Genomic DNA, 57,671 nt, shown 5'->3' with positions numbered 1-57,671 from the left:
GCAAAAAATAAACGAACCTGCCCGTACAGCATCACCAGCAAAACGGTTGTCATACCGGTAATTGCACCCAGAGAGATCAACCCGGCAAACCAATCCTGACCAATGGTACTCATGGCAAAAGCCACCGGAGCTGCTACGTTTAACCGGTGGTAGGGAACCATGCCGGTTAAAACGGCAGATACCACAATGTATAAGAGAGTGCAAACCGCCAGGGAACTGATAATACCGATGGGTAAATCACGTTTAGGATTTTTAACTTCTTCAGCCGCCGTCGAAACAGCGTCAAACCCCAGATAAGCAAAGAAAATGGTGGCCGCTCCGGTCATCACGCCGCCAAAACCGAAAGGCATAAAGGGTGTCCAGTTGGCCGGTTTAACATACCACACGCCTACGGCAATAAATACTAAAATAACAGATATTTTTATAAAAACCATAATGTTATTTACCCGGGCGCTTTCCCGAATCCCTTGGGACAGCAGCCAGGTGATTAATAAAATGATTACAAAGGCCGGCAAGTTGAATACGGCACCCGGCGCACTGCCGGGAGACCCGCTTAAAGCCACCGGCAGTTTAAACCCAAAGCCGGCCATCAGGTTCTGGAAGTACCCGGACCAACCAACACCAACTGCCGAAACCGCCAAACCGTATTCTAAAATTAAATCCCAACCGATCAGCCAGGCAACCCCTTCACCCAGGGTAAAATAGCTGTAGGAGTATACACTGCCCGCAATGGGCACGGTGGAAGCAAACTCGGCATAGCACAATGCCGCAAAAACACAGGCCAAACCGGCCACAATAAAGGATAACACCAGCGCCGGCCCTGCGTGTTCCGCCGCCGCGACACCGGTCAGCACAAAAATGCCTGTCCCGATAATAGCTCCAATACCCAACAGGGTTAAATCCAAGGGACCCAGGACCTTTTTCAGTTGTTGTTTTTGGGACGTTAACAGCAGCTCCTCTAATGATTTTTTGCGAAAAATATCCATATTTTCCTCCTACACCGTCAAATATATCGACTTAATTTTATATTTTTCGCCATAGCATGTCAAAATAATTATTAATAAATTGCACAGTATAGGCGGCAAATATTAGACAATCGGCGGTGACCCTCCGCAGGCAGCCGGGTTAAAAAATTTAAGCCCGGGTCCTGCTGTTGCAAGACCCCGGGCTTTAAAAATTGTCGGCCCATTTCACCAGCGGTAATTCAAAGGGATGGGCAAAACAGTCGTCCTTCGGTCTAATACGCAAGGTATACCCGGAAGTGCCACGAATAAGCACAATATTGGTTTCGTATTCATAAACGCTTTCAGCCACTTGACGCTTGAATATTAAAGGCATCAAGGTTACTTGAGCCAGCCCGTGGTCACTGACTTTTCCATAAACTACTTCCACCACGATGTCTCCCGGTCGTATCGGACCCAAGAAAACTTCCGCCAGTATCAATATTTCAGCGTTTTCTTTTAAAAGCGGCGGCTGCTCAACACGGACAGCACGGAATGATATTTGGTGCCAGTTTTCTGTTAAAAACTTTTTCATCTCCTGCACCCGCACCGCTAACCGGTAGCTGTCTGCACTGAAGGCTTCCCCCCGGCCGGCTGCCGGCAGGTAAAAGCGCTGGGTATACTCCTTAACCATGCGCTCGGTGCTAAATTGCCAGGGTATAGTGGCTAAACAATCCTTCATGCGCCGCACCCATTCCCTGGGAACTCCCTCCACCCGCCTGTAATAATAAGGAACAATAACCTGCTCCAACAGGTCAAACAGCGATCTGGCATCTTCCCTGTCCTGCACTTCTTCATTTTCATAGTCCCTAGCCGTACCGACGGCAAAACCGTTCTCCCCGTTGTATGCTTCCGGCCACCAGCCATCCAGTATGCTGCAATTAATAACACCGTTTACCGCTGCTTTCATGCCGCTGGTACCGCTGGCTTCCAGCGGGCGGCGGGGTGTATTTAACCATACATCCACCCCCTGCAGCAAATGGCGGGAAACATTGATATCATAGTCCTCTACAAAAACAATTTTGCCTTTAAAGGGTTCCTCGGCAGAAACCTCATTGATCATTTTAATAAGCTCCTGCCCGGGCTGGTCAGCCGGGTGAGCCTTACCGGCAAAAATGATCTGCACCGGCCGCTCCGGGTTATTTACTAACCGGGCCAGCCGTTCTTTGTCGGTAAATAACAAGTAAGCACGTTTATATGTGGCAAAACGCCTGGCAAAACCGATGGTTAAAACATCTTTGCTCAAATAACCGGCGCACTCACGAATAAGTTCCAAGGGTTGGAAATTCCTGTCCATGCGACGGTAAATATTATTTTGCACAAATTTAATCATGCGGCCTTTTAAAACCTGGTGGGTTTCCCACAACTCTTGATCAGGTATACTGTACACATTTTGCCACCGGTGCGGGTCGGATATATTGCCGGCCCACTCCGGCCCTATATATTTTTCAAATAATTTCCTTATTTCCGGTGCTACCCAGGTTTCTGTGTGAACCCCGTTGGTAATTGCATGAATAGGCATTTCTTCCAATGGAATGCCGGGATATAAATGCGAAAACATTTTTTTCGTGACAACTCCGTGCAATTTGCTGACCCCGTTGGTATATGCCGCATGGTTAAGGGCCAATTTGGTCATGTTAAACCCCTGGCGTCCTTCATCCCATCCCAGAGCCAGCAAGCCGTCCCGATCGGTTTTTAAATCACCGTAAAATTCGCCCAGATAGCGTTCCACCATATCTGCACTGAAAACATCATGGCCCGCCGGTACCGGAGTATGCGTGGTAAATACGGTATTGGAGCGGACTACCTCCCGGGCAGCGGCCAGGGACAACCCGCGCTGGACATATTCCCGCAAACGTTCCAGCACGGTTAAGGCAGCATGCCCTTCATTCATGTGCCAGGCCGTCGGGTAAATACCCAACCGGCGGAGCGCCTTTACCCCACCGATGCCTAGTATAATTTCCTGGCAGATGCGGGTATCCTGGTTACCGCCGTAAAGTTTAGCTGTCAACAACCGGTCTTCCCGGCTGTTTTGGGCTAAATCTGAATCCAGAAAATAAATAACAGTCCTGCCTACCTGCAGCTGCCATACTTTAATATAGACATCCCGCCCGGGCAAACGCACTGAAATGATAACCTCACCGCCCTCAGGAAGAGCAGCGGGGGTAACCGTCATCTCATTAAAATCCATAAAGCAATAATGGGCTTCCTGCCTTCCTTCCCGGTTAATGCGCTGACAAAAATAACCTTGTTTATAAAGTATACCTACCCCTACAAAGGGTAACCCCAAGTCGCTGGCCGATTTGCAGTGATCTCCTGCCAGCAGTCCCAGGCCGCCGCTGTATACCGGGTTGGACTCGTGGACACCAAACTCAGCTGAAAAATAAGCAACCAGTTGACTGGTTTGTTCCGGGTAGGTTTTTTGGTACCAGGTTTCACCCTGCATATACTTATCAAAATCGGCCAAAACACTGCTGTAAATTGCCAAATAGGCCGGATTGGCAGCAGCTTTTTGTAATTTTTCCGTATCTGCATAAAGTAAAAATTTAACAGGGTTATGATTGACTTCCTCCCACAAACGGGCATCCAGCGAGCTGAACAACAGCTCGGCCTGCGGGTGCCAGCTAAACCAGAGATTGCGGGCCAGTTCCTTTAACCTGCAAATTTGCTCCGGCAAATCCGGAATCACCGATACAGTGCGAAAGGAATACATATTCCTCCTCCTTTACCCGCATGATTAAAACATGCTTTATAACTATGAATTTGCCAGGCATTTTAACACAAATAAATAATTATTAATATAATTTATTCGTTAATTTTTCGTGCCGGTAAATGTAATGATAATCTCCACTATTTCTGATCGGGTCCCCAAGCGCACCGGCGGGCCCCATGTACCGTAGCCCGAGGAAACAATAACCTGCAGGTTTTCCTTGGCCAGGTAACCGTAATCCACCTCATAGATCCGCCTGGTAATAAGCTGATTGGGAAAAAATTGTCCCCGATGGGTATGACCCGATAACTGCAGGTCAACCCCGGCCAGCCTTGCTTCCTCCAGATTAACAGGTTGGTGGTCCAATAAAATTATCGGTTTATCTTTAGCTGCGCCAGCCAGCAAACTTGCCAAGGGCTTGCGTTTTTGCGACACATCATCTCTGCCCACCAGACAAACACCGGCAATTTCTACCGCTTCGTCTCTTAAAATAACAATATTGGCTTCTTTAAGGGTTTTGATGATTTCACTTAAGTTGCCGGTATAATATTCGTGGTTGCCCAGTACGCCGAACACACCATATTTAGCTTTAATATGCCGCAGAATTTCTTTTTCTTTTGTCAGCACGCTAATGTCTTTATCATCAAAAATATCTCCGGTCAGCACCACCAGATCTGGGTTTAAGAGGTTAATGCGGCGCACCATTGTTTCTACATAATCCCGAGGTTTAGCACTGTCGATATGAATATCCGACAGCATGACTATGCGCAGCTGACCGGCCGCTTTAGGTATGTTAATATCATACCGCTGCAAGTTAATCTTTTGGGCGCCGGCGGAACCATATAAAATTGCTGTCAAAATAAGCAGGTAACAAGCAGTTATCAAGGGTTTGCTTTTAATCAGCAACCCCAGTACAGCAACCAAGGTGGCATAATAAAAAAACACCAGCCAGTAATTGCCTATTTGTTCCCAGCCTTTGTACAGCCATCTGCTCAGCAGCGGTGAACAGGCTAAAAAAAGAAACACTGCCCAATATGAGGCTTTAAGCCACCCGGCTGTTTTGTCAACTTTTAAAAGATGATATAACTGTTGGCCGATCAGCCAGTTGAAAAAAGTGTAAAGGGTAAGTATTAAGTAAAACCACCAGCGCATAGCATGCCCCTTTTCTGATGCAGAAATATTGTCCTCTGATTGCTTGAATACTTTCGTGCCGGGTACCAAAAAAGGGCGAACTCTCGCTCTTTTGGCTAACCCTCGATATCTTCCGGAAACAGCTTGTCTGTTACACCGCCGGTCATAATACGGGAAGCTGCCCGGCGGTACGCTTTATCAATAATATCTTTGGCATACCGGGTATTACCCAGTTGGGCCAGCTCAGGCTGCCGGGAAATAAAAATGTTGTATAGCTTGGTTGCCGCCTCCGGCGTTAAGGTAAGTTGGTAATCCTCAGCGAATCGCAGCGCCACATCCAGCAATTCTTCCGGCGTATAATCAGGAAACTCCAGCCGGTAACTGATTTTAGCGGATATATCAGCATCACCTAACAGGGCCGACAACTCCTCTTGCGTGCCGGACAGGACAATCATGGTTTCACGGGCGTCTAACATTACTTGTAAAACTTCCTTCCCCAGGTTAGCTATTTCGGTCACCTGGTCAACATAAATAATACCACCCTGAGCTTTTTCTACCAAACCTTTCACCCTTTGCAAGACTTCCTGCCAGGACCGGCCTCGCAAGTCAGATTTGTGCACCCCAAAAAGCTGGTCTTTGCGCAGTATTTGCAGCCGGTATAACATTTCCCCCAGCAAACGTGCCAGCGCAACCTTACCGGTACCGGGGCTGCCAATAAATACAAAATTGACCGGTTGTCCGGCAAGTTCTCCTGCCAAGGCCATGCTGCCTATTTCCTCAACAGCATGCTTAAATTTTACGAGACCCGGCAATTCCTCCAAATCCCTCAGGGTTGCTTCAATAATCGGGTTTACCATGACTTCCTCCTTTCTGTACAGGCCATTGGCATGAAATTTTACAATGTTTTTTCTTTAACTGATATTGTATCCTTTAATTAGACAATACAAAAGCATATTAACATTAAAATTGGAAAAGATTTGTGTGGGTAAAGATTAGTTGCTATCCGAGGTGTTGTTTGTTGAAAAGCCGGTCGTACCGTGCAAGGATATGGGAATTGGATATGCTAAGAGGCATAGCTGTTATGCTAATGGTTTTTTTTCATATTATATATGACTTGCATGAATTTTTTCAGTTCCCTGTTTCTTATGCAGCAGGACCTGTCTACTACATTGGTAAAGCTGCCGCAGTATTATTTATTGGCGTGGCAGGGATCAGTTGTACCCTGAGCCAAAACAACACCAAGCGCGGGCTTAAACTGCTGGGTGGGGGCTTAGGCATTACTTTGGTAACCTCCCTGATCATACCTGGCGCTTATATTGTTTATGGTATTCTTCACTTTTTGGGCAGTGCCGTGCTGCTTTATAATATTATACAGAAAGCGCACCCCGGCCTGTTGTCGGTCTTGGGTACGGCCACCATTGGCACAGGCTTTTACTTACAGCATACCGGCATAACCGGCAATAAATTTTTAATTCCCCTGGGTTTACCGGGGCCGGACTTTACTTCGGTTGATTACTACCCGCTCATACCATGGTTGGGCGTGTTTCTATACGGGATGGCAGCAGGAAAAACCTTATATAAAAAAAAAGCAAGCCTTTTTCCCGCTGCTCCACTACAGCATAACATAATAAATACCTGGGGACGCCATTCCCTGTTCATCTATCTTGTTCACCAGCCTGTTATTTTAACTCTGTTATTGCTCCTTTTTCCCAACCATAATGTTTTTTTCCACAAATAACGCCTAGTTGAAAAAAGCGGTTGTAAACTTCTTGTTCACGGCTTTGTCAGCCTAACAGCCCGCCGGTTGTTAACCCAGTTGGTTAACTGCCTGGATTATGCCCGAAATGCTGGAACTGGACAATATTTTATAAGGCTTGCCTTCCTTTTTGCAGAGTTTTTTGACACTAAGGCAAGCATTATGGCTATTGCAGTCAATGGGACAAAACACTACATCGCATCGTTTAATTTTGTTAATTAAAGCCCTTTCCCCGCCTTTCATGTAGCCGTCCAGATATTCAAACCGACAGCCATGCTGTTCTACAATCTGTTTATAGTGGGCTTTAAATTTGGTTATGCCGCCCACCATTAATATGCGTTTAAAACAACAACATTCGCTGCAGTGACGGGAGCAAGGCGTTGGCCCCATTAACCCTGCATTTTGATTACCCTTTTTTTCTATTGAAGACATGGCCGCTCCTCCTTATTGATAATGATAATCTTTATCATTTATTGGTTATTATACAAGCCGGCCGCATTATCTGTCAACCGGCAGAAGTTTTGGAAGTATCCAGGTTAATAATATTCTCGTTGCCACCGTAGGCTTGAACCCGGTTTCTGCCCCGGGCTTTGGCCCGGTAAAGTGCCAGGTCGGCTTTTTTAAGCAACTCTGGCAGGTCCCGCCCGTCCTCCGGGTAAGCGGCTACCCCGGCACTAACGGTCACTTGCCAGCCGTCCTGCCAATTCAGGTTTGCTACCGCTGCCCTTATTCGTTCCGCCACTTCAAGGGCTACTTGACGGCTTGCCCCCGGTAAAACAAGCACAAATTCTTCCCCGCCGTACCTGGCAACACTGTCACCTTGGCGCAAATGCGCTTTCATGACACTGGCCACCCGAACCAGTACTTGATCGCCGGCCGGGTGCCCAAACTCATCATTAATTTTTTTAAAATGATCAAGGTCGAGCATAACCAGCGCCAGCCGGCTGTTTTTATAATGGGCCAGGATAAATTCTTGACTCGCCACATCGTACAAGGCACGCCGGTTATAAACCTTTGTTAATTCATCCAGCCGGGCCAAATTTTCCATTCGTTCGTATAACCCGGCATTCTTTAAACTGATACCGATTTGCGTAGCTGCCAGCATGATAATTGCCATTTCATCATGGTTAAAATCCTGCAAAGCGGGCGCTTCCAGAATAACCAGACCGGTCGTTTCCCCCTGGACAACCACCGGCACCAGCAGGACAGAGCGCAGATAAAATTTTTTCAAAAAATCATTGGCTAAACGTTTGTCCAGCAGAGTATTTTTAATTACTGCCATTTCCTGCTGCTGTACTAATTGAGTTGTGACAGCCGTTCCTAATTCCAGTTTCCCCGGCAATTCATTCCTGGTTGAGCCCAAAATGATAAAATCTCCCTGACAATTTAACTCTGCAATACTGATATGGTTGTTGGGCCAAATGGATTTTAGCTCTTGCAAAGCCTTTTGTATCACTTCACTTACCCGCAGGGCAGCATTAAAGTGGTGGCTCAAACGGTGGAGAGCCAGCAGGCGCCTGTCCATCTGCCGGTGCTGCTGGGCAAGCCGGGTGCTTAGCACAGATACCAGCAGCAGCCAGATGATCTGCCAACTGTAACTGTCCCAATGACCGCCAAAATACACGGCACCACTGAATAATAGCCCGTTAGCAACCAGCCAGGGCCAGCCTGCTAAGCCAAACCGCATAGCCAGTAAGACAGCATTAACCAAAAACAATCCCAGAAAATGAGGTTGGAAATTCACCATTAAAGAAAGTATGCCCCAGATTAAAACAAAATCCAGGCTGCTGGACAAATATTGCCATCCTTTTACCCCATAGTTGCGGTAATATTTTTCTATCCAGAAACAATATATGACCGCCAGTGCAACCGCTGTTCCCTGTCCAGGGCTGATTGCATTAAATTGCACCAGCAACGTCCATATCAACAGGCCGCTGCCCACCAACACCTTGCGCAGCCTGCCGATAAAAAGCTCCACTTCCAGTTGATTAATGTCCTGCAGGTTAAAATTATGACGGGATAACATAGCAAACTCCTTTTAGGTTGCAAGTGTTTGAACCGTCTACCCAGGGTTGACGTCCCCGGCACACATCATGGCCGGATTATGTTTGACCAGATCGGTAAAAACTTTTACCATTACAGGATCAAATTGGGTGCCCGCTGCCTGCTGCAGTTCCCGGACGGCGGCCGCCACAGGCAAGGCGGCCCGGTAAGACCGCTGCGAGGTCATAGCATCCCAAGCGTCTGCAATACTGACCAAGCGTGCCGTATAGGGTATGGACTCTCCCTTTAGTCCTTCGGGATACCCGCTGCCGTCATAACGTTCGTGATGGTAAAGCACCACATTCAGGGACTCTTTGAGAAAATCTATGGGGGCCAGGATGCGGGCACCGGTGGCAGGGTGTTCCTTAATGGCTTGAAATTCCTCCTGCGACAGACGTCCCGGCTTGTTCAGAATGTATTCGGGTACGCCGATCTTACCAATATCATGCAAAATAGCACCAAAGTGAATATGGGTTAATTCCTCACCGGACAGCCCCAGCCCCTCACCCAGCGCCACTGCATACCTGGCCACATTTCGAGAATGGTTGCGTGTATAGGCATCCTTGGCATCTATGGCCGAGCTTAAGGCAGAAATGCTCTTTAAATAAACGTCTTGCCTGCCATACTCAATTTTCATCCGGGTATTGTCTAAAATAAATGCTGCCTGGCCGGCAAAAGCCAACACCGTTTTACGGTCATGGTCTGTATATTCTATGCAATGATCGTCTTGTCCCTGGTGCCGGTGCATTAAAATAAGCACACCGATTACCGCTTGGTCTACTTGCAGCGGCACTGCCATTAAGGAACGTAAGGCAACATCCCTTTGCTGCAAGGGGCTGAAAGCTGGATGCCGACAGTTTAGCTTCACCACCTGTGAAACAAAACAGGGCTGTACCAGATGAGCATGTCTTTGTAAATAAGCTGTCACCGCATCCGCAAACTCTCCTCTGGCAGCAATCACCTGTAAACGGTCAGAAGTGCGGTGCGCCTGCAAGATTAAGCCTGCTTCGCTACCGGTTATTTTCATGGCCATATCCAGAATAGCTTCTACCGTACCTTCAAAATCACAGGTCTTAATTAAATCCGTCAAAATGCCGTGCAGAAAACTGATTTCCCTAACTTTGCTGCGCAGCAGCTGATTTGTCTGAAGCAGCTCTTGATTTTGCCGTTCCAACTGCTGCATGCGCCAGAGAAGTTCCGAGCGCTTTGGCTGCCGTTTTTTTTTCAGCTTTAACATTGAAATAACGCTCACCTCATGTCATTATGATAATGATTATCATTATCATAAACAAGGTTTGCCTTTTTGTCAACCCCTGGTTATACACCCGTAATTTACCTGGCGCCACTCCGGCATATTCCGGCAGTCAACGCAAATAATAACAGTATGATTATGAAGCGATTTCTTATTTACGGCATGCTGGGATGGTCTATGGAGGTATTATGGACAGGCTTTTTGTCTGCACTGGCCGGGGATTGGCGTTTGACATCCACTACTTATCTCTGGATGTTCCCTATTTACGGCCTGGCGGTACTTCTTGAACCGTTGCATCACAATATCCGTTCGCTTCCCTGGTGGCTGCGGGGTTGTATCTGGGTTGCTGCCATTTGGTTAATTGAGGCTGGCAGCGGGTTTGTCATCAAAACCATTACCGGTAAAATTCCCTGGGACTATACCGGGCAGTCCCCCTGGCAAATAGCGGGGCTGATCCGGCTGGACATGGCGCCGCTGTGGTTTATAGTGGGCTTTTTATTTGAACGGCTGCATGATTTTCTGGTGCATAAGGTTGCGTTACAGTAAAATGCCGTTGCTAAAAGTAACGGCCAGGGTGTTGACAAACATTATCGGTGGTTTATGATCCCCTTTGGCTCCGGTCTACGCACCGACAGCACTATGATTCGCTACAGTCGCCCTTGGGGTCGCCTCAAACGGGCCATCCTGGCCCGGTTCGGCTGGCGCCCACATCCTGTGGGCGCCCCCCCAATGGCTCCTTTCGCTCATCAAGTGCTGTGACCGGTGCTTCGACAAGTCGCCGACAGGGGATCATAAAACCACCTTGACATTGTTTTGCAGACTTTGTCTACAGTCTGGCCGTTGCTAAAAACAACGGCTATTTTATTGCTTGCTCTGAGATTTAAGGTGGATTTATAATTAAAAGCATCAACGTATTGGCTGATGTCGAAGGTTGTGAGGAAGATACATGTTGTTTAACTTTCAAAACATCAACTATACCCTTGGCGGCAACCCGGCCCGCCAAATTAACCTTACCGGTTCATTAGCCGCCGGCAATGTTCTGGTGGTGCGGGGAGCTTCCGGTGCCGGCAAATCAACTTTGCTGAGGGCCTTGGCAAAACTGCAGCCCTGCCACGGTGAGGCATTTTTACTCGGACAGAGTTGGCACCACATACCGCCCCCCGTCTGGCGGATCAAGGTCCACTACCTGGCCCAACAGCCGGCCCTGTTTGACGGCAGCGTGGCCGATAACCTGGCAAAGCCCTTTACCACAAACCTGGGCAGCAAGCATAAATTTGACCCCGACCGGGCAAAAGCTCTGATGCAGGAACTGTTGCTGGATGAAAAGCTATGGCTGCAGGATGCCCAAACACTTTCCGGCGGCGAAGCTGCCCGGGTAGCTTTTATCCGGTCCCTTCTGATCGAGCCCCGGGTTTTATTATTGGATGAACCAACGGCCGCTCTGGACGAAGCGGCCAGAAGTGCTTTTTACAAACTCTTGTCCCGCTGGCTCAGAGAACCAAACCGGGCCGTCCTGCTGGTATCGCACATTAATGATTATCATATTTTGCCAAATGTATCCTTTATCGATATTTCGCCCGCCTAAGGAGATGTCTAAGTTGGAAAGCACCGCCATACCCATTTCCAACCTGCAGCTGGCCTTTTCAGTGCTGCTGGTGCTGATTACCGGGTTAATTTCCGCTCTTTTAAAGCTGGGGCTGCTTAAATCTTTGCTTTGGGGAACCGTTCGTACCTTTGTGCAGCTTACCCTGGTGGGCTATGCCCTGACGTATATTTTTAAAGTCAATAATTTAGGGCTTATTATTGTTATTATCACCCTGATGTGTTATGTTGCTTCCAGAACAGCAGTTAAAAGAACCCCCAACGTGCCCCATTATCCCTCACTGCTGGCTTTTATATCTCTTTTAGCCAGCACTTACCTGGTTGGCACCCTGGTTACAGTTTTGATTATTGCCCCGGACCCCTGGTACTCAGCCAAAATTGTTATTCCCATTTTCGGTATGATTCTTGGCAATTCTATGAACGGCATTGCTCTCTCCCTGGATCGTCTATACGCCGAAGCCAGATCCCGCTCAGCTGAAATTGAAGCTATGTTAACCTTTGGGGCTACCCCCTGGGAGGCTGCGCGCAGCAGCGTGCGGGAGGCACTGCGGGCAGGTATGACACCTACCATTAATTCTTTAATGGTGGTGGGCCTGGTAAGTTTGCCCGGCATGATGACCGGACAGATTCTGGGCGGCGCTGACCCTAATGAGGCTGTGCGTTACCAAATAGTTGTTATGTTGATGATTACCGCCGCTGTCGCTATCGGTTGTTTAATTCTGGTGGGGCTTTCCTATAAAAAATTGTTTAATGAGGACGGGGCTTTGCAACCCTTTCTTCGTCAGAGCAAAAAATAGCACCATTAAACTTGCCAGGGATAAAAATGTACAAGTAAACATTGACAGGAAGCATATACAAGATTATTATTAAGGTAACAATATTTTCTTTTTAAAGGGGAGTAGCTTTTACAACAAAGTCGTCATGACGGGCTCCGGCTCCGGCTTTGTTGGCAACGCTTAAGTTGTTAGCAAGACCTTTACCCTGCTGGTAAAGGTCTTTTTTATTGCACAAGCAACCTTTACCAGCAAATGGTACAGGTTGCTGCTCTTTTTTTAGGAAACAATAGTTTTATACAAGAAGGAGGAATACGTTTATGGAAGTGTTTTCAGTAGAATTTTTTTCTGCTCTGCTGGCCATCATTATTATTGATTTAGTATTAGCCGGCGACAATGCCATTGTAATCGGCCTGGCCGCCAGGAATTTACCTGCCGAGCACCAAAAACAAGTTATTGTTTGGGGAACCGTGGGGGCTGTGGTGGTGCGTGCAGTGGCTACCCTGGCAGTGGTATGGCTGTTGAAAATCCCCGGTCTGTTGCTGGTCGGCGGCATCCTGCTTATTTGGATAGCTTATAAACTCTTAATTGAAGAAAAAAACCACGAGCATATGAAAGCACATGACAATCGCTGGGCCGCCATTCGCACCATAATTATTGCAGATGCCGTGATGGGATTGGATAACGTGCTGGCGGTGGCGGGTTCAGCCCACGGCAGTTTCTTACTGGTCGTCCTTGGCTTGCTCATCAGTGTGCCTATTATGGTTTGGGGCAGTACTTTTATTATTAAATGGATGGAACGTTTCCCTTTTATCATTTATATCGGCTCCGGCGTTATTGCTCTGACCGCTGCCAAAATGATTATTGACGAACCTTTTTTGAAAGTCTTTTTCGCCGCTTATCCCTTGCTCAAGTATGTCTTAATAACGGTTATTGTAGGCGGTGTTTTGCTGGCAGGAAAAGCTAAGAAACAGAAAAACTTATCATGCCGGCAATCCTAATTACTATGGTAAATTATCCAATAAGTGCTATTCAATGAGGTCATAATGGACAATAAATTTATCCTTTCAAGCATTATCTTTATTCTTACTTATGCCTTAATTGTTTCGGAAAAAATTAATCGTACAGTGGTAGCACTGGCCGGAGCAGTGGTGGTTTTGTTTGCCGGCTTAGTTACCCAGGATAAAGCAGTTGAATATATTGATTGGAACACCATCGGCCTGCTGGTGGGTATGATGATTATTGTCGGCATCACCCGCCGCACCGGTGTCTTTGAATACCTGGCCCTTAAGTCGGCCATCAAAGCGAAAGGCGACCCGATGACCATTCTTATATTTTTGTCCGTCATTACAGCTGTAGCTTCAGCCTTTTTGGACAATGTGACAGCTGTCCTGCTGGTGGTACCGGTAACCTTTTCTATTTGCAAAGAACTGCAAATTAACCCGATTCCTTTTATTATTACGGAAATCCTGGCCTGCAACATTGGCGGCACCGCCACCCTCATTGGTGATCCGCCTAATATTATGATTAGCGGCCCGGCCGGCATATCTTTTATGGAATTTATTTATAACCTGGGTCCCATAGCGGTAGTTGTATTTATTGTCACGGTGGCCATACTGCGAATCATTTACCGTAAAGATTTACAAGCAGACCATGAACTGATGGAAAAAATAACCCAACTTAACCCGGCAGAACAAATTAAAGATAAAAAACTGTTAACTAAGTGCTTATGGGCATTGGGGCTTACCATTTTAGGTTTTGGACTGCATGCCCTGATTCATCTGCCCACTGCCACCATTGCTCTGGGCGGCGCCGTACTGTTAATGCTGATGACCAGAGAAGAACCGGAACATGTGCTGGAAAGCGTAGAGTGGCCCACTATTTTTTTCTTTGTAGGCTTGTTTGTGCTGGTTGGCGCCCTGGAAGAAAACGGGGTTATTCACTGGGTGGCAGAAAGTGCTTTGCATTTGACCGGCGGGGAGATCGTTACCACCGGGTTGTTAATCCTCTGGCTGTCTGCCCTGGCATCCACCTTTGTGGACAATATACCCTTTGTGGCCACCATGATTCCTTTATTGCTGCAGATGGGGCAAATGGGCGGTATTGCTGACTTAAATCCTCTCTGGTGGTCCCTCGCCCTGGGGGCCTGCCTGGGTGGCAACGGTTCTCTGGTAGGAGCTGCCGCCAATGTTATTGTGGCCGGTATGGTGGAAAAAAGAGGGTATCACCTGGGTTTTTTATCTTTTATGAAAATTGCTTTTCCGTTGATGCTTTTGTCAATAATCATGGCTACCGTTTATCTGCTGCTGTTTATTTACTAGAGCTGTTACCAACCTTTGCGGTGGTTTGTGCCCCTTGACAGCGGATCATAAACCACCGCCGTCATTTGCAGCCAACCTTGGTTTTGCCAAGCAGGACACAAATTCTAATTAACTATTGTAAGTCAAACTTTGTGCCCGCTTTTCTTCCGTTGCAAAAGCGCTGCTTTTTCTCCCCTGCAGATAAAATCTTTGTTATAATAAACATATTGTTTCAATTTATTGTTTGAGAGGTGAATTATGGAAGATATTCTTAAAGCATTAGTGCTTGGCACTATCCAAGGGTTAACTGAATTCTTGCCCATCAGCAGCACCGGGCATTTATTGTTGGGCAGAAAACTTTTAGGTTTATCAGAAGCCGGGTTATTTCTGGATACCATGCTCCACCTGGGAACTTTGCTGGCGGTGGTGGCAGTTTTTTGGCAGGATATTGTATATATGCTGAAACGCCCCTTCAGCCGGCTTAGTTTATTAATTATAGTCGGAACCATTCCTACCGCCGTTATTGGACTGGCCTTTGAAGATTTTTTTGAAGAGATTTCCAAAACCGGTGTTACAGTGGGATGGGAGTTTTTAGCTACCGGTTTGATTCTTTGGGCGGCTGATAACATAAAGAAAAGAGGCAGTAAAAGCATAGATGAGATTTCCTTTAAAGATGCCTTTATTGTCGGTACCCTGCAAGGGGCAGCCATTTTACCCGCCATTTCTCGCTCCGGCTTAACAATTGCCGGTGCCTTGTTCCAAGGTATTAATAAGCAAGCCGCCGCTCGTTTTTCATTTCTGCTTTCTTTGCCGGCCATTCTGGGCGCAGTGGTACTGCAAAGCGTCAAGCTGGTGGGCGGACATGCCGAATCCATTGGCCTGCTCCCCCTGCTGGCGGGAACCGTTGCAGCCGCCCTTGCCGGTTATGTAGCTGTTAAATGGATGCTGGCCATTATCCAGCGCGGCTCTCTGAAAGTATTTTCCATCTATGTTTGGCTTTTAGGTATCGGCGTTCTTACGGCACAGCTGCTGGGCAAATTTTAATTGAGTAGGAGGGAGCGATTAACTCCCGTATAGATAACGCCCATGCCGGGCGCACCAACTAAAAGCCCGCACCTTTTCAGGTACGGGCTTGCTGTTTTTCGATCTTGTTTTTAGCCTTTATCGTCAGTTTGAATAATTAACCTATTTTTTCAATAATATCTCTGGCAATGGCCACCCCACAGGCACCGGCCTGAGCCAGTCCCCGGGTAATGCCTGCCCCGTCACCGCCGGCGTACAAACCGGCAATTTCGGTTTCAAATTTATCCGTCAGCCTGGGACGGGCTGAGTAGAATTTAGCCTCAACGCCGTAAAGCAAGGTGTGTTCTGAAGCAATACCCGGTGTTACCTTGTCCAGGGCTTCAATCATCTCCATAATACTTTTCAGGGTATTGTAAGGCAACACTAAACTGAGGTCCCCCGGCTCAGCCTCTTTAAGAGTCGGTTCCACAAAACCAACCCGTATGCGTTTGTGGGTTGAACGGCAACCTTTTTTCAGATCACCGTACCGCTGCACCAATACGCTGCCGTTGGATAAATCGTTAGCCAGGCGGGAGATGGATTTAGCATACTCAATAGGCTTGTTAAACGGATAAGAAAACTTATGTGAAACCAGCAGGGCAAAATTAGTATTATTACTGCCCAGGTTTTTGTCCTTGTAGGCGTGCCCGTTAGCCAGCATAACACCGCTGTGGTTTTCAATTACCACATACCCCGCAGGGTTGCTGCAAAAAGTTCTTACTGTAGTGCCAACCGAAGTACGGAAAATAAATTTTCCTTCATACAGGTTTTCGTTAATCTCCTCCATAACGGCATTAAGGGTTTCCACCCGTACCCCTACATCAACCTGGTTAGAATCCATTGTTAAACCGTGTTTTTTCAATACTCCGGAAAGCCATTCGGAACCGTCCCGCCCGGGAACCACCACAATTTTGCGGGCAAAATAGGTTTCTCCTTCTTTAGTAACCACACCTTTAATTATATGTTTATCTTGAGCAGGGTCGGTAAGCAGGTCTTCCACCTCTGTTTCAAACAGCATGTGGACACGGTTTTTTAAGAACTCGTAAATACTCTTAAGAATTTCTAAGTTTTGTTCAGTTCCCAAATGCCTTACCCTGGCCCGCAGTAATTTAAGACCTGCACCCAGACCACGTTTTTCTATATCTTTAACTGCCGGCGTTGAGGGATCGGTGGCTGACGAAACAGCACCATGCTTAATGTTTATGGCATCAACATAGTTAATCAATTCCAGAACCTCAGAAGGAGGCAGGTAATCTGTTAACCATCCGCCAAATTCGGTAGTTATGTTAAACTTGCCGTCCGAATAAGCCCCGGCACCGCCAAAACCGTTGGTAATGGAACAAGCCGGCAAGCAACCGGCGTATTCCTTCTTTTGCGTAGGTGGCGGGCATTTAATAATGGCTTTTTGCAAAATAGGACAAAGTCGCTGGTAAATATTCCTTCCTTTTTCTATCAGCAATACTTTTAAGTGAGGCGCTTTCACTGCCAATTCGTAACAGGTAAATATCCCTGCCGGCCCGGCGCCTACCACAATAACATCATATTGTTTCACAAATCGCACCCCCTGCCATTTCTGCAAACAGATACATTATCAACCAAAGCCCATATTTTTGCAATGGCAAATATTTTGATTTTGCCAAAATTTTAGCTAAACCGCCTGGTAATAGCTTGTATTATTGTCTTTTATTCCGCAGCACCTATTGCTTTTCCTTTAGAATACTTCTACAATAAGCTTATTCTTTCAAAATAATGAGGTAAAGGATATGAAGAAAATACAACCTGCCAAAAACCGGCAAGGCATTGCCTTTGCTCTGGGAGCCTATCTGCTGTGGGGTATCCTGCCGGCTTACTGGAAACTGGTGCAGCATGTTCCCTCCTCCGAGGTGCTGGCACACCGCATTGTCTGGTCTTTTATTTTCATGCTGGCTATTTTGTTGGCTGGAAGTAAATGGCGGGCCTTTAGAGAAGAACTGGCGGAAATCAAAAAAAATCACAAAAAATGCCTGGGGGTCATCACAGCTTCATTGCTAATTACTGTCAACTGGTTCATTTATATCTGGGCAGTTAACAGCGACCGCATTATTGAAACCAGCCTGGGTTATTATATTAACCCTTTGGTAAGTGTTTTGCTGGGTATTCTGGTACTAAAGGAAAGGTTATCTTTTTGGCAGACTGTTTCCTTTTTCTTGGCTCTGCTGGGCGTGCTTAACATGACTTTTCACTTTGGCGCCGTTCCCTGGGTAGCTTTGACGCTGGCAATAAGTTTTGCCCTCTACGGTTTAATCAAAAAAGTTATTAATGTCGGTGCCATTACCGGCATTACTGTTGAAACCATGTTGATCTCTCCCTTTACTCTGTTGTACCTAATTCACTTGCATCTGACCGGTACCGGTTCCTTTCGGTTTAGCTCGCCCGGGTTGGCTGCTCTTTTGGTCGGGGCCGGTATTGTTACTGCCCTGCCGTTAATTTTATTTGCCAAGGGCGCTAATCGTTTACCTTTAAGTATTTTAGGCTTTTTGCAGTATCTTGCCCCCACCATCGCACTGCTGCTGGGTGTGTTGATTTATCACGAATCCTTTACCAGGGTGCATCTGATTTCCTTCTCGTTCATCTGGGCGGCTTTGCTGATTTTTTCTCTGTCTAAAACCGGCCCTCTGGTTCGCCTGGAAACCCTGCTGCCAAAAAGAACTGTCAGGAAAAGAACGGTTTAATCCAACCAAGTCCGGCCTGCCCGCACATGTGGCAGGCCGGACTGATTCTTTGGACTAACCGGGGAAAATCACAGCAGCAGAGTGACATATGTTACAGTCCTTTCTTCCACTATTATTTATAATACGAATTAATCAAAATAATTATTGATACAACACAAGGAGGTAACACCATGAAGCGCAAAATAATTCAAATAGATCAAGACAAATGTATTGGCTGCGGCCTTTGTGCCAATGCCTGCATGCAGGGGGCCATCCAAGTAATTGACGGCAAAGCCACCCTGGTCTCTGAAGACTATTGTGACGGTTTGGGCATGTGCCTGCCCCAGTGCCCGGTAGATGCCATCCGGCTGGTGGAAAAGGAAGCCGCTGCTTTTAATCCTGCCCGCTCCAACATTAAACTAAAAGCTGCCGCTGCCTCCACCGGCCACACTTGCGGTTGCCCCTCGGCTCAGGCCAGGGTCATCAACCATACGGCAGCAGAAGAACCGGCTGCCCGGGACAGCCAGCCTTCTCGGCTGCGTCAATGGCCCATTCAGTTGCATTTGCTGAACCCGGCTGCCCCTTACTTCCAAAACGCCAACTTGCTGCTCTGTGCCGATTGTGTTATGGCAGCCTACGGTGATTTTCAGGAAAAATTACTAAAAAACCGTACTTTAGCCATTGCTTGCCCCAAGTTGGATAATACCCAGGGCTATGTGGAAAAATTAGCCCGGATTTTCTCGCTGCATGAGATCAAAACCATTGTGGTGGCCCGCATGGAAGTACCCTGCTGCGGCGGCCTGACCGGTATCTTAAAACAAGCCCTGCAGTTGTCCGGAAAGGACATCCCGGTCCGGGAAGTGGTAATAACTGTTGATGGACAGGTAAAATAAACTGAATAAATGCGGGTGTGACATTAGGCGCTGTTACCGGTGCTTTCAGCCAACCCGCAAACTTTGTTAAGTCTGACCGGACTCAGCCATGAGTCCGGTCAGACTTATTTTGTCAACAATTTTTTTGTTATAATTAAGTCAGAATAAATTGAGAGGGCTGACAACATGTACCGTATTTTTTTGGTAGAGGATGAGGAAAATCTTAATCAAATTTTAACTTCTTACCTGGCCAAGGAAGGCTGGGACATTCGTAGTTTCACCGCCGGCCTGCCTGCCCTGGAAGCAATGAGCCTTAAACCTCATTTGTGGATTCTGGATATTATGCTGCCGGATATGGACGGTTATCAGCTGTTGCGCCGCATAAAAGAAGCAGCTCCTGACACCCCTGTCATTTTTATTTCGGCCCGGGATGCCCACATTGACCGCATCATGGGTTTGGAAATGGGCAGTGAAGATTATCTGGCAAAACCTTTTTTGCCCCGGGAACTGGTTATTCGTGTGCAGCGAATATTGGAACGAATTTACCCCCAGGCCAAAAATAAACAATTACTGGTTTATCTGGATCCGTACATTTTGGATGAAGCTAAACGCGAACTGCGTAAAGGGCAAGAAATTATTAACCTGACCGCTAAGGAATATGACCTGGCCTTATTATTTGCCAAATACCAGGGACAGGCTTTATCCAGGGAACAAATTATCCGCCAGGTATGGGGCAAAGATTATGTAGGCACTGACCGCTCGGTTGATGATCTGGTGCGCCGGTTAAGAAAAAAAGCACCTGAACTGCGCATTGAGACCATTTATGGCTTTGGTTACAGGATGATTATGCCATGAAAAACATATCACTTACCGTTAAAATTTGGCTTGCCATGTCCCTGGTCAGTCTTTTATTGTATGTGGTGGTATTTCTGTGGATGCCAATCTTCTTACATAATTTCTTCACAGCCACCCTGATGGACCCGCACGGTCCACCGCCCCAGGAACTGCCACGCGGGCCATTGAAGCCGCCGGAATTAAACATTCGCAGCTTCATCATCCTGGCTGACGGCTCCACCCTCCCGGCCGGTCTCCCGCAAGCATTGCCGCCGGCCCTGTGGCAGGAAATACAGGAAAATGCCACATGCCAACCGGCAGCCAGGCAAGTGTATGAGAGCCGGAACACCGACCTGCCTGTTCGTTACGTTATTCGCAAGGACATGGCTTACGGCCACCCTCTTTATCAGGTGGCATTTTTACGAAAATCGGAAGAAGACCGCTTTATGAAGGCTTTTTTCTTTAATATATTGCCCTATACCTTTATTGCCTTAATGATCAGTTGGTTTGCTTCTCTCGTACTGGTACGCTACTTAACCCGCCCCCTGGTACAAATGCAGCAGCATGTTAAGCGCATTGCCAACCGCAACTGGCATGAACCCCTGGTGGTTCAGCAGGGCGATGAGATCGGCAAACTGGCCGCTTCCATCGAAAGCATGCGGCAGCAGCTGGTACAACAGGATGAAGCCCAGCAATCCATGCTGCAAAATATTTCCCATGAGCTAAAAACACCCGTTATGGTTATCCGCAGTTATGTCCAGGCCATGCAGGACGGGGTATTTCCCAAAGGTGATTGGGCCGGCAGTATGCAGGTTATTAAAGAAGAAAGCGAACGGCTGGAAAAGCTGGTCAAACAATTGCTGTACTTGACCCGGCTGGATTATCTGGCTGCCAGAAACCCGAAAGAACAGCAGGTGTGGTTAAACGAACTGGCTGCCGGTGTTGCCCGGCGCTTGATGCCACAACGTCCGGAAATAAACTGGCAGCTGGAGTTGCAGCCGACCGCCCTGGCGGGCGACCCGGACACCCTGCGGGTAATGCTTGAAAATCTGCTGGACAATCACCTGCGCTATGCCGTATCGCAAGTTGTGGTAAAACTGACCGGCGACCGTGCCGACAAAACTATTGCCTGTACCATATGGAATGACGGACCTCATATTGAACCTCATCTGCTCGAGTTAATCCAACAACCTTTTCAAAAGGGGCATAACGGTAAATTCGGCCTGGGCCTGGCCATAGTACAGCGCATTGTTAAACTTTATCAAGGTCAATTCAGCATCGGCAATCAAGCCGACGGAGTTGTTTCCATCCTGCGGTTCCCCACCTCGAAGCGATAATATTAATTACATTTTTAGCAGTCAGTAAAAAGGCCTGCCGCCGTAATACTCCACGGGCAGCAGGCCTTTGGTTTTTATGCGGTTATCTCGGGTGCCGGCTGGCTAACCTGAGAAGAAAATCTCCTGTGGCGCCACTTTGTCTTGTAATCATCAAAAATGGTATATACTACCGGAATAACAAACAAGGTAAAAACAGTTGAGGTGAGTAAACCGCCGATCAAAACCCAGGCCATACCGCTGCGGTTTTCCGCACCTTCTGTAATAGACAGGGCTGTGGGCAGCATACCGGCCACCATGGTAACAGTTGTCATTAAGATAGGCTTTAACCTGGTAACCGCCGCTTCTGTCAGTGCATCTTTTAGGGTTCTGCCCCGCTCCAGCAGTGTATGAGTATAGTCAATCAGCAGAGTACCGTTTTTGGCTACTAAACCGTCCAGCATAATAATGCCAATTAGAGTAAATATGTTAATGTTATTTTTCGTCAGGGCCAATGCCGTTAAAGCTCCCACAATGCCCAGCGGCAGGGAAAGCATCCTGATGAGGGGAGTACTGAAAGACTCATATAACATGACTAATACCATATACACCAGAACAACCGAAAGAATTAACGCAGATATCAATTCGGAAAAGCTTTCCCGCATGCTCTGATCCTGGCCGCTGAATTTGATTGAGCAGCCGGCGGGCAACTGTATCCCGGCCAGCTCTTTTCTGATATCAGCCATTACATCCCCCAAAGGTCGCTCCTTAATGCCGGCCGATACGGTAATTACCCGTTGTTTGTCCTCCCGCCGGATACTTTTGGGTCCGCTGCCGTACTCCAGGTTTGCCACCTGGCCCAGTGCCACCGGTATACCGTTGCTGTTAATCAACAGGTTTTGCAGACTTTCGATATCCTGCAACTGGGCGTTTGCCATTTTTACGGTAATGTTCACTTCCTGCTCACCGTCCCGCAATACACCTGCGTTCTGGCCGTTGACAGCAGTCCGGGCCGTGCCGGCCACCTCCTGTACTGACAAGCCATAATGGGCTGCCCGGTTGTGATCCACTTTTATTTGAATTTCCGGCTGACCTAAACTCCAGTCAGTTCTGGCATCTGTAACTCCTTGAACTTTGGCTACTTTTTCTTTAACCTGGTCGGCTAACAGATTGATTTGCTCCGGATCATGGCCGGCAACCAATATACGGACAGCAGAACCGCCACCGCCGCCCCGGGAGTCAGATTCGGCCACGAAAACTTTGGCATCTTTAACGGCCATCCCTTGTTTGCGAATTTCCTCCGCAATCTGGGCAGCGGATTTTTGGCGCTGCTGTTTGGGCCGCAATTGCACCTCTATCCGTCCGGTGTTGGCCCCGCCGGCCCCGCCCCTGCCGCCGCTGCCAGCCATAGTATTATAATATTGCACATCCGGTATTTGGCCGATGTAATGTTCTAAGCGCCGCAAAACCTCATTGGTTTTTTCCAGCGGGGTACCCACAGGCATTTCCAGGGATACCGTCAGCCCTCCTTCGTCGGTGCGGGGCATAAACTCTGTGCCTATCAATTTGAGCGGAATCAGGGACAAGCTCAGGAAAAAAGCCAGAGCCGACAGCACCAGTACCTTTTTTCTGTTGCTCAAGGACCAGAGCAGCATATTCGTGTATTTGCTTTTAATCTGCTGCCCCAGGGGAACAGTGTGCTGCCACAATATATCAAATAAGGATTTCCTGGTCGGCCGGGCGGACTCTGCCGTATCCCCTTCTTTATACAGGCGGGAAGCCAGCATAGGAGTGAGGGTAAAGGAAACAAACAGCGAAAATAAAGTAGCAAACACAATGGTTAAGCCAAACTGCCGAAAAAACTGCCCAATCATGCCATTCATAAAGGCCAGGGGAGCAAATACCACCACGTCAGATAAGGTAATGGCAATAGCTGCCATGCCAATTTCCCGCCGGCCCTCGATGGCCGCCTGCCAGGGTGTTTTACCCATGTGCAGGTGGCGGTGGATATTTTCCAAAATAACGATGGAATCATCCACCAGAATACCGATGCACAGCGCCAATCCCATCAAAGACATCATATTAAAGGTAAAACCGCAGAAATACATCATCATCACTGTAGCCATTAAAGAAGTGGGGATGGCCAGCAGGACAATCAAAGAGGCCCGCCATTGTCTAAGAAACAAAAATAAAACCAAGCCGGTGGTAATAATACCCTCAATAATATTGCTGCGGGTACCGTTAACTGATCTTTGCACAAAGTCAGAGTTATCCCGGGAAATTTTCAAACTCGTACCAGGGGGCAATTGAGTTTGCAGAGCTGCCAGCTCTTGCTTAACAGCTTGACCCACTGCCACCATGCTGGCATCACTCTGCTTGTAAATTTGGATACCAATTGCATTTTGACCGTTAACCCTGCTGTGCACCCGCACCTCTTGATAACCGTCTGTGACAGTGGCAACCGCCTTGAGGGGAACGGCATAGCCGCTTGCCGTGGGTATGGCTATTTCTTCTATCTCCTGTACGCTGCGGAATTCTCCCAGCACCCGCACATTGTACTCAGCTTCCGGCCGATCCAGGCGCCCGCTGGGGTCATTAATATTTTCCGCCTTTAAGCGGTTGACTATCTGGTTAATGGATAAGCCATAACCGGTTAGCTTATTTTTATCAACTTCTATCCTAATCTCCCGCCGCAAACCGCCAAATACAGCAACTTCCGACACCCCGGCAAGCCTCTGCAAGCGTTCTTTGATTACATCATTGGCCAGGTCGTAAAGCTCTGTTCTGCCACTGTCGCCGCTTAAAGCCAATAGCATGACCGGTGCCGCATTAATGTCCCGCTTGATGACAACCGGGTCATCGGCGCCGTCCGGCAAGCGCCGCCGCAGTGCATCCATCTTCTTCTGCACATCAATGGCCGCTTGGTCAGCATCGGCTGATAAGGCAAATTCCAGGTTAATATTGGCGGAACCCGCCGAGGCCGTTGAGGTAACAGTTTTCAGCCGGCTCAGGGAGGAAACGGCATCCTCTATCGGCTTTACAATCTGGGTTTCAATTTCTTCCGCCCCTGCCCCCGGGTAGGAAACAGAAATCGAAACAAAAGGGGTATTAACGGCGGGATACAATTCCACACCAATCTGGCGATAAGTATACAGGCCCAGTATAACAAAGACCAGGATAACCATAGTCATCATCTTGGGCCGTTTAACAGACAGTTCTGTTATGTGCATTTATCGTTCCTCCCCTTTGCCGCCGGGTTTCTTCTCGCTGCCTCCCTGGTTTGTCTGGGGACTCAACTTCAGGCCATCCTGCAGGTTGTCCAAATTATCCACAATAACTTGTTCCCCCGGCCGCAGGCCTGACAGGACAGCCACGTTTTGGCTGTCAGCCGGCCCTGTATGCACTTGTCTTTCTTTAACCACTCCCTGCTCAAGGACAAAGACTCTGGTAACGCCATCCCGGGTTACAACCGCCTGCCGGGGCACCAACAGGGTTTTGGCGGTTGCTTTTTCCCAGATAACTTCCGCAAACATGCCCGGCTTCAGCTGACGATCCTTGTTAGCCAGCTCAATTTTAACCGGGTAAGCCTTAAGTTTAGGGTCTGCCGCCATGGCAATGTTAGTCACTGTCCCTGTTAAAGAATTTTGTGTCGCTGCGCTGACTCTTACAGTGACCTGCTGCCCGGCCACAAACTTATTAACCTGCTGCTCATTAACATTAACCAATACCACCACTTTGTCCAGGTTGCTGATGGAAAAAAGAGGTCCGGACGATCCTGCCAGTTCCCCTACATTTATGTTTCTGGCCGTCACAACACCATTGATTGGGGATTTTAAGACGGTTTCGTGATAGCGAGCCTGACTCTGGGCCAGCGCAGCCTGGGCAGACTTAAGGGCTGCGGCTGCTTTTCTGTAAGCTCCTTCATAATTTTCCTCAAAATCCCATTGAGAAACAGCTGCGGATTTAACCAGTTCCTGGCCTCGCCGGTATTTGCTTAAACTTAAATCATAGTTAACCTGGGCGGTTGCCAGGTTGGCCTCGGCAGCCTGCACAGCCGCTCTAAGGTCTTCCGCTTCCAGAGTCAGCAAGGTTTGACCGGCCGAAACTGTACTGCCCACATCAACATACAAAGCAGCAACTTTGCCGGCGGTTTTAGCCACCACATCCGCCGAGTTTAGGGCTTCCAGCGTACCGGACAGGGTCATCTTTTCATTAATTTGCCCTTCTGTCACTCTCACCGTTTTAACTGCAGCGGCCCCCCGCTTGCTCTTGGCCCCCGGAGCTTGCTCCGGAGCCGGGCTTTTTTTAGAGCAACCAAAAGCCAGGGACAAAATAACCAGCCATGTGATCAGTAAAACAAGCTTTTTTTTCATGGGTAAGCCTCTCCTTATACTATAATGAAACCTCGCAAAGTCCGCGGGGGTGTGCCCTTTGGGCTCGCTTAAAAAGCCTGAACACCTCAATCTTAATTTTAAAATAAAGAATAAATTGATGGTTTAGAAAAATTATGTAAAATTGTGAAAAAATAAAAAACCCCTCTTTGGGGGTAAACAGAATCTTGGAAGCTATGGATGGCAAGTTGTTTATGGGTTGACGTCAAAGGTGCTGATTACCTCGCTGGCCTGCTTTTTTAAAATTTGATTGGCCAATTTAATTAATTCAATAATTTCCGGGTGTTTGATGCTGTAGATAACCCGCAGCCCTTCCTTCCTGCTTTGGAGAATCCCTTGTTTTTTCATGACTGACAGGTGCTGCGAGGTGTTGGCCTGTTCCACATTAAGCTGCTCAAAAATATCACACACACAGTGCTCCCCGTCACTCAGCAAATCTAAAATACGGATGCGGGTAGGATGGGAAAGGGCTTTAAATAAATCGGCTTTTAGTTGAGCAATTTTTTCCTGCATGTCTTCACCGCCCTTTTGTTTTCTAATATTATTATATATCATTAGTTTGGGCAACACCAGAGAGCAGCAGCCGCCGGCAGAGATATCCCATAGGATTGGCCATGGTCTGGCCGCGCAAAAAGGTGTCACCGTACCTTTCAGGAAAGCACATTGTTGCCTGTAACACCGCTAAAGCGAGTGAGAATTCTTTTAATTCGTTCCAGCGGGAAATAACTGCAAATGTATAAGATACCTTTCAAAAAACATAAAAAAAGTCACTTGCAAGAAGTGACTGCAGAGTGTTACTTATTTTCTTCTTCAATCATCTTTTTAATATCCGCTTTATTGGGCAGGCGGCCTGATATTTTAACCTTGCCGTTGATAACCAGGCCGGGTGTCAGCATAACGCCATACTGTACTATTTGCCCGATGTCCTCCACCTTTTCAACATTGGCAGCTACATTCATCTCTGCCAGTGCTTCCCGCACCATTTTATCTAATTCCTTGCATTTCTGACATCCGGTACCCAATACCTTAATTTCCATCGCTTTTGCCTCCTTTGGCGTGGTTTTGATCCCGTTTGACCGGGAAAACAAAACCACCTGGTTTTTTACAATATCATGTTTACTTGAAAAAGAACTGCCCGATATAATTAAAGGCCAGGAAAAGAACCAGGAAGGTGAGTATCGTCTTAATAATTTTATCCGGCAAATACTTTTGAATGCGGGCCCCCACATATGTTCCCACCAGGCCGCCGACGCCAAACAGGGAACCCAGCAGCCAGTCCGGCGCCACCGCAGCACCGGCTGCTACGTTAGTGGCAGCCAAGATATGATAGTAAATAACCCCGGCAATTGAAGTGATAAAAGTACCTGCCAGCGCAGCACCGGCTACCGTATAAACAGGCAGGCCCAGCACAGCCACACAAAACGGAGCAATAATGGCCCCGCCGCCAATGCCGTAAATACCGCCAATTAACCCCACCACCAGGGAAAGCATTAAAATACCGATAACACTGAAGGAATAGGTTTCACCCCAAAACTCGTATTCTATCTTTTTCCAGGATATTGACTTGGTTTTTACCACCGCTTCGGCCGGCAGCCCGGCTGCCATACGGCTGGCGTTTTGCTCTTTAAGCTTTGCCACTTGTTCCGCAAACTTCTTTTGCATCACGCGATTTTGTTCCTGCACTTTCTTGTTCCAACCCATCACTTCTGACAGCAGGCGGTAACCAAGATATAGCAATACCAGGCCCACAAAAAATTTAAAAGCACTGGGGTTGGGCAAGTACAGAATACGAATCCAGGCACCCACAAAAACCCCCGGCAATGTGCCGATAACCACTGCCCAGGTTAGGGGCCAGGCCATGCGCCCCTCTTTAATATAGCGGTAAAGTCCGCCGGGAATGGCCACGATGTTGTAAATCAGGTTGGTGGGACTGACCGCCGGACTGGTAAAATGCAGCACACTGACCTGGAAGGGCAGCAGGAGGAAGGCGCCGGAAACTCCTGCCGAAGCCGTCAGTGAAGAAACTAAAAATGCCACCAGCGGCGGAATAAAGGGTAATACATCCACACCGGAAACAGGAAAATGCATAGGATCCCTCCTAAAATTTAACCAGTTGACTGGTATTATGGTTATTAAAAAAGACCGTTCTGATAACTCAAGTCAATCATATGGAGATTAAAAAAATATGTCAAGGCCTTATATTTCTCATACAAAAATTCCGTATCCTTAGCAGGATACGGAAAGCAAACAAACTGAAAAGCCGGCAGGCAGACCAACTGTTCCACATATCATGTGCTTTTCGCTGCGCTGTTTGGCGCCGGTAAAGCACCCGGCAGCCAGCTGCAGGGCAACCGCTTTTACAACACGCCGGCTTGGGCCAGCTCTAAGGAACGCCGGGCTAAGTAAAGGTCATAACCGGCAGCTTCTTTTTTATTTTTTGTTTTAAGGAAGTTTAACTCGCTGGCCTGCAAGGTCATCTTGGAAATTTGACCTAACTCATATTTCTTTTGATCCCACCGGTAGGTATTTTGGGCCGTAACAAAGTTGGCAACAGCCAGTTGATAGGCCTGCTGCCTGGCTTGCATTTGCGCCAGTAGTGAGTTAACTGTTTTTGCAAGATTAACCTTGGCATCTGCCAGTTCCAGTTCTTTGGTTTTAATGTCCTGCCTTAACAACAGAGACCGGTAATAATCCTCTGCTTCATCTAAATCGTCCTCAAGGTTGTTAATATCTCTGGCCAACTGCCAGAGGCGATCATAGGATTGGGCGGCATCCGACAATAACATGTCTTCTGCCGGCAGTTCGAAGGTTCCCGGCACCTCAAAGGGGGTTAAGGTTAACTCATCGCTGAAATTTCTTCCTATCATATCGTTCAACATGCCTTTATTAATTTTAATTTGACCGGCTTGCTCACTGATGCTTTTTTGCAAATCAATAAGCTCAGCCGCTGCTTGATCTGCCGCCAGCTGTGTGCTGCTGCCTAAAACCAGTTTTTGCCTTGCCTGCATCAGCAGCTGTTGCTTAAGATAACACTCTTTTTCCAACGCTGCCAGGGCAGCTTCCTGGCTCAGGATGGTTGTATAAAGCTCTTCCACCAAATAAGCCAGCTTCTTCCTGTACTTAGCTGCCTCTTGCATAGCATCCTCGTAATTATCGGCGGCGTCTTCTTCATCACCCGAGGCAGCAGCTATTTTATCATACTGTGTTTCCATGGCTTCCTCAATTTGTTCCAACTTGGCTTTTATGGCGGCTGCTCCTGCCGTATCACCGTCAGCCAGCAACTGATCATACTGCTCACTTAAAGAACTGTACTGATTAGATAAACTGTTATACCTGTCATAGGCATCATCTGTTTGGTCCGCAGTCTGCTGCTTCTGGTATTTGGCCCTGTCTGCGGCAGTTTCGTACTTTTGCAGCTCCCGGCTGTTTGCCAGCGCCAGCGCCCGGGCCTGTTCCAGGGTAAGCACAGTTGGTGTGCTGCCGGCGTCTGTTGCCGCAGAGGCGGGCAGCCCCTGCAGCACAAACAAAAGACTCAGTAAGATGATTAATGTTTTTTGCATAGGCTTCTCCTTTATTCGTACCTTAAGGCTTCCAGAGGGCTTAACTCAGCAGCCTGCCAGGCTGGATAAAAACCAAAAAATACGCCGGTGATGACAGAGAATGCTAACCCTAACAACACGCCGCCCGGTGACGGGAGGGCCGGCAACTGGCAATAGGCCAGTATCGGCAGGGCCAGAAAGCCCGCTATCACGCCAATAACACCACCAACCAGACTGATCATGACAGCCTCGATCAAAAACTGGTGTAATATCTCCCGCCGCTTGGCCCCGATGGCCTTTAGTGTGCCAATTTCCCTGGTTCTTTCCTTTACCGTAACAAACATAACATTCATTATACCGATACCACTTACTACCAAAACCACCGCTGCCACTGCCAATAACAGCATGGACATGGATTTAGCCGATTCCTGCGCCGCGGCCAGTCTGCTGCCGGCATCCAAAATGCGGAATTGATCCGCCCCGCCGGCCCGGTGGGTTTCGTTTAGGATGGCAGTTATATCTTCAATGGCTGACTGAACCGTTTCTATGCCGGTGGCCTGTACGTTTATCGTGGGGTTAGCCCTGGCACCTAATAAAAATCTTTCCCCTGCTGAATAGGGTACAAATACAGCGTCATCATAACTCATGCCCGTATTGGCATCGCCTACCCGCCGGTAAATACCGACCACTTCAAATTTCCTGTTGTTAATACTGATGCTTTGGCCCACGATGGCAGCCGGGTTGCCGTCTGTCAGGGTATTGGCCAGCTCGGCACCCACAACGGCACACTTATTTCTTTTGTTTTCATCTTCTTCCGCCAGGGCCCTGCCCTGCTCAACCGTCAGGTTGTTGCTGGCCTGGAAGTCCGGTTGGATAGCCAGGTAACTGCCGTTGGTGGAATAATTATCATACTTAATGCTGCCGCTGCCGCGCAAAACAGGAAAAGCCCGGGCAATATGTTCACTTTCCATGAACAATTGAGCATCTTTTTTGGTCAGCGGGTCTGCCACTCTACCCCGGGAAGCCGGCATAACAATAATGGTGCCTACATTTAATTTGGCGTATTGTTCTCTTACCTGGGCTTCCCCGCCCTTTCCCAATGGCCACCACCAGGAAGATGGTGGCCGTACCCACAATCACTCCCAGGGTGGTTAAAAAGGTGCGCATTTTGTTCTGGCTGATGTTAATAAAGATTAATTTCAGAAGTTGTTTCAGCTGCAAAATATCACCCGCCCTATTGGGTTGCAGCTTTCTTAGCTGCAACTGTGTCAGGGAATATGACAGTTTCATTCACCTGCAGCCCCGACACCACCTCAACGCTGCTACCGTCGGTAAACCCGGTTTTAATCGGCCTTTCGCTGCTCTGTCCTCTTTCATCAAGCACCGTAACAACTTGTTGGCCATTTACCATGCGTACAGCTTTATAAGGTACAATTAAGCAGTTCTTAACTTCTTTTTGCACAAAGGTTACCGTACAAGTCATGCCATCCTTTAACTCAGCGTCAGGGTCTTTAATCGTAACCTCCACTGAATAATTAACCAGACCGCTGGAATCTTGTTCAGGCAAGGCATTAATTTTCGTCACCTGACCGGTAAATTTTTTATCCGGCAGCGCCTCGACACTTACATATACCTTTTGTCCAACTTTTATTTGCCCAATATCATATTCAATGACTTTGGTGACGGCCTTAATTACCTTATTTTCATGGATGGTGGCAAAGTCATCCTCGTCGGTCAGGCTTTCCCCGGCCTTTTTGGCCAGGTTTAACACCACCCCGTCAACCGGTGCGTATAAAATGGTATCCTCCAGGTTTTCTTTGGCCATTTTAACTTCCAGCTGGTTTTGGTTTACTCCCCGGGCCTTTTGTAATTCGTATTTCTTAAGCAGATTTTGATACTCTGTTTCTTTATTGGCCAGTTCTTTTTCCTTTAACTTCAGCTCATTGGCTGAGTAAGCATCAGGGATTGCTGTCATTTCTTTATATTCGTCTTGCAGTTTGCTTAGTTCGGCTGCTGCATTTTTAATTTTCAATTCGCTGTCCAACAGACTGGTAAAATCATTTTCTGCAGCCTCTTGCAGTTTGGCCAGAGCCAGCCGTACTGGTCTTGATAATCCCGGTCATCCAGCCTGGCAATAACCTGGCCTTTTTTCACGGCATCTCCTTCCGATACCAAAACTTCAGCAATGGTACCCTTAACATCAAATCTTAAGGTAACTTTAGAAAAGTCAACGGAGCCATCCGAGTCAAAGCCCACCACAATATCATCTCTTTGTACCCTGGCTCGCTGGTAAGTAATTTCCGTTTTGGCGTCCCTCTGTTGATAGAACCGGAAAACTATACCGGATAATACCACCAAGAGGAATAAAACAAGCAACCCGCCCTTGGGCGTTTTTAACCGGGTTAACATATGTAAGCCCAGGTTTTGCGCAGCTTTAATTTTCATAGATTTTCCCATCCCGCAGATATACTATTTTTTTAACCTGTTCAGCCACTTCAATATCGTGGGTAATAATGACAATGGTATTGCCCCGGCGGTTTAGTTCTTTAAAAATCTCCATCGCATCACCGCTTGATTTGCTGTCCAGGTTGCCGGTGGGTTCATCTGCCAGCAATAATTGCGGGCTGCCGACAATCGCCCGGGCAATGGCCACCCTTTGCTGCTGCCCGCCGGAGAGTTCATTGGGGCGGTGCTGCAGCCGATCTCCTAACCCTAAAATTGTCAACTTTTCCCTGGCCAGCTGCCGGGCAGCCTCCTCTGCCATGCCCCGGTAAAGCAACGGCAGCATCACATTTTGTTCAGCGGTTAAGCGGGGCAATAAATTAAACTTTTGAAAGATAAAACCGATTTTCTGGTTGCGCATGTCAGCCAGTTCATTGTCGGACGCTTTAAGAACATCTACACCGTCCAGGTAATACTGCCCGGCAGTAGGTGTATCCAAACAACCCAGTATGTTCATTAAAGTGGATTTGCCTGAGCCGGAAGGGCCAAGGATGGCTATAAAATCACCTTTGTTAACTTTAATACTTACATTATCAAGCACTTTAAGCTGTTCAGCACCATTGCGGTAAATCTTTACCAGTTGCCTGGCATCTATTACGCAGTTTTCGTTAAGCATCATACCACCCGCTACATGCCTGGCGGCGGGCCGCCGGCCGGTGGTCCGTCGCCCGTTCTTCTGTTGTTTGGTTGGTTCTGTTCATTGCTCCTGGCTCGGTTGCCATTAACCATTTGAACAAATGTAATGGTGTCATCTTTTTGCCAGATGCGCAATACGGCATCCTTGGTAATTTTGCTCAGCTCAACTTGCTTGGCAGTACCCCCCTGCATGGTTACAACGGGCACTCCCACCGGCAGCAGAAAGGTTTTGGTTTCTGAGCTGAATTTTAGCTCAGGCCCCTGCTGGGGGCTTGGTTTTCTTTCCTGATCAGCCTGGTTGGCAGTTGGCGCTGCTTCATTTTGGGGTGCCTGGGCCACGTACAGGGTTACTTCATTGCCCACAACCTCTTTAACTTTACCGATGACCGACGGCCTTTCGGTCGGGATGGTTATTGCTTCGTTCTTAACTTCCTCAACGGCGGCATTTTCTTTTATGTTTGTGCAGCCAACAGCAACAACTGAAATAAATATCAGCAACCAAACCAGTTTCAAATGTTTATACATTATTCACTCACCTCGCCGGTACCATATATAATTTTTTATTTTCTTGCTGTACTCTGCAATTTTAAGGCCCTGACCGAAAGAATAATGCCTGTCATGGTAAGGATAATCAAGCCAATGGCGACCAGGTCAAGCAGCAGCGATATGTCGGTGTTGCCTATCCGACCGGCATGCAGGTTTCTGACAAAGTGCATGATACTGTTACCGGAGCCGCCAGGCGTTATGTCATGTCCTCCTTTAAATTCACCTCCCATTCGTCCCATCCCGGGGTTCCCGGCCAGATGGCCGGCAGCTTCACTGATTTGCTTGGAAGGTTTGCTGACGCCCATTAGCCAAGGTTCCGCCATTAAAAGCCCCGTCACCGCTTCAATTAAGATTAAAACTGAGGTTAACAAACCAATCCACAAGTGCACTTGACGCAATTGACGGTAAAATCTCATTTTTGGGTGCCTCCTACATATTAACTTTTACTTATCATGGTAACTTTGCCGGCTGAATCGTTCCTTAAAGGTAACTGAACATTTCTTGAGTATTGGCTGAAGATATGCTGAAAGATGCTTTATAAGCGCAACGGCACTGGCACACAGCAACCTGTGCGCCAATGCCGTTTTCAGTCATATATAATCAGTTAGGCCGGCAGCCGGACATGAAATGTACAGCCGGCCCCCTCCTGGCTGGTAACGCCAATGGTTCCTCCATGAGCTTCGACAATTGATTTGGTAATGGATAAGCCCAGCCCGGCCCCCCCATACCTGCGGGTGCGGGAGGTATCAATACGGTAAAAACGGTCAAAAATGCGGGACAGGTGGCGGTCGCTAATGCCCGGCCCGTTATCCTGTACAGTTAACAGCACACCGTCAGCCTGCTTGGCTAATGATAATACTATCCGGCCTTTTTCCGGGTCGGTGTGCTGCACTGCATTATGAAACAGGTTCAAAATAACTTGTTTGATTTTATCCGCATTAAACCGGCACTTGACATCCGGCGCAACCTGCAGGTCCAGCCGGCGGCTGCCGGCCAGCAAACGCAGCTGCGGTTCCATTTCCCGGATTACCTCATCCAGCAAACCATCGGCAAGTTCCAGCCGGGGTGTACGATCCAGTTTGGCCAGCAGCAGCAAATCCTGCACCAGTTTATTGAGGCGTTCCGATTCGCCGTACATGCTTTTTAACGCCCTGTGCAGTTGCTCCGGCTGATTGGCTGCGCCGCGCAGCAGCACTTCTAAAAAACCGTGAATAGAGGTTAACGGGGTACGCAGTTCGTGGGAGGCATCTGCTATAAAACGCCGCATTTGTTCCTTGGTCTGCCGTTCTGCCGCAAAGGAAGCCTCCAACCGTTCCAGCATACCGTTAAAAGATTCCGCCAAACGGTCAATCTCCAGTTGCCCCTGCTGTTTGGGAAAACGCTTGGTCAGGTTGCCTGCATCAATTTGTTCGGCAATATCCACCATATTAAATAAGGGAACCAGCGTTTTTTTAATTATTGGCGAAAAACTTAGCAAACCTACCAGCAGGGCAAGCATGGAAAGGAATAAAAAGGTGAATAACTGGCGGATAAGCAGCTCTTTCAGGGGGCCGGTTAAAGTGCTTGCCTGGACAACACCCAGAAGCTGCCCGTGATCAAACACCGGCTGCCATACCACCAGTTGTTCGGCACCGCCTGAGCTAACTATTTTATAGTACGGCTCCGGTTTTTTATTCACCAATTCCCGCCGTTCTGTTCTGTCCTTGGCTGCTCCCTCGACGCCGGTTATCAGGTCAGGCAGGGATTTGTTTTTTAAAACAGCCATGTATTCCTGAATATCAACTTGCGGCGGCCGGCCTCGCCCGTGCGATAAAATCACATAGTTGCCTCCGGTATCAATAAAGGCCAGCGACGCTTCGGGAATAAAGAAACGCTGCGGCCGCCCGGCCTCATCATTCAGGCTGCCGGCGGGATGTTCCCAAAGGAAGCGAGGAATTGACATGATCTGGCTCTGCAGGCTGACAGCTTTGTTGCGGTAAATTACTTCCTTCATAAAAAGATACTGCAGCAGCCCGATCAGCACAAGCAAACCGGCCAGGATTAACAACGACCGCAGCAACAGCTGCGAACGCAGGGAATCAGGGGTAAAGGCTGCGTTGAACGCTGCTTTTAATTTCTGCTTCATGGTAAATCAACCCGGTAGCCTGACCCCCGCAGCGTTCTGATTAACCGGTGGTCTTTGTCGTGTAATTTATCCCGTAAAGATCTGATATACACTTCAACAATATTTTCTTCACCTGCAAAATCGTATCCCCATACTTTATCCAGGATAGTGGTTTTGCTTAATACCAGGCCATGATTAAGGACTAAAAATTTAAGCAGCTCATATTCTGTGGGGGACAATTCCAAAACCCGGTTCTCATACCTGATTTCTTTACGGCGGTCGTCAATATGAAAGGGCCCGATAACCACTTCGCCAAATAAATGGGGAAACTGGTTGCGAATCCGGGCGTGAATTCTGGCCAGCAGTTCCTTAAAACTAAAGGGTTTAACCATGTAATCGTCCGCCCCGAGATTAAGGCCCTTCACCCGATCATCCACTTCATCCCGGGCGGTTAGCATAATGACCGCCACATTGTCCATTTTTTTAATCATGCGGCACACCTCAAAGCCATCCATGCCGGGCATCATCACATCCAAAATAACCACCTGGGGCTGAAACTGCTGCATCAACGTAATGGCAGTCATGCCGTCCTGGGCTGTTTGTACGGCAAAACCTTCATTCTGCAGGCCCAGTTCTAAAAAGTGCAGTATGTTGGGTTCATCGTCCACTATTAATATTTTGATGCCCTTTAATTGTTGCATAATCCACCTACCACCTTATGCATAAATAAAACCATAATCCATGGGCAGGTTGTTATTTAACCCCTTGCTGAACAGCAGCTGGTAAATATCCAACCCGGAAACCCTGAAAGAGGCGGCACACCCCCTTAAATACAGGCTCCACATGCGAACAAACCGTTCATCAAACTTCTCCCGCACCTTAGCAACGCAACGGCTGAAATTATTATACCAGTGATCAAGGGTTTTGGCATAATGCAAGCGTAAGCTTTCAGCATGCAGCAGGTGAAACCGGTATAAAGGCAACAGCCAGATAATCTCCCGCAGCGAAGGTATATAGCCGCCGGGGAAAATATATTTTTCCATCCAATCATTAACCGGCTCTTCGGTCATGCCGGTAATAGTGTGCAAGAGGGATAAGCCGCCCGGCACCAGCAGTTTGTTTACTTGTTCCATATACCTGGGCAGGTTATCCCTGCCCACATGTTCAAACATGCCCACGCTGACAATTTTATCAAATTGCTGCTCTTGTTCGGAAAGATCCTGGTAACTGGCCAGCCTAATTTCTACCTGGCCGGCCAAGCCCAGTTCCTTCACCCGCCGGCCGGCTGCCGCATACTGCTGGTCACTTAGTGTAATGCCCAGGGCCCGCACTCCATACTGTTGCGCCGCCCGGATGACCAGCCAGCCCCAACCGCAACCTATATCCAGCAGCCGTTCGCCGGGTTTCAGTTGAAGTTTTTTCAGGGTGTGGTCAATTTTATTAATTTGTGCCTGGTACAGGGTATCATCAGGATTTTTAAAATAAGCACAAGAATAACTTAATGTTTCATCCAGCCAGAGACTGAAAAAATCATTTCCCAGATCATAATGGTGTTCAATATTTTGCTTTTGTTGCCGCTTAGCGGTGACCGACTGGATAAATCCGGTAATTTTTCCCGTCAGGCCCGCCGGTTTGAGTAATTCTTTATTTTCCTCGATGATGCGGATTATCTCGGTGAATTCCCCCGTAAAGTCCCAATACCCGTCCATATAGGCTTCCCCCAGGGACAGCAGAGGTTTATCCAAGTTAAATGTTGTGTCGAGGGGTTTATGAAAGATGAAGCTGACAACCGGGGGACCCTGGCCATACCGGCACGTCTCCCCGTCCCAGAAGGTAACGGTAAAATTCCCTCCTTTAAACCGCTCAAACAGGCCCTTCATCCTTTCTTTGGTCATTGTTGATACCCCCTTTGCCTAAATTAAAACTCCTACCCCGGTTCGCACAAGGGGTAGGAGTCATCAGCTTGAACAGCGTTAGGCGAACTCCATCGCCATTCACTTTTTATTTAATTATATCATAAGGGGGAATCTATCCTGCCAACTTTCCTTCCCGTTATTTCGACTGATATTGCTAAATCCTGCCCCAACTTTTATTCAGCATTTTCGTTATTCACAGGCGGCCGTTGGGGTTTAGGCATTTTTTGACGAAACTGCTCCATGGTCAGGCCGTGGTCAGTGATAATTTGCTGCAGCTTTTTGCCCGCCTGCAGTTCTGACTTTAATTGGTCAGCCGTAATGCCAAGCACACCGGCGGCATCTTTAAGGAAGTTATCGTTTTGTGTTAAATCTCCCTTGTCATGCCGGGGACCGCCAAAATGAAAGCCAAACCCGAAACCCTTTTGCGACAGCATCACATTGGCCTGCTCCTGAGTTATTTTGCCCTGCTGCACGGCTTCTTGAATCATCTGCTTTTTTGTAGCTTCCAGGGCGGCTGTCACCTTATCCTCACTCACCCCCAGGTTTTGCGCAAAATCAGCAATAAACTCCTGATAAAACTGTTCCCTGGACTGCTCCGGTGTCGTTTTGGCGTTGGAGTCGGCAAAGGCCACGCCGGTAACCGCGCCGGCTAAAAGCATGCCTCCCACCGCAAGACCGGTAATCTTTTTCCCTAATTTGAACATACTTAACACCTCTCCTTGGTTATTGATTTTGCATCTGTCATTATCATAGGCCATTAAGTTGAAAATAGCCTGAATGCTGCCTGAGGATCGCCTTAAAGCCCCCTTAATGTTTGCTTAACCGGGCGATGCCTTAAAAAAACCGGCAGCGTGCAGCGCGGGTAAGTTGACTTACCTTAAAGTGCATACTTGCCACTGTTCGGATAATTAACTATACTTTCATCTAAACAATAACAATAATTTTTTATTTAAGGAGGCATACATTATGAAAGTTGTAGCTTTTAACGGCAGCCCGCATAAAAACGGAAACACTTATCATGCCATTAAGCTGGTAGCAGATGAGCTGGAAAAAGAAGGCATCCAAACGGAAATTATTCAGGTGGGCAACAAAACCATTAAAGGTTGTACTGCATGTGGTCAATGCGTAAAAAACAAAGATGAAAAATGTATTATTGCTGATGAGGTTAATGAATGGATTCAAAAAATGAAAGAAGCGGACGGTATAATTTTGGGGTCACCTGTTCACTATTCCGCCATTGCCGGCACCATGAAAGCATTTTTGGACAGGGCTTTTTATGTTGCCAGCGTTAACAACGGCCTGCTACGGCACAAAGTCGGTGCAGCGGTGGTTGCCGTAAGACGTTCCGGCGGGCTGCCTACCTTTGACCAGCTAAATAATTATCTTCATTATTCCGAAATGTTCCTGCCCACTTCAAATTATTGGAATGTCATTCATGGCACCAAACCCGGCGAAGCAGTGCAGGATGAAGAAGGTGTACAAATCATGCGGGTGCTTGGTAGAAATATGGCGTGGCTTTTAAAAGTAATTGAAGGCGGCAAGCAAACCATCAAACCTCCGGAAAGAGAGGCTAAAACATTTATGAATTTTATCCGCTAAGGGTAAGCCGCCGCACTAGCGAGCCTTAATCCCGACCTGGGACATTAGAAAGGGGCAGCGGAAAAATACACTGCCCCAGACTGTAGACAAAGGCTGCAAAACAATGTCAAGGTGGTTTGCTGATCCCCTGCCGGCGACTTGTCGAAGCACCGGTCACAGCACTTGATGAGCGAAGGGGCCATTGGGGTGGCGCCCACAGGACGTGGGCGCCAGCCGAACCGGGCCAGGAGGGCCCGTTTGAGGCGACCCCAATGGCCGCCGTAGCGAATCATAGTGCTGTCGGTGCGTAGACCGGAGCCAAAGGGGATCATAAACCACCGATAACCTTTGTCGACACGCTGGGGCAGCGGAAAAATACGCTGCCCCTTTCCCGTTAACCCATAAGAGGTTATAAAATGCGGATTAAATTATTCTCAACACAAACGCTGTACAGTAAATCTTTAACCTGCCCGTTTTCAAAACCAACCCGCAGGGTATCCTTACCCATGTTAACCGAAAGAACCTTGCCTACGCCAAATTTTTTGTGGTCAACAAACATCCCGGCCGCCGGTGGTTTTGACACCGGTTGTGCTTGGGTTGCCGCTGCTCTATCCGCCGGCTGCAGGATTTGCCTGACTTCCTTAACAAAGCGCGATTCCTGCACCTGCTCCTGCTGATAATTTTCTACGGTTAACAAAAACAACTCCCGGGCGGCCCTGGTCATGCCTACATAAAATAATCTTCTTTCTTCTTCCAGGCTGTCCTGGTTGCCCTTTTTAATACTTTCCGCCCCGGGGATTACCCCTTCCACCAAATCAATCAGGTATACCCGCTGAAACTCCAACCCTTTAGCAGAATGCATCGTGGTCAGTGTGACGGCATTACGGCCCCGATTATTTTGGGCCTCCGCCATAATTTTTTCCAGCTCCTTCAAGCGACCGGCAAATTCCTGGTGGCCCGGCAAGCCGCCGGCAATATGTTCCAGGTTAGCCAGGATGCTTTTCACATTATCGAAAGAATAGCCTAAATTATTGCAGATCCTTTCGGCACTTTCCTCATACTTCATTTCTTGCCTGATAAACCGGATAGCCCACTGGGGAGACAGCTTGTTTAACTGGTTAAAATACTTTTGCAGCTTTAAAAATCCCCGGGCTTTTTTACTGTCACCGGCATAACGCTCGGCCAGAACGGTTAAGCAGATACCCGTTTCACCCAACCCTTTTAAAAAAGTCAGGTCATCCTTAGAAATGAAGGGATTCAGTTTGGTGTGAATCCTCTCCAGGACAGCGGTGCTTTTGTCATTATAAGAAAAGCGCAGAAAATTCAGCACGTCCTCTACCACCCAGTGGTTAAAAAAGCGGTTTTTAAAATCCCTGAGGTAAAAAGGAATACCCCGCTGTTCCAGTTTATTAATCAGACCGATGGCCGAAGCATTGTTACGGTAAATAATTGCCTTCTGCGATAGATCGCCGGCGCCGGACAGTTGCCGGACAAGATATTCCCACTGCTCACCTTCATGTTTAAACTTGCACACGTGCACCGGTTTGTGGCCGGCGTTGCGGGTAAACATTTCTTTGGCATAGCGCTTTTGATTGGCTTTAATGAACCGGTTGGTTAAGTTGACTATTTCCTGAGACGACCGGAAATTCTCTGTCATGGCTATAACTTTAGCCCCGGGATAGGTTTGCTTAAACTCCAGCAGATACCGGGGCGCTGCCCCGCGGAAGCCGTAGATGGCCTGGTCTTCATCCCCCACCATAAATAAATTGTCATGGGGCCTGGCTATTTTCTCAATAATTTTATGTTGTATCAGAGATGTGTCCTGACTCTCGTCTGTCATGATGTAACGGTATTGATTTTGGTAAAAAGCCAACAGACCCGTTTCTTTTTCTAAAATATCGTGGGCCAGCGTGAGCATGTCATCAAAATCCAGCAGGACAGTTGGGGCATTACTGGTTTTCTTGTACTGTTCATAAGCAAGATATATTTCTTTCAAATGATTTATTTTAAAATCCAGCTTATCTATGTCTGCCAGGGGAAGCATGGCATTTTTTACATAGCCGATGGCATTGGCCAACTCCTCCAGCTTTTCTTCGCTCACCACAGCGGCATAAAACCTCTGGCAGATGCTTTTTAATACGGCGCTTTTACTGTTGAATCCCGTTTCATTTTCAATAACCTTAAAGGGCCGTTGCCGGCGCCTGAAATAATTTGCCACCACCTGATAAGCAAAACTGTGTATGGTAGAAAATCGGATCGGCTGCCTGATCCACCGGCCAAACAGGTTTAGAAACCTGGCTTCCATATCCCTGGCGGCTGCCCGGCTAAAGGTAAGGGCCAGTATTTGCCGGGGATCCGCTTGATGCTCTAATAACAGGTAAGCAATGCGTAAATTTAAGACAGTGGTTTTACCCGCCCCGGGTGTTGCTAACAGGAGCAGCGGCCCGTCTTTGTGCAGCACCGCCTGCTGTTGACTACTGTTTAAACTAATGCCGGTTTCTTTTTTTACCCATGCCAAAAAAGGATGCTCTTGCCGGCAGGATAACCTTCCATCATCCACTGTCCAAACACCTCTGCAGCATTTTATATACCCAATATTATAGTTTAAATGCCGTGATTAAAACAGTGACAGGATGTATTATTCTCTGCGCAAGGCCGTGATTGGGTCTAATTGAGATGCTTTGTTGGCCGGATAAAGACCGAAAAATATGCCAATTACCGCAGAAAACAGGAAAGCCGGCAGAACCACCCACCATGAAACCAGGGGCGGCAGTTTGAGAAAAAAGGAAATGACAGCAGCCCCGCCGCAGCCGACGGCAATGCCAAACAGTCCGCCCACCGAACATAATACAACCGCTTCAATTAAAAACTGCAGCAGAATGTCTTTCCGGCCGGCCCCCAGGGCCATACGAATACCAATTTCCCTGGTGCGCTCGGTAACCGATACCAGCATAATATTCATTACCCCAATGCCGCCAACCAAAAGGGAGATGCCGGCTATGCAGCTGATCACCAGACCAATAATGGTGGTTACCCTATTTACGGTTTGCATCTCCTGTTCCATACTGTAGACCGCATAATGTCCCGGAGCGTTATGCCGCCGTTCCAGAATTGTTTTAGTCCGGTCCATGGCCTGATAAACCTGTTCCTTGGCAACGGCACTGCCAAACAGAAAATTAATATACTGCCACTGGGAACTGCCCTCCATAAAGGAGATGGGAACATAGGCATAATTATCCGGGCTTAAACCGGGTAAGGCCGACTCGGTTTTCTTAATGATACCGATCACTACGGCAGGTTTTCCCTGCACCAACACCCGCTGTCCGACCGGGTTTTGGGAACCAAAGAGTTCATCGGCCAGCAGTTCATCCAAAACTACTACCCGCCTGCCTGCCGCCTCATCCTCCTCACTGAAAAACCTGCCCTGTAATATTTGCACCTTGCGGATATGCTGATAATCCGAGCCGGTACCGATAATTTGGGTGTTTTTTTTGCCGGTATCGCTTCTGATCAGACCGCTGTTGTATTTCATCGGGGTCAGGTATTTAACCTCCGGCACTAATTTTTTAATCACGGCAATATCCGTCTTTGTATAGTCACCGGGTTTGGTATACTCGCCTTCTTTATAGTTAGAATATACTTGAAAGAGATTGGTGCCGAAACTCTCCATTTCTTTTATAATTATGGTTTTGCCCGCCTCTCCGATGGCAATAACCAGAATAACAGCGGCAATCCCCACGACAATGCCCAGGGTGGTTAAGCAAGACCTTAATTTATTATGGCGAATTCCCTCCAGAGCCAGCAGAATAAACTCTTTCAGATTCACAAGCTCACCTCGTTTTTTCAGAGGAAACAATACGATTTTCCACCAATTCGTCGCTTATTAGGCGCCCATCTTTAAATCGCAATATTCTTTCGGCGTACCGGGCGATATCCGGCTCATGGGTAACCAGTACAATGGTTGCACCCTCCCGGTGCAATTGCTGGAAGATGGCCATAATTTCTTCCCCGGTTTGGGTGTCCAGGGCGCCGGTTGGTTCGTCCGCCATAATGACAGCCGGTTTATTAACCAGGGCCCGGGCAATGGCTACCCTTTGATTTTGACCTCCGGAAAGTTCATGCGGCCGGTGATGCACCCGATCTCCCAGACCCACCCTTTGCAAAGCAAGAAGGGCCCGCCGGGTGCGCTCCTTTGGCTTAATGCCTGCATAAAGCATGGGCAATTCGACATTTTTTAAGGCCGTAAGACCGGGGATTAAATTAAATGCCTGGAAAACAAAACCTAATTTTTGATTGCGAAGCACGGCCAGTTGGTTTTTATTCAGGGCTGACACTTCTTTCCCCTCTAAGATGTAAGTCCCTTCGGTGGCGGTATCCAGTAAACCCAGCAGGTTCATAAAAGTTGACTTGCCGGACCCCGACGGACCCATCACCGCCACAAATTCACCTTTTTGCACAGACACGGTTATGCCTTTTAAGGCTTGCACCGCCACCGTACCCGTATGATAAATCTTTGTTAAATTACTTACCTTGATCATGTTTCTCACCTGCGGCAACTTTTTGACCGTCCCGCAACGTGCCGGGCGGATTTAAAACAATTTCCTCTCCCTCTTGCAGTCCGGCTAATACCACGTCGTATAATTCATTGCCTTTTACAGTCTTGATTTGCCGCTGCTTGGCAACACCTTTTTCCACCACATAAACATACTGTCAACGCCGACTTTATTTTGACCCACCATCGCCGGTTTAGAATTGACCCACCCGGCGATTTTTTGTTGGTTAGGTGGTAGAGGGGGAGCCGTAGGCTCCAGTCCTCATCTTCTCACGAAGTCGGTAACTATTCCCCCTAATATTGACGATGTGGGAATGGTGTAAGAGCCGATCCAGGATAGCCGTAGCAAGTATCGGATCGCCCATCAGTTCCCCCCATTCACCGAAACTCTTGTTGCTGGTCAACAGAATACTCCCTCTCTCGTATCTTGCACTTACTACCTGGAAAAAGAGGTTAGCTGCCAAACTGTCAAACGGTAAGTAACCAATTTCGTCAATAATCAGGAGCTTTGGTCGAATATAGATGCGTAGGCGTTTATCCAGCCTGTTTTCCGTGTAAGCTTTTCGCAGATCTTCGATGAGTTGCGAGAGACTGACAAAGTAAACGGATATCCCTTGCGAGATGGCTTCTACAGCCAACGCCACCGCCAGATGACTTTTTCCTACTCCGGGAGGCCCTAAGAACAAGACATTCTCGTGTCGGGTTACAAAAGTCATCGTGGCCAGCTCTCGAATCAACCGTTCGTCAATGCTGGGTTGGAAAGCAAAATCGAACTCCTCCAGCGTTTTTCGGTAAGGCAAGTGTGCGAGTTTGGTGCGTACCTCCATATTCCGTTTTTGACGTTCCGCTATCTCTGCATCTAGAAGCATGTTGAGAAAGGACAGATAGGTGGGCTGTCCATGACTTGCCGCTTCCAAATGGGCATCCAAGAGTAGAGCCGCTTGCTGAAGCCCAAGTTCCTCGAGACGTAGCCGTGCTTGTTCCAGTTCAATCATGCTCCCACCCCCGTCAGCTGCTCATAGACATCCAGCGAACGCACTTCCACTTGCTGCGATGAAATCTGTCGGGCTTGCGGACGTGGATAGGCATATCCTTGAGCAGTCGTAAGACCTGCATACTGGTTTTCACAAAAAACAGTTGCACGGGATCGATAGACCTTTTGGTGTCGAGCAATACATGTGCCGTCGGCCCAGATTTCCACCCACCCATTCACTTCTCGCACGGTACCCTCACGTCCACTGTACCTCCATGGAACCCCATATCGTACACCATCGTAGCTAACAAATCCGTCTCGGCTGACCTGTCTTGGTTCATGCAAGTATTTTTCCCATCGTTCAGCTGAAGGGATAGGCGACAGATTTTCCTCACGGAGTCGGTCGATGGGACGTTCGCCGGTTGTTCCATGAATACGGCGGTTAATCCGCTCGCACCAGTGTAGGGCTTGTTGATTGAGATCCTGTAAATCAACGAAGCGTTTGCCAGGAAGAAAGTTGTTTTTTACGTATTGAACGCCTCGTTCCACTTTTCCCTTTGTTTCGGGGCGTCGAACTTTGCATACTTTTGGAACAAGCCCAATCGCTGCAGCAAAGTCGGCAAAAAGCGGATGCCAGCGAGGTTTTCGATCATCTCCCATGCCCAGTACGACGGTTTTCATCTGGTCGGTCAGCATTACCTTTGGGATGCCCCCAAAATATTCAAAAGCATGAATCAAGCAACGAAGAAAGCTGTGAATGTCACAACGCTTAGTGAACTCTATATAGGTGGAACGAGAGTACCCCAATACCATGACAAATACCGGCACTTTTCGGACTGTACCGTCCAAATCTACGTAATCACACAGTCCCCAGTCGACCTGTGCATATTCACCAGGTTTCGTCTCGTAACGAAGAACAGCGGGAACTTGTTTGGGAGGACGGAAGTCCTTCACATAGTCTTTCAAGATGGTACGTCCCCCGGTATACCCCTTTTCTCGTAGAAGATCGAATAAAACCTCGCAGTTATAGATACCTTCTTGAAGACGTTCCTGCAGGAACGGTTTATACGGATCAAGCTTGGAACCACGAGATTTACGGGTTCCCTTTTCGGGGGAGAATTCACCCCGGAGATATCGGCGAACTGTATTTCGAGAATGCCCCGTTAGACGGGCAATTTCACGAATACTCTTGCCTTCTGCCCTCATGGTATGTAACGATATCACTATCCCACTCCTTAGCATGTGTCTCCCTCCGAAGATTAACTTGGCCGTTAATTACGAAGGGGATATATTCGCTAAGGGTGGGTCATTTTCTTTCCGGCGAACCTGGGTCAATTATATCCCGGCGGTGACACATACTTTTCCCCGTTCTTGGTCACCAGGGCTTCAAAGGGCACTGTCAAACATTTTTTCTTGGCCATGGTAATAATGTTTACTTCCACTGTATATCCGGGTTTTAACCCGCTGATATCTCCCTTCAATTGAATGGTTACAGGTACACTGATAACGTTGCTATTGTTATTGTTTTCAGAAACAGCCACAGCGGCCACCCGGCTGACCTCCCCGGCAAATTCTCTTTCCGGGAGGGATGCACAAGTAATTTTTACCGGTTGTCCCACTTGCAAATTGCCGGCGTCAATTTCGTTAATGCCGGCGGTTACCTCGAGTTTCCTGTCGTTACCCACCACCAGCAGGCGGGTACCTTCCAGCACCCGGTTTCCTTTTTCCGCTCCCACAAACAGTACCACCCCGTCATGGTTAGCCACAAAGGTGGCCAGTTCCAGCCGTTCTTTGGCCTGGTTAACTTCTTGCACCGCTAAATCCACCTGGGCTTTTAAGGCAGCCGCCTCTTTAGCTGCGGCGCCTTGCTGCAGTTTGACCAGGGCCTCCCGGCCAGCCACCTCGGCCTGCGCCAAATCTGCTTTGGCTTGTTCCAATTCTTCTATGGTTACAGCCCCGGCACTGTATAAAAGAGAAATGCGGTCCAGTTTGTTTTTAGCCTTTTGGTAGGCCGCATCGGCAGCATTGAAATTCAATTGATCATTGGTGGCTCTTGCCCTGACCAAATTTGCCTCCAAACCCGCCAACCTGGCTACCGCCTGCTGGTAAAGCCGCCCCAGTTCTTGGGTATCCAGGCGTCCCAACACCTGCCCCTGGCTGACCCTGTCTCCTACTTTAACGGATAATTCCATTAACGTACTGTCCACCGGGGTGAAAAACTCTTGTTTTTCTGCCGCCTCTAACCGGCCGCTGGACATAACGCTCTGTTCAATAAACCTTTTTTCCGCCTTTGCCGTTTGCACCACAAGACCGCCGTTTGTACGGTTGAACGTCATCAGCACGGAGGCCATCACCAGCAGCAAACCAAGGCCCAGCGTAATTTTCACCCGGCGGGGCCAACCTTTTATGTGCTTCAATTTGACAAACCTGCCCGCTTCTTCGACCCGTTGTATCTCCAATGCACGACCCTCCATTATAAAAACACTTAAATGTAAGACGAATATTGTCTACAAAACATTTCGCCGTTGGTAAAAATTTTTTGCATTTTCAGAAACAGAGTTATTTAATAAGCCAGAAAATTTAAAACCCGGTCTAGCAGTTACCGGGTCTTTTTTACTAAGGCCGTTGGCCTGAGATGACGTCTTTTGCTGTTGGATTTTGTCAAAAAATTCTCCCCTCAAAGCCGCTGCTTTTCATTAACAGGAATGCACGTTTTACACTAAGGAAGAATCTTATAAGCAAATCACCGCCAGTCTAATTATTAGAAATTTTTGATTCCTGTTAAATTTTTATCCGGTACCGTATTCTTCTTTTGTTTTCACTTTAAGCACCGTCCCCTTATGTAAATAAACCACCCTGTCGGCTAAAGATATTGCATCCTCTTGGTCATGTGTTACAAAAATTGAGGTAATACCTACATCTTTAATTATTCTCTTTAATTCATCTCGAATTTTGCATCTTAAATCTGCGTCTAAATTGCTGAACGGTTCATCTAATAGCAAGACCGCCGGCTTAGGTGCCAGGGCCCTGGCCAGTGCAACCCTTTGTTGTTGACCACCGCTTAATTCATAAGGATAACGGTCTCTAAATTCTTCAAGATTTACCAGTGTTAAAACTTCTTTCAAGCGTTTAGTCCGTTCTTTCCTGTCAAGCTTTGCCAAACCATAGATAATGTTTTTTTCCACAGTCATGTGAGGGAATAGGGCATAATCTTGGAACACCATACCTACGCCACGATTTTCTGGATTAACGTAGGTATTATTATCAAACATAACCTTATTATCAATTACTATGGTACCACTGCAAGGTTTTTCGAGACCGGCAAGTAATCTAAGGATTGTGCTTTTACCACTGCCGCTTTGACCTAAAATAGCAATAATTTCACCTCTGGAAATGCTCAGATTTACCTTATTAATGGTTGACAGCTGAGAATTTTTATATTTAAAAATCAGGTCCCTAATCTCTACATACATTTAGTTATCCTCCTTACTTTCAACGCCATTTATAAAATATATAGAAATAAGACTTATTACAATTATTATCATAGAAGGAATAGCTGCTTCTTGAATCATCTCATCACTAGCATATTGAAAAACTTTTGTCGTCAGGGTGTCAAAGTTAAAAGGTCTTAAAAGTAAGGTTAAAGGTAATTCCTTAATAACCTCAACAAAGACTAAAACACAACTGGTTAAAACGGCAGGCTTAATCATAGGTAGGTCTACTCTAAAAAATGTTTCAGTTTTATTTACCCCTAATGTTCTAGAAGCTTCAAAAAACTTATTTCCAATCTTTTCAAAACCAGATTGAATAGAGTTAAAACCCATTGCTAAAAATCTTACAACATATGAAAAGATAAGCATAAGGATACTTGTACTGAGAACTAATTTTGCAGAATTTGAATTAACCATTTTATATATGCCATATAGCTGATTATCTAAAAATATAAACCAGGCTAAAATTCCTATTGCAATAACCGCGCCTGGAACAGAATAGCCAACCACGGTAATTTTTGCATATATTTTAGATAAAACATGATCGTTAATTCTGCAATAATTTGCAATTATTACAGATATAATGACCACCGATAGGGTAGTAATTAAGGCAACAGTTAATGAGTTAATTATTAGAAGCCAAAAGGAGTTATTTAAAGTACTCTTATAGGTAAGAAAAGACCAGTATAATAGTTGCAAAGTAGGAATCAAAAAACTAAAAGAAAAAATTAACATGCAGTAACCAAAGGCAAGTATTTTGTTTATTCCAGTGAGTGGTTGCGGGGAAATAGGTCTGACTTTGGCACTGGTATAACTATATTTTTTCCTTCCCCTTAAAACTCTTTCAAGAATTAATATGGTAAGAACAATGAACATTAGGGAGGAAGATAGTTTTATTGCAGAATTTACATCACCCATAGCAAACCAGGTCTTAAATATTGCTGTACTAAAGGTCTGAATACCAAAATACTGCACAACCCCAAAATCATTTAATACTTCTAATACGACTAAACTTACCGAACCAATAATTGCCCCCCTTAAACAGGGCAATATCACTGTAAAGAAAATCTCAATTGGTTTTCTGCCCAACAACCTAGCAGATTCAATGAGTGAAGCCGATTGTTTTTCTAAGAAAGATCTAGTGATGGTATATACGTAGGGAAATAGAAATAAGGTAAATATAAAAGTAGCCCCTTCTATATTCATAATGTCAAAGTATTTTGGATTAGCTTGAATATTAAAATAATTTCTTAAAGATACTTGGACAATGCCTGTATAACTTATCAAACCACTATATGTGTATGCCGCTATATTGGGAGGTATTGCTAATGGCAAAACAAATGCCCACTTAAAAAAATCTCTTAAAGGAAAAGAATATACACTAATTAAACAAGATAAACTTGTACCTATTAAAACAGTAAAAATACTTGTAAATAGCACTAGCTTCAAAGAATTTAAAATATAATCTTTCAATAAGTAATCTTTTATATGTTGCCAATTCTCATTAGCCGGTAAAAATAAGTTAATAAATATATGGAAACCAGGAATTACAATCAATGCTATGAACAAAAAACTCAGTACTGACCAAATATCCAAATGGGGTTTTATCTTATTTAAAATCCTCAACTTTCAAACACTTCCTTTAAATGGTTAGCAGCCCTTTGCAGGGCTGCTACTTTATTTCCAACCAACTTCGTTAAAGATTTTGACTGCTTTTTGATTGTATTCACCTAACAAAGTGAGATTTATGTTTTGTGATTTAAAATCTCCCCAAGATTTTAATAGCTCAGAAGGTTCCACATTAGGATTGACTGGGTATTCAAAATTGGCTTCAGCAAACTGTTTTTGTGCCTTTTCACCGGATAAAAATTCCATTAGCTTAATGGCATTTTCTTTGTTTTTAGCGTATTTTACTAACCCTACCCCGCTAACATTGATGTGAGTACCTGAAGTATCTTGGTTAGGGAAGAAAACTCCAACCTTTTCTGCCACTTTTACTTCTTCCGGATCGGAGGATTTAAGCATCTTTCCAATATAGTAGGTATTCATGATGGCAATATCGCCTTCCCCTGCGACGATTGCTTTAGCCTGGTCTCTGTCATTACCCTTTGGCTCTCTGGCCATATTCGCTACTAAACCTTTCGCCCACTCTTTTGCTTTATCCTCGCCGTTAAGAGCAATAAAGGAGGCCAGTAGAGATTGGTTGTAAATATTATTAGATGACCTTACCAATATTTTGCCTTTCCATTTAGGATCTGTTAAATCTTCATATGTAGATAATTGGGAGGTGTTTACCCTGTCTTTGGAGTAAACGATAACCCTGGCTCTAACAGTTAAGCCAAACCATTCGTTATCCTTATCTCTTAAGTTTTCCGGAATATTTTTAAAGAGAGTTTCACTTGATGCGGGTTGTAATAGTCCTTTCTCTTTTGCCCGGTACAATCTTCCGGCATCAGCAGTTATCAATAAATCTGCTTTGGTATCCTTATCTTCCCTGGCCAGTCTCTCTATTAATTCATCGGATTCTGCTTTAACTACATTTACTTTAATCCCGGTCTCCTTGGCAAATAAATCAAATAACTCCTGATCAGTGTCATAGTGTCTGTCGGTGTAGAGATTTATTACTCCGCTGTCCTTGCTGTTAACTTGATTGCTTGCTGTGCTGTCCTTTGAGGTTGAACAACCGGAAAGAGCAAGCATTGCAAAAATAAGTAAAAAGCCTATTGTTACTTTAATGTTCTTCATGTTTTACACCTCTTTATAACCTTAAGTTTTCATTAATTTACTTTTTCTCTCTTATAAAATTGCTTACTTTTCAAAAAAGCCAAGCATGGATTAAAATAGAAAAAGGCTTTTTGCTTATACATGGCGATGGTAACCCATTATTCTCAAGACAGCAAAACCATCATGCTGCTGACAGGTCAAAATTTCCAAACCTTTCCCATACTTGATTTAATTTCTTATTTTGGGTACAATTCACTCAGATTACCTCCGATATTTTTTGCTTGGATTCTGTTGGCCGACAGTCCTTCCAAATTGTATCGTGAGGTTTTCTTTTTTTCTGTTTCATTTTTTGCCAATATGTTTGGGACCCGTTTCAATAATAAGTCGCGGTAATTTGCCGCCGCTAAAGCAACTGGATTATTTAACTTTACATTAATGTTAATTTTTAGTTACCACCCCTCAGCGGATTTTATTGATATTGATTTTCAATATCACTTATTTAAGTATATGAATTCCTACTAAATTTGTCAACTAAGAAAGAAAAACTATTATCTGTGTAGGTACTCTTGACCGCTGCCAAGGTAGCCTTTATTATGCTGATAGACAACCTGGACAAAGTTCCCCGGGCTATTTCACTCAGTTACAAGACACCGGCGGTAATCAAGCAAAACAACGGGTTCTACCAACGGCAATAATGTTTTAGCAATAGGTTAGCTTCTACCGGTATTTGGGATTCTGTGCCGGCAGCTATCGTACATAAAGATAAGTGGAATAATCGCAATCATTAGTAAGCCTGCTGTTCAAGGCTAATGTTTAAAATGTAAAGGAGATTGGTTTTTGAAGAAATATCTATTACCAGCTATTTCTTTTATTGCCCTTACTGCCATAGCCACCGGTCTCTGGCGGCAAGATTTAATAAACATTATCAAGGCTGCCGGTTCCGGTGATGTACAAACCGCGGCCCAAATTATCCAAGATGCCGGTGCCACCGCCATTCTGATCAGCATAGTCATAAACGTGGCTATCAGCTTGGCAGGGGTCATTCCCTCGGTCTTTTTAACCGGAGCAAATATGTTGGTTTTCGGCCTGTATGGTGGGTTCCTGATATCCTGGGCCGGGGAAGTTGTCGGAGCGGCCATTTCCTTCCTTTTATACAGGTGGGGTGCTAAATCCGTTGCCAAACTTTCCACCGATCAGTGGAAACTATCTAAAACGGTAAGTTCTTTACCTGGAACTAAGCAAGTTTATTTCCTTACTGTTTTACGCATGGCACCCTTTATTCCTTCGGGCCTTATCAACCTGTTCGGAGCAATAACTACCGTTTCATTTGCAAATTTTATAATAGCTACCACCGCAGGAAAGCTGCCTGCCTTGATACTGGAAACAGCCTTTAGCTATAACCTGGTAACGCTGAGCAAAAATTATCTTAACCTGGGCATTAGCATTCTGGTTGCCGTGTTATTATACTTTGGTGTAAAAATAGAGTTGAACAGGCTTCGAAAAAAACATCAGGAATAAAATATTGCTGTCGACCTGATATCACTGGTTTAACTATATATTTTCCCCCATTACAATAATATTTCTATTTAATCTTGTCCATTGCTTGTCGGGACGGGTGTATTATATATATAGTAATTTTTGTTTTATATTAAGGCTCTAAAATAAATGTTGGGGTGACAGGAAAAAGAAAAGCATTTGGTCGAATACCTTAGTCGCCAAACCAAACCCTCAAAGAGGAGGTATTCTTCCAAATGCAATTTCAGTCTATCAGAAATTTTATTAATTTGAAAGATGTTATTATTAGCAATGTTGAGCATTTTGACAGCCACTCTGAAATCTCTCTATCAATGCCCGTTAGACCCCATAAGTGCCCTGCTTGTGGGACATTAACTAAATCTATCCATGACTACCGAACTCAAAAGATTAAGGATATTCCCTGGCTAAATAAACCCCTTTACTTAATATATCGCAAGCGACGATATAACTGCCGTAAATGTAACAAGAAGTTTTACGAACAAGTTGACTTTATCGGTAAATATCAAAGAATGACTAAACGACTGATTATGGCCGTTGTGGATAGGCTCCGCTCAAACTCCAGTATGTGCTCTGTCGCTGATGATTTTTCTCTCTCTCCATGTACTATCACTAGAATCTTTGATTACCTATCCTATAGCCTTAAGGAATTGCCTACTGTCCTCTCTATTGATGAGTTTAAAGGCACTACTGACAAAGGTAAATACCATTGCATTCTGGCTGATCCCATTAGTTCCAAAGTCCTTGACATCCTTGAAAGCCGTACCCAGGATTATCTGGTTAGCTACTTTAAAAAGTTTAATAATCTCGATAAGGTTAAGTATGTTGTTATTGATATGTGGGGCCCTTATAAGCGGGCTGCCGAACTGGTTTTTCCTAACGCTACGATTGTTATTGATCGCTTTCACTACGTCAGAAACTGCATTTGGGCTATTGATAAGGTCAGAAAACGTGTTCAGCAGTCTTTACCTTATGAAAAACGCCGATTTTTAAAATTCAGCCGTAGACTCCTTCTCTCAAGACCCGATAAGTTAAGCGATGATTCTAAAATCAAATTGGCCAACATCCTTCGTTTTAATGATGAACTTAGAGTTTCTTATCTTTTGAAAGAACAGTTCATGGATTTTGTAAAGGCAAGTTCCTCTGTTGAAGCAGAATCAAAACTTAACCGGTGGCTAAATCTCGTTAAACAACATAAAATCAAAGAATTTTACTACCTGGCTAATACAATCGTAAACTGGAAAACTGAAATTCTAAATTCATTTGATGTCCCTTACTCAAATGGGTGTATTGAAGGCTACAACAACAAAATTAAAGTCATCAAGCGTAATGCTTTTGGTTTTAGAAATTTTAATAGATTCCGCTCACGTATTCTTCACTGCTGCGCTTAATTTTGGACATAAAAATATGGCGACAGGTATCCGTAGACACCTGTCACCCCAACATTTGACATAGAGCCTATATTAAAAACAGGCTACCCTGGTGGGTAACCTGTCTTTGAGTTTACATTCTATGAGCCATCGGTAATAGGAACAGGTAAACGTTGAAGGCTACAAGGGCCAAGGTAAGGATTGTATAAGGAATCACAGTACCTATAACTTCTTGCCCTTTGTAGTTCGACTTGGCAATACGGTAAGCCGCATAGATGGAGGCAAATGTACCCAACGCCAGTAATAAATACTGCAGGAATACAATTGTTTCCATACCCACCAGGGCGGCAGATGCTCCTTCATTTTTGATACCGAACAGCGCCAAACCTGTGAATAATAGAGACTTTCCTTCTGCCAACAGGTGGAACAAGTTATGAGCCATATGACCGGCAAAATCCAGTGGAATCAACGCATAACCAAATTTAGTAAAATTCATTAAGGCATTATCAGAGTTCTTTAGGGATGCAAGCCAACTAGTTAGGTATAGAGTAAGTGCCGGGATAGCCATTGCAATAATAAAGGCAACGGTGAAAATTATGTCTGTATTATTGGTGCTTAACACGCTACCAATCCACTGTTGAATATCAGTCCATACTTCCAGCATGGTTATGTTCTGAACGAAAACAATACCCATGATAACAATGGCCAGGAAAGATTCCTCCAACTTGGGTTTACGGATAAACCACAGTTCTTTAGTAGGAATTCTTGCAGAAACGGTGATGGAATCATTGGGACAGTTTTTTACACAATCACCACAGAAGTTGCAGCGCGCACTGTTGTCCATAGTTTTGGGAAATTCAAACATAGGACAGCCGGGAGCTTTTTCAGTGCCTTTGTAGCAGGCTGATACGTTACACTTGGCGCAGATTTCTGGTGTTCCCCGCAGTTCTAAAGCACCGGCACGGGAATAGTTGCCTGCCAGCCCTCCGATGAAACATAGGTAACGGCACCAGGTTCTTCTTTCAAAGAATGCTCCAGCCACTATAACACCGGTAGTAAGCATAAGGAGCAGCACACCGGAACCCCGGGGGGATTCTACAATACCCCAAATATGATCTGCCCATGTAATGAGGATAAACAATGCATCAATAATCCAGATACCATACTTTTTTAAAAACTTGGGCACCGGCCGCTTATTACCAACAAACTTCTGTACCAAATCACTTACGGTGGCAAAGGGACAGATCGCGCACCAGAAACGACCGACCAATAGGAAAATCAGCGGAATAATAGGCCACCACAAAACCCAGGTCATGGCAGTACCAAAGTTATCGTGTGCTACAGGAATGCCGACTAATAACTCATGCATGATAACAGCAAACACAATCAAAGTAGGCCATTGAAAAATTCCGGGATACCACTTGCTTTTCAATATATTTTTAAGTAATTGACTACCTTTTTGTTGACTCAACCAGTTCACCCCATTTAAGCCTTTGTTTTCAGTAAAGCAGCAGCAAGTATCACCAATAAGTTAAAGGCACCAAAACCATAAATTACTGGCCAGTTAGGAGGAGTGTCGGGATCTTGAGGTGCCCTCCCGTGACCTCCGCTACCGGAATTATGTCCACCGCTGTCACCTGAGTCGTGGCTACTTTCACTTGCATCGTGAACACTTCCACGAGAGTCATGGCTGCTCCCAATAGATTCATGACTTCCGTCTTGAGAGCCATGGTCACCTCCTGTATTTCCTTCGTGCCCACTTGCCGAACTATCATGGGTCATGTTCTCCATATTATTCATATCATGTTCATTTGTTTGACTAGGTTCGCTCATGGTATTCATATCATGGCCTCTATGGGGATCCTCATGTTCCCCTGCTGCCAAGGCACCACTTGTTAAGGGACCTGCCATAAGTATTAAGGCTAGAATAATTCCGAATATACCAAACCATTTTGACCTCATATCTTTTCACCCTTTTAAATCCATTTTCTTTTTGTTCACCAAAAAATGTTTTTTACGGTACCTGGACATTCATTCCAGAAATATAAAATGTTCTTCTGTGTAATAATACCGAACAATTTTTACAAGACTGTCACAAAAATAACACGTTTTTGTGATATTTAAACTAAAAGGCCTTGCGGCGTCCCCCGTTAAATAGACACATAAAACACAAGTATTGCTTCCTGTTTCATAGAATTGCTTAATATTTCGTTAGCCTGTCAAGATATTCTGGTAGTAACCTGGCCACCGTTCTTGACTCCATGTGCTAATTTAAAATTACCCGACCGACGGATATACGCCAAAATATGGTTACCTCGGTCGGGTCTATTCAGTCTAGCACATGAAGTCAAGAATCTTCGCTTCGCTCCGACCGCAGGCGGCGGTTACCTGTTGTGGATAGTGGTAATTTTCCCCCCTTCCTCTGGAAACCGCCTGTTTATAATCTTTGTGAAGTGTCCGATGACAAGTATTCATTAATTCTGATGCCTTAAGCTACCATCGCTGCAGAGTAATATTCCTTATTTTTTGACCACATAAATCCATCACCCCAGCTATATAAAGCCAGCCTTCTTCTATCCATAGATAGGTTATGTCGCTGACCATTTTCATATTGGGTTTTTCTGCTAAAAATTGACGGTTTAAAATGTTCTCCGCCACTGGCAGGTGATGGTTTGAATTTGTTGTTGCCTTATATTTTTTAGCTACCTTTGATCTCAAGCCTCCTGTTTCATAAGTCGCTCTACACGCTTATGATTAACTAATTTACCTTTACGTCGGAGTTCCTTGGTAATTTTACGAGAACCATAAGTTTGCTTTGTCTTATGTATAGACTTTATTTCTTCCTTGAGCACTTCATTTTCTGTGTCTCTTGTACTTTTCGGGCGATTCTCCCATGCATAATAACCACTTCGTGAAACACCAAGCATTTCGCACAGCTTCAATTTACAGCGGTTAGCTCTGATGAATTCAAACCTCTTTACTTCAGGTTCTTCGCGAAGTAAGCTGCCGCCTTTTTTAAGATTTCATTTTCCTCCCGGAGATCCCGAATCTGGCGCTCAAGCTTTTTAATTAACTCGTCATCTGGACTTAATTTCCCGCTACCTGGGAAGGGAACGTTAGGCTTCTCACGAAATTTTTTTAACCAACCATGCAGCGTGTTAGTGTTTACACCTAATTCTTTTGCAACCGAGGCTATGGAACCTTCAGAGGATTCTACCCGTTTAATGGCTTCCATTTTGAATTCTGAACTATATTGCTTTGTCTTTTATGACCCCTTTCAACTTCTATTATACTTGTGTTTCTAATGTCCATCAAAAGGGGTACGGGCCACTTGCATTTTTGTTCCTCCTCATAAGTTTTTATAAAATTCCTTTAATTCACGCTTTGTGCTTTCCGGCAATAAACTGTCTTTAATACCGTCTATTGCTCCCTGCAGGCCGTAAAGCATATGCAGACAAGCACCAGGATCGATCATTCTTATGCGTAAAAATGCTTCCTTGCTGCCCATTTCTCTTAGTTGCTCTTCAGTAAAAATCCCGATTTCATTAAGATTTTTCTCCAAAACTTTACCTACATTAGGTAGTTTAGTTAATTCTCCCATACACAACCCTTCTTTTAATCAAAATATTTTTTCCATGCCGGCAATTTGCGCATCATGTCTTCAGCAATTTTTCGGGCAACGCTTTCATCGAATCCCTGTGTCCTTACGATAAATTTTGTTAGGTTCTCTTCCTTTTCTTCAAAAGACTGCATTTCTCCGTCGGGACGCGAACAGTGTACACAATAATCCTTACTCGGATCGTTTGCCGCGAAGTCCGAAATGTCCTCCATAGGCATGCCACAAGCAATACATGTTTTCATTCATATACCTTCCTTTCGTTTTTAATTAAATTTAAATATGTAGATAGTAATTCCGAACCGTACCTTTTAATAACTGACTCATTAGAATCTGAGAAAAAATCTTTGTTCAGTAGATAATAGTGAACCAGTCCTAGCCATATATTAAACAGCATATGTACAGGGAGCTTTTTAACCATTCCTTTTTCTATCTCGCGTTCAATGACACTGCTGAAATGAAAGGCTACAGTAGATTGAATAATTGCAAAAGTGTTTTTTGCTTCATTAGGTAATCTGTTTTTTTCTGAAATTAATCTGGAATAAATTGTTTCGTATTCTTTCAAGACCTTCAAATGTTCTTTTAATAGATTCTCTACACTGTCACATTTTTTTGCAAGTACATGCAGGCTTGCACCCATTTTATCTCCAAAGTCTGACAGCAAACTAATTAGTAGATCATTCATTGTTGGAAAATGGGCAAATATTGAACCGTGTGAGACCCCTGCCTCTTTTGCGATAATGCTTGACGGAACAGAAAAACCTTTTTCTGAGAAAACTATGTAAGCAGTTTCAATGATTTTTTTACGAGTATTTATTTTTTGAATCTGTCGTGTAGAAACTTTCATAACTTATAGATCGT

Annotated in this window: 57 protein-coding genes, 1 pseudogene and 1 riboswitch (1 of these 59 running past the window's edge); of the genes and pseudogenes, 15 read left to right on the top strand and 43 right to left on the bottom strand. The window is 46.1% G+C overall.

Going from position 1 to position 57,671, the window contains the following annotated elements; translation table 11 throughout:
- The 4 genes from DESHY_RS06780 to DESHY_RS06765 all read right to left on the bottom strand — a co-directional run.
- Window positions 1-986, bottom strand: the 5' portion of a protein-coding gene (locus DESHY_RS06780; RefSeq protein WP_008411463.1) for a branched-chain amino acid transporter BcaP. It extends 412 nt beyond the left edge of the window; only the first 986 of its 1,398 coding nucleotides appear in the window; it begins with the start codon at window positions 984-986; its stop codon lies beyond the left edge, outside the window.
- Window positions 987-1,170: 184 nt separating this feature from the next.
- Window positions 1,171-3,714 (bottom strand): alpha-glucan family phosphorylase, encoded by a 2,544-nt coding sequence (gene glgP, locus DESHY_RS06775; protein WP_008411461.1) that lies wholly within the window; start codon window positions 3,712-3,714, stop codon window positions 1,171-1,173.
- Window positions 3,715-3,813: 99 nt separating this feature from the next.
- Window positions 3,814-4,863 carry a metallophosphoesterase gene (locus DESHY_RS06770; protein ID WP_048817957.1) on the bottom strand — a complete coding sequence of 350 codons (1,050 nt, stop codon included), beginning with the start codon at window positions 4,861-4,863 and terminating at the stop codon, window positions 3,814-3,816.
- A 95-nt stretch (window positions 4,864-4,958) separates the two neighbouring features.
- Window positions 4,959-5,699, bottom strand: coding sequence for an AAA family ATPase (locus DESHY_RS06765; RefSeq protein ID WP_008411458.1), 741 nt, complete (start codon window positions 5,697-5,699; stop codon window positions 4,959-4,961).
- A gap of 122 nt (window positions 5,700-5,821) precedes the next feature.
- On the opposite strand from DESHY_RS06765, the gene DESHY_RS06760 reads away from it, so the two are divergent.
- Window positions 5,822-6,580, top strand: coding sequence for a heparan-alpha-glucosaminide N-acetyltransferase (locus tag DESHY_RS06760; RefSeq protein ID WP_274377190.1), 759 nt, complete (start codon window positions 5,822-5,824; stop codon window positions 6,578-6,580).
- A 69-nt stretch (window positions 6,581-6,649) separates the two neighbouring features.
- On the opposite strand, the gene DESHY_RS06755 is transcribed toward DESHY_RS06760, so the two are convergent.
- From DESHY_RS06755 to DESHY_RS06745, 3 genes are all read right to left on the bottom strand, one after another.
- Entirely contained in the window at window positions 6,650-7,030 is a 381-nt protein-coding gene (locus DESHY_RS06755; RefSeq protein ID WP_008411454.1) for a DUF2325 domain-containing protein, read from the bottom strand.
- A gap of 73 nt (window positions 7,031-7,103) precedes the next feature.
- Window positions 7,104-8,624: a GGDEF domain-containing protein gene (locus tag DESHY_RS06750; RefSeq protein ID WP_008411452.1), complete on the bottom strand. Its 1,521-nt coding sequence runs from the start codon at window positions 8,622-8,624 to the stop codon at window positions 7,104-7,106.
- Window positions 8,625-8,660: 36 nt separating this feature from the next.
- Window positions 8,661-9,878 (bottom strand): HD-GYP domain-containing protein, encoded by a 1,218-nt coding sequence (locus DESHY_RS06745; RefSeq protein ID WP_008411451.1) that lies wholly within the window; start codon window positions 9,876-9,878, stop codon window positions 8,661-8,663.
- A 150-nt stretch (window positions 9,879-10,028) separates the two neighbouring features.
- On the opposite strand from DESHY_RS06745, the gene DESHY_RS06740 reads away from it, so the two are divergent.
- The 7 genes from DESHY_RS06740 to DESHY_RS06715 all read left to right on the top strand — a co-directional run bounded on the left by DESHY_RS06740 (window position 10,029) and on the right by DESHY_RS06715 (window position 15,612).
- Window positions 10,029-10,439: a putative ABC transporter permease gene (locus tag DESHY_RS06740; RefSeq protein ID WP_048817976.1), complete on the top strand. Its 411-nt coding sequence runs from the start codon at window positions 10,029-10,031 to the stop codon at window positions 10,437-10,439.
- 54 nt (window positions 10,440-10,493) lie between these two features.
- Entirely contained in the window at window positions 10,494-10,652 is a 159-nt protein-coding gene (locus tag DESHY_RS14235) for a hypothetical protein (RefSeq protein ID WP_008411447.1), read from the top strand.
- Between the two features lie 187 nt (window positions 10,653-10,839).
- Window positions 10,840-11,478 (top strand): ABC transporter ATP-binding protein, encoded by a 639-nt coding sequence (locus DESHY_RS06735; protein WP_008411446.1) that lies wholly within the window; start codon window positions 10,840-10,842, stop codon window positions 11,476-11,478.
- 4 nt (window positions 11,479-11,482) lie between these two features.
- Complete coding sequence (locus tag DESHY_RS06730) at window positions 11,483-12,292, top strand: ABC transporter permease (protein ID WP_008411443.1); 810 nt, start codon at window positions 11,483-11,485, stop codon at window positions 12,290-12,292.
- 296 nt (window positions 12,293-12,588) lie between these two features.
- A complete protein-coding gene (locus tag DESHY_RS06725) occupies window positions 12,589-13,269 on the top strand; it encodes a TerC family protein (protein ID WP_008411441.1) in 681 nt (226 codons plus the stop codon).
- A gap of 45 nt (window positions 13,270-13,314) precedes the next feature.
- Window positions 13,315-14,589, top strand: coding sequence for an ArsB/NhaD family transporter (locus tag DESHY_RS06720; RefSeq protein ID WP_008411439.1), 1,275 nt, complete (start codon window positions 13,315-13,317; stop codon window positions 14,587-14,589).
- Between the two features lie 237 nt (window positions 14,590-14,826).
- A complete protein-coding gene (locus DESHY_RS06715; protein WP_008411437.1) occupies window positions 14,827-15,612 on the top strand; it encodes an undecaprenyl-diphosphate phosphatase in 786 nt (261 codons plus the stop codon).
- Between the two features lie 136 nt (window positions 15,613-15,748).
- Here DESHY_RS06715 and DESHY_RS06710 read toward each other — a convergent pair whose 3' ends face one another.
- Window positions 15,749-17,182 carry an NAD(P)/FAD-dependent oxidoreductase gene (locus DESHY_RS06710; protein WP_008411436.1) on the bottom strand — a complete coding sequence of 478 codons (1,434 nt, stop codon included), beginning with the start codon at window positions 17,180-17,182 and terminating at the stop codon, window positions 15,749-15,751.
- Between the two features lie 211 nt (window positions 17,183-17,393).
- Between DESHY_RS06710 and rarD the strand changes: the two genes are divergently transcribed.
- The 4 genes from rarD to DESHY_RS06690 all read left to right on the top strand — a co-directional run bounded on the left by rarD (window position 17,394) and on the right by DESHY_RS06690 (window position 21,363).
- On the top strand, window positions 17,394-18,341 hold the full coding sequence (gene rarD / locus DESHY_RS06705; protein ID WP_008411434.1) for an EamA family transporter RarD: 948 nt from the start codon (window positions 17,394-17,396) through the stop codon (window positions 18,339-18,341).
- A 170-nt stretch (window positions 18,342-18,511) separates the two neighbouring features.
- Window positions 18,512-19,213 (top strand): ATP-binding protein, encoded by a 702-nt coding sequence (locus DESHY_RS06700; protein WP_008411432.1) that lies wholly within the window; start codon window positions 18,512-18,514, stop codon window positions 19,211-19,213.
- A gap of 165 nt (window positions 19,214-19,378) precedes the next feature.
- Window positions 19,379-20,047, top strand: coding sequence for a response regulator transcription factor (locus DESHY_RS06695; protein ID WP_008411430.1), 669 nt, complete (start codon window positions 19,379-19,381; stop codon window positions 20,045-20,047).
- Window positions 20,044-21,363, top strand: a complete 1,320-nt coding sequence (locus DESHY_RS06690; protein WP_008411428.1) for a sensor histidine kinase — start codon at window positions 20,044-20,046, stop codon at window positions 21,361-21,363. The genes DESHY_RS06695 and DESHY_RS06690 overlap by 4 nt, the downstream gene beginning before the upstream one ends.
- Before the next feature lie 74 nt (window positions 21,364-21,437).
- On the opposite strand, the gene DESHY_RS06685 is transcribed toward DESHY_RS06690, so the two are convergent.
- The 16 genes from DESHY_RS06685 to DESHY_RS06615 form a co-directional block, all read right to left on the bottom strand.
- On the bottom strand, window positions 21,438-24,569 hold the full coding sequence (locus tag DESHY_RS06685) for an efflux RND transporter permease subunit (RefSeq protein ID WP_008411426.1): 3,132 nt from the start codon (window positions 24,567-24,569) through the stop codon (window positions 21,438-21,440).
- Window positions 24,570-25,712 carry an efflux RND transporter periplasmic adaptor subunit gene (locus DESHY_RS06680; protein ID WP_008411423.1) on the bottom strand — a complete coding sequence of 381 codons (1,143 nt, stop codon included), beginning with the start codon at window positions 25,710-25,712 and terminating at the stop codon, window positions 24,570-24,572.
- Between the two features lie 210 nt (window positions 25,713-25,922).
- Window positions 25,923-26,243 carry an ArsR/SmtB family transcription factor gene (locus tag DESHY_RS06675; protein WP_008411421.1) on the bottom strand — a complete coding sequence of 107 codons (321 nt, stop codon included), beginning with the start codon at window positions 26,241-26,243 and terminating at the stop codon, window positions 25,923-25,925.
- 281 nt (window positions 26,244-26,524) lie between these two features.
- Window positions 26,525-26,767, bottom strand: a complete 243-nt coding sequence (locus tag DESHY_RS06670; protein ID WP_008411419.1) for a thioredoxin family protein — start codon at window positions 26,765-26,767, stop codon at window positions 26,525-26,527.
- 79 nt (window positions 26,768-26,846) lie between these two features.
- On the bottom strand, window positions 26,847-27,818 hold the full coding sequence (locus DESHY_RS06665) for a sulfite exporter TauE/SafE family protein (protein WP_008411416.1): 972 nt from the start codon (window positions 27,816-27,818) through the stop codon (window positions 26,847-26,849).
- Window positions 27,819-28,087: 269 nt separating this feature from the next.
- On the bottom strand, window positions 28,088-29,290 hold the full coding sequence (locus DESHY_RS06660; RefSeq protein WP_008411414.1) for a TolC family protein: 1,203 nt from the start codon (window positions 29,288-29,290) through the stop codon (window positions 28,088-28,090).
- An 11-nt stretch (window positions 29,291-29,301) separates the two neighbouring features.
- Entirely contained in the window at window positions 29,302-30,369 is a 1,068-nt protein-coding gene (locus DESHY_RS06655) for an ABC transporter permease (protein WP_008411413.1), read from the bottom strand.
- Window positions 30,370-30,503: 134 nt separating this feature from the next.
- Window positions 30,504-31,301, bottom strand: a complete 798-nt coding sequence (locus DESHY_RS06650; protein WP_008411410.1) for an efflux RND transporter periplasmic adaptor subunit — start codon at window positions 31,299-31,301, stop codon at window positions 30,504-30,506.
- The gene (locus DESHY_RS14565) at window positions 31,298-31,714 is read right to left on the bottom strand and encodes a biotin/lipoyl-binding protein (protein WP_235695535.1); all 417 of its coding nucleotides are present in this window, start codon (window positions 31,712-31,714) and stop codon (window positions 31,298-31,300) included. The genes DESHY_RS06650 and DESHY_RS14565 overlap by 4 nt, the downstream gene beginning before the upstream one ends.
- On the bottom strand, window positions 31,704-32,390 hold the full coding sequence (locus DESHY_RS06645; RefSeq protein ID WP_008411408.1) for an ABC transporter ATP-binding protein: 687 nt from the start codon (window positions 32,388-32,390) through the stop codon (window positions 31,704-31,706). The genes DESHY_RS14565 and DESHY_RS06645 overlap by 11 nt, the downstream gene beginning before the upstream one ends.
- Window positions 32,391-32,398: 8 nt before the next feature.
- A complete protein-coding gene (locus DESHY_RS06640; protein WP_008411407.1) occupies window positions 32,399-32,932 on the bottom strand; it encodes a hypothetical protein in 534 nt (177 codons plus the stop codon).
- 35 nt (window positions 32,933-32,967) lie between these two features.
- On the bottom strand, window positions 32,968-33,369 hold the full coding sequence (locus DESHY_RS06635) for a PepSY domain-containing protein (RefSeq protein WP_008411406.1): 402 nt from the start codon (window positions 33,367-33,369) through the stop codon (window positions 32,968-32,970).
- A gap of 188 nt (window positions 33,370-33,557) precedes the next feature.
- A complete protein-coding gene (locus DESHY_RS06630) occupies window positions 33,558-35,078 on the bottom strand; it encodes a sensor histidine kinase (protein ID WP_008411405.1) in 1,521 nt (506 codons plus the stop codon).
- Window positions 35,075-35,758 carry a response regulator transcription factor gene (locus DESHY_RS06625; RefSeq protein WP_008411404.1) on the bottom strand — a complete coding sequence of 228 codons (684 nt, stop codon included), beginning with the start codon at window positions 35,756-35,758 and terminating at the stop codon, window positions 35,075-35,077. Before DESHY_RS06625 ends, DESHY_RS06630 begins: the two co-directional genes overlap by 4 nt.
- 15 nt (window positions 35,759-35,773) lie before the next feature.
- Window positions 35,774-36,952 carry an SAM-dependent methyltransferase gene (locus DESHY_RS06620; protein ID WP_008411403.1) on the bottom strand — a complete coding sequence of 393 codons (1,179 nt, stop codon included), beginning with the start codon at window positions 36,950-36,952 and terminating at the stop codon, window positions 35,774-35,776.
- Between the two features lie 47 nt (window positions 36,953-36,999).
- Window positions 37,000-37,058: riboswitch (Fluoride riboswitch) on the bottom strand.
- Window positions 37,059-37,146: 88 nt separating this feature from the next.
- Window positions 37,147-37,677: a Fis family transcriptional regulator gene (locus DESHY_RS06615; protein WP_008411402.1), complete on the bottom strand. Its 531-nt coding sequence runs from the start codon at window positions 37,675-37,677 to the stop codon at window positions 37,147-37,149.
- 262 nt (window positions 37,678-37,939) lie between these two features.
- On the opposite strand from DESHY_RS06615, the gene DESHY_RS06610 reads away from it, so the two are divergent.
- Window positions 37,940-38,572 carry a flavodoxin family protein gene (locus tag DESHY_RS06610; protein ID WP_008411400.1) on the top strand — a complete coding sequence of 211 codons (633 nt, stop codon included), beginning with the start codon at window positions 37,940-37,942 and terminating at the stop codon, window positions 38,570-38,572.
- Between the two features lie 44 nt (window positions 38,573-38,616).
- Here the strand turns inward: DESHY_RS06610 and DESHY_RS14115 are convergent, their stop codons facing one another.
- The 11 genes from DESHY_RS14115 to DESHY_RS06565 form a co-directional block, all read right to left on the bottom strand.
- Window positions 38,617-38,883 (bottom strand): hypothetical protein, encoded by a 267-nt coding sequence (locus DESHY_RS14115; RefSeq protein ID WP_162470936.1) that lies wholly within the window; start codon window positions 38,881-38,883, stop codon window positions 38,617-38,619.
- Between the two features lie 77 nt (window positions 38,884-38,960).
- Window positions 38,961-41,069 (bottom strand): ATP-dependent helicase, encoded by a 2,109-nt coding sequence (locus DESHY_RS06605; protein WP_072866215.1) that lies wholly within the window; start codon window positions 41,067-41,069, stop codon window positions 38,961-38,963.
- Between the two features lie 120 nt (window positions 41,070-41,189).
- Window positions 41,190-42,377, bottom strand: a complete 1,188-nt coding sequence (locus tag DESHY_RS06600) for an ABC transporter permease (protein WP_008411398.1) — start codon at window positions 42,375-42,377, stop codon at window positions 41,190-41,192.
- Between the two features lie 4 nt (window positions 42,378-42,381).
- Window positions 42,382-43,089 (bottom strand): ABC transporter ATP-binding protein, encoded by a 708-nt coding sequence (locus DESHY_RS06595; protein ID WP_048817954.1) that lies wholly within the window; start codon window positions 43,087-43,089, stop codon window positions 42,382-42,384.
- Window positions 43,073-43,249, bottom strand: a complete 177-nt coding sequence (locus tag DESHY_RS14010) for a hypothetical protein (protein WP_008411396.1) — start codon at window positions 43,247-43,249, stop codon at window positions 43,073-43,075. Before DESHY_RS14010 ends, DESHY_RS06595 begins: the two co-directional genes overlap by 17 nt.
- 81 nt (window positions 43,250-43,330) lie before the next feature.
- Window positions 43,331-44,098: an IS21-like element helper ATPase IstB gene (istB, locus tag DESHY_RS06590; protein WP_008409491.1), complete on the bottom strand. Its 768-nt coding sequence runs from the start codon at window positions 44,096-44,098 to the stop codon at window positions 43,331-43,333.
- On the bottom strand, window positions 44,095-45,318 hold the full coding sequence (gene istA, locus DESHY_RS06585) for an IS21 family transposase (RefSeq protein ID WP_008409807.1): 1,224 nt from the start codon (window positions 45,316-45,318) through the stop codon (window positions 44,095-44,097). The genes istB and istA overlap by 4 nt, the downstream gene beginning before the upstream one ends.
- Window positions 45,319-45,407: 89 nt before the next feature.
- Complete coding sequence (locus DESHY_RS06580; RefSeq protein WP_008411395.1) at window positions 45,408-46,535, bottom strand: HlyD family secretion protein; 1,128 nt, start codon at window positions 46,533-46,535, stop codon at window positions 45,408-45,410.
- A gap of 330 nt (window positions 46,536-46,865) precedes the next feature.
- Window positions 46,866-47,549 carry an ABC transporter ATP-binding protein gene (locus tag DESHY_RS06575; protein ID WP_008411393.1) on the bottom strand — a complete coding sequence of 228 codons (684 nt, stop codon included), beginning with the start codon at window positions 47,547-47,549 and terminating at the stop codon, window positions 46,866-46,868.
- The gene (locus tag DESHY_RS06570; protein ID WP_008411389.1) at window positions 47,550-49,193 is read right to left on the bottom strand and encodes an ABC transporter permease; all 1,644 of its coding nucleotides are present in this window, start codon (window positions 49,191-49,193) and stop codon (window positions 47,550-47,552) included.
- A 51-nt stretch (window positions 49,194-49,244) separates the two neighbouring features.
- Window positions 49,245-50,312, bottom strand: a complete 1,068-nt coding sequence (locus tag DESHY_RS06565) for a Fe(3+) ABC transporter substrate-binding protein (RefSeq protein ID WP_008411388.1) — start codon at window positions 50,310-50,312, stop codon at window positions 49,245-49,247.
- Between the two features lie 816 nt (window positions 50,313-51,128).
- On the opposite strand from DESHY_RS06565, the gene DESHY_RS06560 reads away from it, so the two are divergent.
- Entirely contained in the window at window positions 51,129-51,809 is a 681-nt protein-coding gene (locus DESHY_RS06560; protein WP_008411385.1) for a TVP38/TMEM64 family protein, read from the top strand.
- 233 nt (window positions 51,810-52,042) lie between these two features.
- Window positions 52,043-53,215, top strand: coding sequence for an ISL3 family transposase (locus DESHY_RS06555; RefSeq protein WP_008411033.1), 1,173 nt, complete (start codon window positions 52,043-52,045; stop codon window positions 53,213-53,215).
- 112 nt (window positions 53,216-53,327) lie between these two features.
- Here the strand turns inward: DESHY_RS06555 and DESHY_RS06550 are convergent, their stop codons facing one another.
- From DESHY_RS06550 to DESHY_RS06515, 8 genes and pseudogenes are all read right to left on the bottom strand, one after another.
- Window positions 53,328-54,674 (bottom strand): 4Fe-4S binding protein, encoded by a 1,347-nt coding sequence (locus tag DESHY_RS06550; RefSeq protein WP_008411384.1) that lies wholly within the window; start codon window positions 54,672-54,674, stop codon window positions 53,328-53,330.
- 5 nt (window positions 54,675-54,679) lie between these two features.
- Entirely contained in the window at window positions 54,680-55,036 is a 357-nt protein-coding gene (locus DESHY_RS13890; RefSeq protein ID WP_143147851.1) for a hypothetical protein, read from the bottom strand.
- Between the two features lie 651 nt (window positions 55,037-55,687).
- On the bottom strand, window positions 55,688-55,912 hold the full coding sequence (locus DESHY_RS13585; protein ID WP_008411382.1) for a hypothetical protein: 225 nt from the start codon (window positions 55,910-55,912) through the stop codon (window positions 55,688-55,690).
- A complete protein-coding gene (locus tag DESHY_RS14865; protein ID WP_008411381.1) occupies window positions 55,909-56,121 on the bottom strand; it encodes an IS3 family transposase in 213 nt (70 codons plus the stop codon). Before DESHY_RS14865 ends, DESHY_RS13585 begins: the two co-directional genes overlap by 4 nt.
- A gap of 50 nt (window positions 56,122-56,171) precedes the next feature.
- A pseudogene (locus DESHY_RS06530) lies at window positions 56,172-56,444 on the bottom strand (transposase); the annotation flags it as partial.
- A gap of 99 nt (window positions 56,445-56,543) precedes the next feature.
- The gene (locus tag DESHY_RS06525; RefSeq protein WP_008411380.1) at window positions 56,544-56,795 is read right to left on the bottom strand and encodes a TfoX/Sxy family protein; all 252 of its coding nucleotides are present in this window, start codon (window positions 56,793-56,795) and stop codon (window positions 56,544-56,546) included.
- 14 nt (window positions 56,796-56,809) lie between these two features.
- A complete protein-coding gene (locus DESHY_RS06520) occupies window positions 56,810-57,055 on the bottom strand; it encodes a zinc ribbon domain-containing protein (RefSeq protein ID WP_008411379.1) in 246 nt (81 codons plus the stop codon).
- Window positions 57,052-57,657, bottom strand: a complete 606-nt coding sequence (locus DESHY_RS06515) for a TetR/AcrR family transcriptional regulator (protein ID WP_008411378.1) — start codon at window positions 57,655-57,657, stop codon at window positions 57,052-57,054. The genes DESHY_RS06520 and DESHY_RS06515 overlap by 4 nt, the downstream gene beginning before the upstream one ends.
- Between the last annotated feature and the right edge of the window lie 14 nt (window positions 57,658-57,671).

This window comes from Desulforamulus hydrothermalis Lam5 = DSM 18033 (assembly GCF_000315365.1).
In the GTDB taxonomy this organism is placed as follows: Bacteria; Bacillota; Desulfotomaculia; order Desulfotomaculales; family Desulfotomaculaceae; genus Desulfotomaculum; species Desulfotomaculum hydrothermale.
This window is presented reverse-complemented; position numbering and strand designations above follow the sequence as displayed.

Excerpts from the sequence above, each read along its gene's own strand:
- DESHY_RS06755 (WP_008411454.1), bottom strand. The coding sequence starts at position 7,030 with ATGTCTTCAATAGAAAAAAAGGGTAATCAAAATGCAGGGTTAATGGGG.
- glgP (WP_008411461.1), bottom strand. The coding sequence starts at position 3,714 with ATGTATTCCTTTCGCACTGTATCGGTGATTCCGGATTTGCCGGAGCAA.
- DESHY_RS06730 (WP_008411443.1), top strand. The coding sequence starts at position 11,483 with ATGTCTAAGTTGGAAAGCACCGCCATACCCATTTCCAACCTGCAGCTG.
- istA (WP_008409807.1), bottom strand. The coding sequence starts at position 45,318 with ATGCTAAGGAGTGGGATAGTGATATCGTTACATACCATGAGGGCAGAA.
- DESHY_RS06685 (WP_008411426.1), bottom strand. The coding sequence starts at position 24,569 with ATGCACATAACAGAACTGTCTGTTAAACGGCCCAAGATGATGACTATG.
- DESHY_RS06670 (WP_008411419.1), bottom strand. The coding sequence starts at position 26,767 with ATGGAAATTAAGGTATTGGGTACCGGATGTCAGAAATGCAAGGAATTA.
- DESHY_RS13890 (WP_143147851.1), bottom strand. The coding sequence starts at position 55,036 with ATGAATACCATGAGCGAACCTAGTCAAACAAATGAACATGATATGAAT.
- DESHY_RS06715 (WP_008411437.1), top strand. The coding sequence starts at position 14,827 with ATGGAAGATATTCTTAAAGCATTAGTGCTTGGCACTATCCAAGGGTTA.
- DESHY_RS06615 (WP_008411402.1), bottom strand. The coding sequence starts at position 37,677 with ATGTTCAAATTAGGGAAAAAGATTACCGGTCTTGCGGTGGGAGGCATG.
- DESHY_RS06725 (WP_008411441.1), top strand. The coding sequence starts at position 12,589 with ATGGAAGTGTTTTCAGTAGAATTTTTTTCTGCTCTGCTGGCCATCATT.
- DESHY_RS06575 (WP_008411393.1), bottom strand. The coding sequence starts at position 47,549 with ATGTATGTAGAGATTAGGGACCTGATTTTTAAATATAAAAATTCTCAG.
- DESHY_RS06700 (WP_008411432.1), top strand. The coding sequence starts at position 18,512 with ATGAAGCGCAAAATAATTCAAATAGATCAAGACAAATGTATTGGCTGC.
- DESHY_RS06625 (WP_008411404.1), bottom strand. The coding sequence starts at position 35,758 with ATGCAACAATTAAAGGGCATCAAAATATTAATAGTGGACGATGAACCC.
- DESHY_RS06765 (WP_008411458.1), bottom strand. The coding sequence starts at position 5,699 with ATGGTAAACCCGATTATTGAAGCAACCCTGAGGGATTTGGAGGAATTG.
- DESHY_RS06660 (WP_008411414.1), bottom strand. The coding sequence starts at position 29,290 with ATGCAAAAAACATTAATCATCTTACTGAGTCTTTTGTTTGTGCTGCAG.
- DESHY_RS06520 (WP_008411379.1), bottom strand. The coding sequence starts at position 57,055 with ATGAAAACATGTATTGCTTGTGGCATGCCTATGGAGGACATTTCGGAC.
- DESHY_RS06770 (WP_048817957.1), bottom strand. The coding sequence starts at position 4,863 with ATGCGCTGGTGGTTTTACTTAATACTTACCCTTTACACTTTTTTCAAC.
- DESHY_RS06745 (WP_008411451.1), bottom strand. The coding sequence starts at position 9,878 with ATGTTAAAGCTGAAAAAAAAACGGCAGCCAAAGCGCTCGGAACTTCTC.
- DESHY_RS06680 (WP_008411423.1), bottom strand. The coding sequence starts at position 25,712 with ATGAAAAAAAAGCTTGTTTTACTGATCACATGGCTGGTTATTTTGTCC.
- istB (WP_008409491.1), bottom strand. The coding sequence starts at position 44,098 with ATGATTGAACTGGAACAAGCACGGCTACGTCTCGAGGAACTTGGGCTT.
- DESHY_RS06695 (WP_008411430.1), top strand. The coding sequence starts at position 19,379 with ATGTACCGTATTTTTTTGGTAGAGGATGAGGAAAATCTTAATCAAATT.
- DESHY_RS06515 (WP_008411378.1), bottom strand. The coding sequence starts at position 57,657 with ATGAAAGTTTCTACACGACAGATTCAAAAAATAAATACTCGTAAAAAA.
- DESHY_RS06690 (WP_008411428.1), top strand. The coding sequence starts at position 20,044 with ATGAAAAACATATCACTTACCGTTAAAATTTGGCTTGCCATGTCCCTG.
- DESHY_RS14865 (WP_008411381.1), bottom strand. The coding sequence starts at position 56,121 with ATGCTTGGTGTTTCACGAAGTGGTTATTATGCATGGGAGAATCGCCCG.
- DESHY_RS06635 (WP_008411406.1), bottom strand. The coding sequence starts at position 33,369 with ATGAGATTTTACCGTCAATTGCGTCAAGTGCACTTGTGGATTGGTTTG.
- DESHY_RS06750 (WP_008411452.1), bottom strand. The coding sequence starts at position 8,624 with ATGTTATCCCGTCATAATTTTAACCTGCAGGACATTAATCAACTGGAA.
- DESHY_RS06555 (WP_008411033.1), top strand. The coding sequence starts at position 52,043 with ATGCAATTTCAGTCTATCAGAAATTTTATTAATTTGAAAGATGTTATT.
- DESHY_RS06565 (WP_008411388.1), bottom strand. The coding sequence starts at position 50,312 with ATGAAGAACATTAAAGTAACAATAGGCTTTTTACTTATTTTTGCAATG.
- DESHY_RS06735 (WP_008411446.1), top strand. The coding sequence starts at position 10,840 with ATGTTGTTTAACTTTCAAAACATCAACTATACCCTTGGCGGCAACCCG.
- DESHY_RS06595 (WP_048817954.1), bottom strand. The coding sequence starts at position 43,089 with ATGATCAAGGTAAGTAATTTAACAAAGATTTATCATACGGGTACGGTG.
- DESHY_RS14115 (WP_162470936.1), bottom strand. The coding sequence starts at position 38,883 with ATGATCCCCTTTGGCTCCGGTCTACGCACCGACAGCACTATGATTCGC.
- DESHY_RS06640 (WP_008411407.1), bottom strand. The coding sequence starts at position 32,932 with ATGTATAAACATTTGAAACTGGTTTGGTTGCTGATATTTATTTCAGTT.
- DESHY_RS06720 (WP_008411439.1), top strand. The coding sequence starts at position 13,315 with ATGGACAATAAATTTATCCTTTCAAGCATTATCTTTATTCTTACTTAT.
- DESHY_RS06645 (WP_008411408.1), bottom strand. The coding sequence starts at position 32,390 with ATGATGCTTAACGAAAACTGCGTAATAGATGCCAGGCAACTGGTAAAG.
- DESHY_RS06665 (WP_008411416.1), bottom strand. The coding sequence starts at position 27,818 with ATGCATTTTCCTGTTTCCGGTGTGGATGTATTACCCTTTATTCCGCCG.
- DESHY_RS06675 (WP_008411421.1), bottom strand. The coding sequence starts at position 26,243 with ATGCAGGAAAAAATTGCTCAACTAAAAGCCGATTTATTTAAAGCCCTT.
- DESHY_RS06630 (WP_008411405.1), bottom strand. The coding sequence starts at position 35,078 with ATGAAGCAGAAATTAAAAGCAGCGTTCAACGCAGCCTTTACCCCTGAT.
- DESHY_RS06620 (WP_008411403.1), bottom strand. The coding sequence starts at position 36,952 with ATGACCAAAGAAAGGATGAAGGGCCTGTTTGAGCGGTTTAAAGGAGGG.
- DESHY_RS14235 (WP_008411447.1), top strand. The coding sequence starts at position 10,494 with ATGATCCCCTTTGGCTCCGGTCTACGCACCGACAGCACTATGATTCGC.
- DESHY_RS06525 (WP_008411380.1), bottom strand. The coding sequence starts at position 56,795 with ATGGGAGAATTAACTAAACTACCTAATGTAGGTAAAGTTTTGGAGAAA.
- DESHY_RS14565 (WP_235695535.1), bottom strand. The coding sequence starts at position 31,714 with ATGAAAATTAAAGCTGCGCAAAACCTGGGCTTACATATGTTAACCCGG.
- DESHY_RS06610 (WP_008411400.1), top strand. The coding sequence starts at position 37,940 with ATGAAAGTTGTAGCTTTTAACGGCAGCCCGCATAAAAACGGAAACACT.
- rarD (WP_008411434.1), top strand. The coding sequence starts at position 17,394 with ATGAAGAAAATACAACCTGCCAAAAACCGGCAAGGCATTGCCTTTGCT.